Annotated in this window: 57 protein-coding genes (2 of these 57 only partly in view); 32 read left to right on the top strand and 25 right to left on the bottom strand. The window is 58.0% G+C overall.

Features of this window, described 5'->3' with window-relative positions; genetic code table 11:
• The 4 genes in view from CK911_RS13980 to CK911_RS13965 are tightly spaced (at most 52 nt apart) and all read right to left on the bottom strand, a layout consistent with a single transcriptional unit that may run on beyond the window.
• Positions 1-428, bottom strand: the 5' portion of a protein-coding gene (locus CK911_RS13980; protein WP_098970675.1) for a protein disulfide oxidoreductase. The gene continues 88 nt to the left of window position 1, outside the view; only the first 428 of its 516 coding nucleotides appear in the window; it begins with the start codon at positions 426-428; its stop codon lies off the left edge, out of view.
• A gap of 3 nt (positions 429-431) precedes the next feature.
• On the bottom strand, positions 432-1,175 hold the full coding sequence (locus CK911_RS13975; protein WP_098970673.1) for a DsbA family protein: 744 nt from the start codon (positions 1,173-1,175) through the stop codon (positions 432-434).
• 9 nt (positions 1,176-1,184) lie between these two features.
• Positions 1,185-3,227, bottom strand: a complete 2,043-nt coding sequence (locus CK911_RS13970; RefSeq protein WP_098970671.1) for a protein-disulfide reductase DsbD — start codon at positions 3,225-3,227, stop codon at positions 1,185-1,187.
• A 52-nt stretch (positions 3,228-3,279) separates the two neighbouring features.
• Entirely contained in the window at positions 3,280-3,657 is a 378-nt protein-coding gene (locus tag CK911_RS13965; protein WP_042019396.1) for a hypothetical protein, read from the bottom strand.
• A 184-nt stretch (positions 3,658-3,841) separates the two neighbouring features.
• Here CK911_RS13965 and CK911_RS13960 point away from each other — a divergent pair, with 184 nt between their 5' ends.
• The 4 genes from CK911_RS13960 to pspG all read left to right on the top strand — a co-directional run bounded on the left by CK911_RS13960 (position 3,842) and on the right by pspG (position 5,919).
• Positions 3,842-4,570: a 1-acylglycerol-3-phosphate O-acyltransferase gene (locus tag CK911_RS13960; RefSeq protein WP_098970669.1), complete on the top strand. Its 729-nt coding sequence runs from the start codon at positions 3,842-3,844 to the stop codon at positions 4,568-4,570.
• A gap of 210 nt (positions 4,571-4,780) precedes the next feature.
• Entirely contained in the window at positions 4,781-5,443 is a 663-nt protein-coding gene (pspA, locus tag CK911_RS13955; protein ID WP_042019398.1) for a phage shock protein PspA, read from the top strand.
• A gap of 2 nt (positions 5,444-5,445) precedes the next feature.
• On the top strand, positions 5,446-5,652 hold the full coding sequence (locus CK911_RS13950; RefSeq protein WP_068979015.1) for a PspC domain-containing protein: 207 nt from the start codon (positions 5,446-5,448) through the stop codon (positions 5,650-5,652).
• A gap of 48 nt (positions 5,653-5,700) precedes the next feature.
• Positions 5,701-5,919, top strand: coding sequence for an envelope stress response protein PspG (gene pspG / locus CK911_RS13945; RefSeq protein WP_005335871.1), 219 nt, complete (start codon positions 5,701-5,703; stop codon positions 5,917-5,919).
• A 90-nt stretch (positions 5,920-6,009) separates the two neighbouring features.
• Here the strand turns inward: pspG and CK911_RS13940 are convergent, their stop codons facing one another.
• A complete protein-coding gene (locus tag CK911_RS13940) occupies positions 6,010-6,354 on the bottom strand; it encodes a GIY-YIG nuclease family protein (RefSeq protein ID WP_098970667.1) in 345 nt (114 codons plus the stop codon).
• A gap of 44 nt (positions 6,355-6,398) precedes the next feature.
• On the opposite strand from CK911_RS13940, the gene CK911_RS13935 reads away from it, so the two are divergent.
• Positions 6,399-7,133 (top strand): ABC transporter substrate-binding protein, encoded by a 735-nt coding sequence (locus CK911_RS13935; RefSeq protein ID WP_098970665.1) that lies wholly within the window; start codon positions 6,399-6,401, stop codon positions 7,131-7,133.
• On the opposite strand, the gene rarD is transcribed toward CK911_RS13935, so the two are convergent.
• Entirely contained in the window at positions 7,115-8,005 is an 891-nt protein-coding gene (gene rarD, locus CK911_RS13930) for an EamA family transporter RarD (protein ID WP_098970663.1), read from the bottom strand. The two genes, CK911_RS13935 and rarD, sit on opposite strands and share 19 nt — an antisense overlap.
• A 99-nt stretch (positions 8,006-8,104) precedes the next feature.
• Between rarD and CK911_RS13925 the strand changes: the two genes are divergently transcribed.
• Positions 8,105-8,692, top strand: a complete 588-nt coding sequence (locus tag CK911_RS13925) for a uracil-DNA glycosylase family protein (RefSeq protein ID WP_098970661.1) — start codon at positions 8,105-8,107, stop codon at positions 8,690-8,692.
• Positions 8,693-8,696: 4 nt separating this feature from the next.
• On the opposite strand, the gene CK911_RS13920 is transcribed toward CK911_RS13925, so the two are convergent.
• Positions 8,697-9,554 (bottom strand): DMT family transporter, encoded by an 858-nt coding sequence (locus CK911_RS13920; protein ID WP_098970659.1) that lies wholly within the window; start codon positions 9,552-9,554, stop codon positions 8,697-8,699.
• A gap of 92 nt (positions 9,555-9,646) precedes the next feature.
• Between CK911_RS13920 and CK911_RS13915 the strand changes: the two genes are divergently transcribed.
• Positions 9,647-10,537, top strand: a complete 891-nt coding sequence (locus CK911_RS13915; protein WP_068979008.1) for a LysR substrate-binding domain-containing protein — start codon at positions 9,647-9,649, stop codon at positions 10,535-10,537.
• 9 nt (positions 10,538-10,546) lie between these two features.
• Here the strand turns inward: CK911_RS13915 and znuB are convergent, their stop codons facing one another.
• Both znuB and znuC read right to left on the bottom strand, forming a co-directional pair.
• A complete protein-coding gene (gene znuB, locus CK911_RS13910) occupies positions 10,547-11,326 on the bottom strand; it encodes a zinc ABC transporter permease subunit ZnuB (RefSeq protein ID WP_042019412.1) in 780 nt (259 codons plus the stop codon).
• A gap of 21 nt (positions 11,327-11,347) precedes the next feature.
• On the bottom strand, positions 11,348-12,124 hold the full coding sequence (gene znuC, locus CK911_RS13905) for a zinc ABC transporter ATP-binding protein ZnuC (RefSeq protein ID WP_042019414.1): 777 nt from the start codon (positions 12,122-12,124) through the stop codon (positions 11,348-11,350).
• Between the two features lie 93 nt (positions 12,125-12,217).
• On the opposite strand from znuC, the gene znuA reads away from it, so the two are divergent.
• Positions 12,218-13,156 carry a zinc ABC transporter substrate-binding protein ZnuA gene (gene znuA, locus CK911_RS13900; protein WP_098970657.1) on the top strand — a complete coding sequence of 313 codons (939 nt, stop codon included), beginning with the start codon at positions 12,218-12,220 and terminating at the stop codon, positions 13,154-13,156.
• 67 nt (positions 13,157-13,223) lie between these two features.
• A complete protein-coding gene (locus CK911_RS13895) occupies positions 13,224-13,898 on the top strand; it encodes a transglutaminase-like cysteine peptidase (protein WP_098970654.1) in 675 nt (224 codons plus the stop codon).
• Here CK911_RS13895 and CK911_RS13890 read toward each other — a convergent pair.
• Positions 13,893-14,834, bottom strand: coding sequence for a TAXI family TRAP transporter solute-binding subunit (locus CK911_RS13890; protein ID WP_098970652.1), 942 nt, complete (start codon positions 14,832-14,834; stop codon positions 13,893-13,895). The genes CK911_RS13895 and CK911_RS13890 overlap by 6 nt on opposite strands.
• The gene (locus CK911_RS13885) at positions 14,831-16,129 is read right to left on the bottom strand and encodes a LapD/MoxY N-terminal periplasmic domain-containing protein (RefSeq protein WP_098970650.1); all 1,299 of its coding nucleotides are present in this window, start codon (positions 16,127-16,129) and stop codon (positions 14,831-14,833) included. Before CK911_RS13885 ends, CK911_RS13890 begins: the two co-directional genes overlap by 4 nt.
• A gap of 260 nt (positions 16,130-16,389) precedes the next feature.
• Between CK911_RS13885 and mepM the strand changes: the two genes are divergently transcribed.
• Positions 16,390-17,727, top strand: a complete 1,338-nt coding sequence (gene mepM / locus CK911_RS13880; protein WP_098970648.1) for a murein DD-endopeptidase MepM — start codon at positions 16,390-16,392, stop codon at positions 17,725-17,727.
• Between the two features lie 78 nt (positions 17,728-17,805).
• Here mepM and CK911_RS13875 read toward each other — a convergent pair whose 3' ends face one another.
• The gene (locus CK911_RS13875; RefSeq protein WP_042019421.1) at positions 17,806-18,750 is read right to left on the bottom strand and encodes a D-2-hydroxyacid dehydrogenase; all 945 of its coding nucleotides are present in this window, start codon (positions 18,748-18,750) and stop codon (positions 17,806-17,808) included.
• Positions 18,751-18,912: 162 nt separating this feature from the next.
• Here CK911_RS13875 and CK911_RS13870 point away from each other — a divergent pair, with 162 nt between their 5' ends.
• Positions 18,913-19,494 (top strand): YjaG family protein, encoded by a 582-nt coding sequence (locus tag CK911_RS13870; RefSeq protein WP_098970645.1) that lies wholly within the window; start codon positions 18,913-18,915, stop codon positions 19,492-19,494.
• Positions 19,495-19,568: 74 nt separating this feature from the next.
• Here the strand turns inward: CK911_RS13870 and CK911_RS13865 are convergent, their stop codons facing one another.
• Positions 19,569-20,042, bottom strand: coding sequence for a MarR family winged helix-turn-helix transcriptional regulator (locus CK911_RS13865; protein ID WP_042019425.1), 474 nt, complete (start codon positions 20,040-20,042; stop codon positions 19,569-19,571).
• Positions 20,043-20,202: 160 nt separating this feature from the next.
• Here CK911_RS13865 and CK911_RS13860 point away from each other — a divergent pair, with 160 nt between their 5' ends.
• Together CK911_RS13860 and CK911_RS13855 are read left to right on the top strand one after the other, a co-directional pair.
• Positions 20,203-20,730, top strand: a complete 528-nt coding sequence (locus CK911_RS13860) for a hypothetical protein (RefSeq protein WP_042019426.1) — start codon at positions 20,203-20,205, stop codon at positions 20,728-20,730.
• A 9-nt stretch (positions 20,731-20,739) separates the two neighbouring features.
• Positions 20,740-22,338 (top strand): BCCT family transporter, encoded by a 1,599-nt coding sequence (locus tag CK911_RS13855; RefSeq protein ID WP_098970643.1) that lies wholly within the window; start codon positions 20,740-20,742, stop codon positions 22,336-22,338.
• 128 nt (positions 22,339-22,466) lie between these two features.
• On the opposite strand, the gene CK911_RS13850 is transcribed toward CK911_RS13855, so the two are convergent.
• Positions 22,467-23,705, bottom strand: coding sequence for a multifunctional CCA addition/repair protein (locus tag CK911_RS13850; protein ID WP_098970641.1), 1,239 nt, complete (start codon positions 23,703-23,705; stop codon positions 22,467-22,469).
• Between the two features lie 237 nt (positions 23,706-23,942).
• Here CK911_RS13850 and mutY point away from each other — a divergent pair, with 237 nt between their 5' ends.
• From mutY to mltC, 3 genes are all read left to right on the top strand, one after another.
• Positions 23,943-24,995: an A/G-specific adenine glycosylase gene (mutY, locus tag CK911_RS13845; RefSeq protein WP_098970639.1), complete on the top strand. Its 1,053-nt coding sequence runs from the start codon at positions 23,943-23,945 to the stop codon at positions 24,993-24,995.
• A gap of 8 nt (positions 24,996-25,003) precedes the next feature.
• A complete protein-coding gene (locus CK911_RS13840; RefSeq protein ID WP_098970636.1) occupies positions 25,004-25,276 on the top strand; it encodes an oxidative damage protection protein in 273 nt (90 codons plus the stop codon).
• A 125-nt stretch (positions 25,277-25,401) separates the two neighbouring features.
• On the top strand, positions 25,402-26,505 hold the full coding sequence (mltC, locus tag CK911_RS13835) for a membrane-bound lytic murein transglycosylase MltC (RefSeq protein WP_098972679.1): 1,104 nt from the start codon (positions 25,402-25,404) through the stop codon (positions 26,503-26,505).
• Positions 26,506-26,579: 74 nt separating this feature from the next.
• Here the strand turns inward: mltC and CK911_RS13830 are convergent, their stop codons facing one another.
• Positions 26,580-26,966, bottom strand: a complete 387-nt coding sequence (locus tag CK911_RS13830; RefSeq protein WP_068977604.1) for a YgiW/YdeI family stress tolerance OB fold protein — start codon at positions 26,964-26,966, stop codon at positions 26,580-26,582.
• A gap of 254 nt (positions 26,967-27,220) precedes the next feature.
• On the opposite strand from CK911_RS13830, the gene CK911_RS13825 reads away from it, so the two are divergent.
• Positions 27,221-28,258: an SGNH/GDSL hydrolase family protein gene (locus CK911_RS13825; RefSeq protein ID WP_098970634.1), complete on the top strand. Its 1,038-nt coding sequence runs from the start codon at positions 27,221-27,223 to the stop codon at positions 28,256-28,258.
• A gap of 265 nt (positions 28,259-28,523) precedes the next feature.
• Entirely contained in the window at positions 28,524-29,558 is a 1,035-nt protein-coding gene (gene ompA / locus CK911_RS13820; protein ID WP_098970632.1) for a porin OmpA, read from the top strand.
• Between the two features lie 119 nt (positions 29,559-29,677).
• Here the strand turns inward: ompA and CK911_RS13815 are convergent, their stop codons facing one another.
• Positions 29,678-30,700, bottom strand: coding sequence for a GGDEF domain-containing protein (locus CK911_RS13815; protein WP_068977607.1), 1,023 nt, complete (start codon positions 30,698-30,700; stop codon positions 29,678-29,680).
• 133 nt (positions 30,701-30,833) lie between these two features.
• On the opposite strand from CK911_RS13815, the gene rnr reads away from it, so the two are divergent.
• From rnr to CK911_RS13790, 5 genes are all read left to right on the top strand, one after another.
• Positions 30,834-33,200 (top strand): ribonuclease R, encoded by a 2,367-nt coding sequence (gene rnr / locus CK911_RS13810; protein WP_098970630.1) that lies wholly within the window; start codon positions 30,834-30,836, stop codon positions 33,198-33,200.
• Complete coding sequence (gene rlmB / locus CK911_RS13805) at positions 33,197-33,946, top strand: 23S rRNA (guanosine(2251)-2'-O)-methyltransferase RlmB (protein WP_068977609.1); 750 nt, start codon at positions 33,197-33,199, stop codon at positions 33,944-33,946. Before rnr ends, rlmB begins: the two co-directional genes overlap by 4 nt.
• Positions 33,947-33,950: 4 nt before the next feature.
• Complete coding sequence (locus CK911_RS13800) at positions 33,951-34,523, top strand: Crp/Fnr family transcriptional regulator (RefSeq protein ID WP_098970627.1); 573 nt, start codon at positions 33,951-33,953, stop codon at positions 34,521-34,523.
• Positions 34,524-34,713: 190 nt separating this feature from the next.
• The gene (locus tag CK911_RS13795) at positions 34,714-35,178 is read left to right on the top strand and encodes a GNAT family N-acetyltransferase (protein WP_098970625.1); all 465 of its coding nucleotides are present in this window, start codon (positions 34,714-34,716) and stop codon (positions 35,176-35,178) included.
• A gap of 998 nt (positions 35,179-36,176) precedes the next feature.
• Positions 36,177-37,805, top strand: a complete 1,629-nt coding sequence (locus CK911_RS13790) for a methyl-accepting chemotaxis protein (protein ID WP_098970623.1) — start codon at positions 36,177-36,179, stop codon at positions 37,803-37,805.
• A 75-nt stretch (positions 37,806-37,880) separates the two neighbouring features.
• On the opposite strand, the gene srmB is transcribed toward CK911_RS13790, so the two are convergent.
• Positions 37,881-39,104, bottom strand: a complete 1,224-nt coding sequence (srmB, locus tag CK911_RS13785) for an ATP-dependent RNA helicase SrmB (protein WP_042019443.1) — start codon at positions 39,102-39,104, stop codon at positions 37,881-37,883.
• 118 nt (positions 39,105-39,222) lie between these two features.
• Here srmB and CK911_RS13780 point away from each other — a divergent pair, with 118 nt between their 5' ends.
• From CK911_RS13780 to brnQ (CK911_RS13770), 3 genes are all read left to right on the top strand, one after another.
• Positions 39,223-39,933 carry a tRNA1(Val) (adenine(37)-N6)-methyltransferase gene (locus tag CK911_RS13780; protein WP_098970621.1) on the top strand — a complete coding sequence of 237 codons (711 nt, stop codon included), beginning with the start codon at positions 39,223-39,225 and terminating at the stop codon, positions 39,931-39,933.
• Between the two features lie 236 nt (positions 39,934-40,169).
• On the top strand, positions 40,170-41,432 hold the full coding sequence (gene brnQ / locus CK911_RS13775; RefSeq protein ID WP_042019446.1) for a branched-chain amino acid transport system II carrier protein: 1,263 nt from the start codon (positions 40,170-40,172) through the stop codon (positions 41,430-41,432).
• A gap of 467 nt (positions 41,433-41,899) precedes the next feature.
• The gene (gene brnQ / locus CK911_RS13770; RefSeq protein ID WP_253860327.1) at positions 41,900-43,177 is read left to right on the top strand and encodes a branched-chain amino acid transport system II carrier protein; all 1,278 of its coding nucleotides are present in this window, start codon (positions 41,900-41,902) and stop codon (positions 43,175-43,177) included.
• Between the two features lie 85 nt (positions 43,178-43,262).
• Here the strand turns inward: brnQ (CK911_RS13770) and CK911_RS13765 are convergent, their stop codons facing one another.
• From CK911_RS13765 to zur, 3 genes are read right to left on the bottom strand one after another with little or no spacing between them, the layout of a single operon-like run.
• Positions 43,263-43,493, bottom strand: a complete 231-nt coding sequence (locus CK911_RS13765) for a hypothetical protein (RefSeq protein ID WP_098970616.1) — start codon at positions 43,491-43,493, stop codon at positions 43,263-43,265.
• A 4-nt stretch (positions 43,494-43,497) separates the two neighbouring features.
• A complete protein-coding gene (locus CK911_RS13760; RefSeq protein ID WP_016351979.1) occupies positions 43,498-43,959 on the bottom strand; it encodes a chemotaxis protein CheX in 462 nt (153 codons plus the stop codon).
• On the bottom strand, positions 43,949-44,407 hold the full coding sequence (gene zur / locus CK911_RS13755; RefSeq protein ID WP_005335805.1) for a zinc uptake transcriptional repressor Zur: 459 nt from the start codon (positions 44,405-44,407) through the stop codon (positions 43,949-43,951). Before zur ends, CK911_RS13760 begins: the two co-directional genes overlap by 11 nt.
• A gap of 138 nt (positions 44,408-44,545) precedes the next feature.
• On the opposite strand from zur, the gene dusA reads away from it, so the two are divergent.
• Complete coding sequence (gene dusA / locus CK911_RS13750) at positions 44,546-45,547, top strand: tRNA dihydrouridine(20/20a) synthase DusA (RefSeq protein WP_098970614.1); 1,002 nt, start codon at positions 44,546-44,548, stop codon at positions 45,545-45,547.
• Between the two features lie 109 nt (positions 45,548-45,656).
• Here dusA and CK911_RS13745 read toward each other — a convergent pair whose 3' ends face one another.
• On the bottom strand, positions 45,657-45,971 hold the full coding sequence (locus tag CK911_RS13745; RefSeq protein WP_098970611.1) for a hypothetical protein: 315 nt from the start codon (positions 45,969-45,971) through the stop codon (positions 45,657-45,659).
• 130 nt (positions 45,972-46,101) lie between these two features.
• Positions 46,102-47,706, bottom strand: a complete 1,605-nt coding sequence (locus CK911_RS13740; protein ID WP_098970609.1) for an ABC transporter substrate-binding protein — start codon at positions 47,704-47,706, stop codon at positions 46,102-46,104.
• Between the two features lie 183 nt (positions 47,707-47,889).
• Here CK911_RS13740 and CK911_RS13735 point away from each other — a divergent pair, with 183 nt between their 5' ends.
• Positions 47,890-48,591, top strand: coding sequence for a ParB-like protein (locus tag CK911_RS13735; protein WP_042019456.1), 702 nt, complete (start codon positions 47,890-47,892; stop codon positions 48,589-48,591).
• 102 nt (positions 48,592-48,693) lie between these two features.
• Here the strand turns inward: CK911_RS13735 and CK911_RS13730 are convergent, their stop codons facing one another.
• On the bottom strand, positions 48,694-49,353 hold the full coding sequence (locus CK911_RS13730) for a CatB-related O-acetyltransferase (protein ID WP_098970607.1): 660 nt from the start codon (positions 49,351-49,353) through the stop codon (positions 48,694-48,696).
• Between the two features lie 279 nt (positions 49,354-49,632).
• Between CK911_RS13730 and CK911_RS13725 the strand changes: the two genes are divergently transcribed.
• On the top strand, positions 49,633-50,061 hold the full coding sequence (locus tag CK911_RS13725) for a DUF2753 family protein (RefSeq protein ID WP_068977623.1): 429 nt from the start codon (positions 49,633-49,635) through the stop codon (positions 50,059-50,061).
• Between the two features lie 17 nt (positions 50,062-50,078).
• On the opposite strand, the gene CK911_RS13720 is transcribed toward CK911_RS13725, so the two are convergent.
• A complete protein-coding gene (locus CK911_RS13720; RefSeq protein WP_098970605.1) occupies positions 50,079-50,828 on the bottom strand; it encodes an enoyl-CoA hydratase-related protein in 750 nt (249 codons plus the stop codon).
• Between the two features lie 90 nt (positions 50,829-50,918).
• Between CK911_RS13720 and CK911_RS13715 the strand changes: the two genes are divergently transcribed.
• The 3 genes from CK911_RS13715 to CK911_RS13705 all read left to right on the top strand — a co-directional run bounded on the left by CK911_RS13715 (position 50,919) and on the right by CK911_RS13705 (position 52,887).
• Entirely contained in the window at positions 50,919-51,368 is a 450-nt protein-coding gene (locus CK911_RS13715) for a copper chaperone PCu(A)C (RefSeq protein ID WP_098970603.1), read from the top strand.
• A gap of 94 nt (positions 51,369-51,462) precedes the next feature.
• Complete coding sequence (locus CK911_RS13710) at positions 51,463-52,089, top strand: TIGR04219 family outer membrane beta-barrel protein (RefSeq protein WP_098970601.1); 627 nt, start codon at positions 51,463-51,465, stop codon at positions 52,087-52,089.
• Between the two features lie 117 nt (positions 52,090-52,206).
• Positions 52,207-52,887: an SDR family oxidoreductase gene (locus tag CK911_RS13705; protein ID WP_042019464.1), complete on the top strand. Its 681-nt coding sequence runs from the start codon at positions 52,207-52,209 to the stop codon at positions 52,885-52,887.
• A gap of 95 nt (positions 52,888-52,982) precedes the next feature.
• Here CK911_RS13705 and CK911_RS13700 read toward each other — a convergent pair whose 3' ends face one another.
• Positions 52,983-54,690, bottom strand: partial view of a proline--tRNA ligase gene (locus tag CK911_RS13700; RefSeq protein WP_098970599.1) — the 3' portion only. The gene runs 17 nt beyond the window's last position; only the last 1,708 of its 1,725 coding nucleotides appear in the window; the start codon falls outside the window, past its right edge — the gene reads right to left on this strand; the stop codon is at positions 52,983-52,985.

The following is a 54,690-nucleotide window of genomic DNA, read 5'->3' as shown; positions in this document are numbered from 1 at the left end:
ACGAGGAAAGTCGGCGTCACCCCCACCTGCCACTGGGCGGCCAGCGCTCCCGACTCGTCGTTGTGGGTCGGGAAGGTGAGCCCCTTCTTGCTCATCCCCTTGCCTAACTGCTCCGAATTGCCGGAGCGCAGCGCCACCGTCAGCACGTTTTCACCCTCTTGCCAGAGTTGCTGCACGGTCGGGGTGGTGAAACGGCAGACGCCGCACCAGCTGGCCCAGTAGTAGACCAGCAGCGGCTTGCCCTGACTTAAGGTAGCGAGATCCGTGCTGGTGCCATCCTGCAGGGTAACGGGGGCGCTCATCGCCCCCTCTGGCAGGGTCGGGCTGCGCCACAGATCCAGCAGGGTCGAGATGACCAGCGCTATCAGCAGCAGCCAGATCGCCTCCTTGCTCCAGCGTCGCCAGCGGGGTTGAGGATTGGTGGTCATCCCTTACCCCTGCTTGGCCAGTTCGGCCTGCACCAGTTGCTCCAGCTCCTCATAGGGGATGGCGCCCGGCACCAGCTGGTTGCCGATCAGGGTCGCCGGTGTGCCCTGTACCCCCAAGAGTGTGCCGATACGCAGGCTATTGCGCAGCTCTTCGGTCGCCTTGCCTTCCGGTTTGAGGGCCACATTGCCGGTGGCCGCCAGCGCCTTGTTGATATCCGCCTCGGTCAGCATCCCTTGCTTGCTCATCAGCTTGTCATGCAGGGCGAGGAAGCGGGCGGGATCCTGCTGCCACAGGGTCAGGCTGTATTGGGCCGCCTTGGCGGAGGTCTGACCCTTGAACGGCAGCAGCTTGATCACCAGTCCCAGATCGTCCGGATAGGCCTTGAGCAGCTTGGTCAGCTGGGGATCGAACTGCTTGCAGTAGGGGCAGTTGTAGTCGGTGAACAGCACCAGCGTCAGCTTGGGATTTTTGGCGCCGAGGCGCGGGCTGGTGGCGCTGTTGAACAGCACATCCTTGTTGCCCTTGATGAAGTTGCCAAGCTGCGCCTCTTGGGCTGCCGCGTTCTGCTTCTCCCAGGATTCGGCGGCCTCGTCGAGGATCTTGGGGTTGGCGATCAGGGTCTCGCGGATCAGCTCCTTGATGCGCGCCTCCTGCTCCGGGGTGAAGGGGGCGGCGTGCAGGGCCGGAGCCAGCAGGGTTGCGGAAAGGGAGGCCAGCAGGGTCAGGGCGCTAAGAGTCGGTTTCATGGTTGCTCCTTAAAATCGGGTGGTGCCAGCCTGAAGCAGGCCAGCCTTGTGCAATGTGGTCAGCAGATCGTCCTTGTCGAGCAGGGGTGACAGCGTGACCCCCTGCGGCAACACCGGGCCGTAAATCTGGTTGAAGGGAACCGCAGCCGCGCCCCGCTTACGGAGGAAGGCGGCGATGGTGTCGCTTGGTTTGCTCCAGTCGCCGCGCAGGGCCACCACATCGGGGGCCGAGAGGGCCTGTTGCACCTCATCGCGCAGCAACACGTTGTATTTGTTGGCCTTGCAGGTGACGCACCAGTCGGCGGTGACATCGATAAAGACCCGCTTGTTCTGGGCCAGCGCATCTGTGATGGCGCGTTCAGAGAGCGGCTGCCAGACCACCTTGTCAACACTGGCCGAGCCCTGCGCGCTAAAGGCGCCACTCAGCAGCAGGGGGCTGCCAATCAGGGCGGTAAGGGCGATCGCCAGCGTGAAGCCGCGGATGCCGTAACGCCAGATGATGCCAGCCAGCAGCGCCAGCAGCATGGCAACCATCAGCCAGCCGGTGGCATAGCTGCCGAGATGGTTGTCGAGCAGGCTGGTGAGCCAGAGGCTGGAGCCCAGCATCATCAGGCCGAGCAGGATGCGCAGATGGTTCATCCAGCGCCCCGGTTTCGGCAGCCAGAGGGCGAGTCTTGGCAGGGCCGCCACCAGCAGCCAGGGCAGGCTCATGCCAATCCCCAATGCCGTGAAAATCAGCCAGAGCTGGCCGAGCGGCGCCGCCAGCGCAAAGGCCACTGCAGTGCCGAGGAACGGTGCCGAGCAGGGGGTCGCCAGCAGAGTGGCGAAGCTCCCCTGCAGGAAGTGACCGCCGAGGCCGTTGCCGCCGCTGGTGGCGAGGCGGGTGCTGAGGGCGCTGGGCAGGCGGATCTCGAACAGCCCCAACAGGTTGGCGCAAAACAGCAGGGTGACTAGCACCATCAAGCCGATAAAACCGGCGCTCTGGAACTGGATGCCCCAGCCGACGGCCCCTTGCGTGGCGCGCAGCAGGCTGCTCATGGCGGCCAGCACCCAGAAGGAGGCGATGATCCCGGCGCTGGCGGCGAGGAACTGCTTGCGCACCGTTCCCTGTTCACGCTCCTGATGTTGCAACACAGTTCCCAGCTTGAGCGCCAGCACCGGCAGTACGCAGGGCATCAGATTGAGGATGAGGCCGCCGAGCAGCGCCGCTCCCAGCAACCAGAACAGCGAATGGCTCTGGCCGGGCAGTGCGAGCGGCGCGCCGATTGTCTCCTTACCCTGCCATGCCTGTTCGCCACTGGTGAGCAGCAAGCCGAGGGATTGGCCGCGCAGATCCGGCGCATCCCCCTGCCAGCCATCGCTCACCGGCACCCGGGCGATCAGGGTGTTGCCCTCTACCTCAAGCGCCGGTTTGCCAAACTCGGCCCCCTCCAGAGCGTCGATGAAGAGCGCTGGTGATTGCCAGCCCTCTGCCCGCTCGGCGCGCAGTTGCAGCTGGTTGTGCTGATAACCGAGCTCGACCCGGGTTTCGGCAGGCAATTGCTGGGGCAGGGTACTCATCGCCTTCGCCCAGGCAAAATCGAAGTCGGCCGGGGCGGCGCTATCCACCGCCAGGGTGAAGGGGTAGTCGGTCAGGATGCAGACATTGCTGCAGGTGGAGAGGCGTAGAGTCCCCTTGAGCGGTTGCCCAGTTGGGTAGTGGAGGCTGAGGGGGAAGGTCACATCCCCCTGATAACCCTGGGTGCTGAGCCTGGCCACCTCGAAGTGGCGTGGCACCGGCCAGTGCCACTGAAAGGCACCGACCGGCTCATCCCACAGGATCTGGGGGGCAATGCCGCCTTCTCCCGGACTGTGCCAGTAGGTTTTCCAGCCTGACTCCAGCTCGACATCGAGCAGGATGCGGGTCTGATCTGCCGTGCTGCGGTCGGCCTGCAGCCGTACCCGGGCGTGATCATTCTGTGGGCTGGTGAGCCAGCCCGTGTAGCTGGCCAATCCCATGGATTGCCACAGCAGACCGCCCAGTAGCAGGGCCGCCTTGAAGAGATTCGACATCTTTTTGGTCTCGCAAAAATGAGTGACAGCTAACGAAAGAACGCAGCCGAACTCATTCCCGCCAGACGCAGAGGGTGAGGTGCAGACGCCGTTCGGGCGGCGAGATGACTCTGGGTGGGGGCAGTGGCGGTGTGTAGCGCCAAAGGGGGGCCAGCAGGGCGATCAGCACGGCCACAGCAAAGAAGAGTTGTTCGACGCAGAGCAGGGTGGCGGCGCTCAGCCACTTGCCGTTGAGCTGGCAACTGGTGGGCTGCGGGCTGGCCGGTTTGGCATCCTCTTGATCCGTTGCCGAGCTTGGAACGGGCAGTGCCTGACAGTTGAGGGCGTGCTCGAGTAGGGCCAGCCGGGCCAGCGGCTGGGCCGCACAATTGAGCACCAGCAGGCAGACCAGCAGCAGGAGATTTTTTGCCACACGTTGTCGCTGAATCATACTCGCCCCGTCTATCAAGAGGGGCCATCCTAACGACCAATGGCGGATGGGGCAAGTCAGCGGCGTATTTATGAGCAGCGCAGTGGGTGGCGCGACGGGGAGGGTGGTCGGTTCTGTTTGGCGAACGCTTGTTCGCTAAAAGGGGGATCAGTATACTGCGCCGAGTTAAAACTCGAGGTGTTCGATGCTCAAAATTGCCCGTGTGCTGCTGCTTGGTCTGCTGCTCATTTTCTGGTTCCTGTTCGGCCTGCTGCTCTGTCTGGTTCGTCCGCGCCATCCCAACAATGTCTATGTCTTCGCTCGCATGTATCACGCGGTCTGCCCGCTGATCGGGGTGCGGATCAAGGTGACCGTGGCCGAGGAAGCCAAATCGGTGGGGCCATCGGTATACGTGTGCAACCATCAGAGTAATTTCGATATCTTTACTGTGACCGGTGCCGTCATGCCCGGAGTGGTGGCGGTGGGCAAGAAGAGCCTGCTCTGGCTGCCCTTCTTCGGCCTCATCTTCTGGCTCTCCGGCAACGTGCTGATCGACCGCTCCAACCGCTCCCGTGCCATCGGCACCATCGGTCAGGTGGTGAACCGCATCAAGGAGCGTGGCACCTCCATCTGGATGTTCCCTGAGGGCACCCGCTCCCAAGGGCGTGGTCTGTTGCCGTTCAAGGTCGGCGCCTTCCATACCGCGGTGCAGGCTGAAGTGCCGGTGGTGCCCATCGTCTGCTCCAGTTATTTTGGGCAGATCGATCTCAATCGCTGGGACAACGGCGAGGTACTGGTCGAGGTGTTGCCGCCACTGTGCAGCAAGGAGCACGGCGCAGCCGGGATCCGTGAACTCTCTACGATTTGTCGAGACCAGATGGAGGCCAAGCTGGCCGAACTGGACAGCAAGCTGGGCCACAGCCACGCCGTCTGACGGATATTGCAGATGAATCGACAAGGGAGCCTCCGGCTCCCTTTTTTGTTGGTGAAAATCACCACCTGGTTGGCTATTTTCACCAATAAACCATCCTTGAGTTTCCTCATTAAATTCCCATCTATATGTAAAACAACAATAATTTTTCTTGGCACGGCTCTTGTAATGCAATGGGAAGAGATAGCCATCCCATCAACAAGGAGCCAGACCATGAGCGTATTCAGCCGCCTGACCGACGTGATAAATGCCAACCTGCACAGCCTGCTCGACAAGAGTGAAGAGCCGGAGAAGATGCTGCGCCTGATGATCGAAGAGATGGAACAGGTGCAGGTCGAGATGCGTACCCAGGCCGCCCGGGTGATTGCTGAACAGAAACAGCTGGAGCGTCACCAGCAGGCGTTGCAGGCGCAGATCCTGGAGTGGTCGGCCAAGGCCGAGCTCGCCATCCAGAAAGGGCGTGAGGATCTGGCCCGTGCCGCTCTCACCGAGAAGCTGGCGGAAGCCAGGAAATGTGAACAGCTGGAGCAGGACAAGGCCCGGGTGGCCGAGGTGCTGGCCCAGCTCACCGCCGACAGCGAGCGACTGGCGGCCAAGCTGACCGAGGCCCGCGAGAAGCAGAAATTGCTGACCCTGCGCGAGCAGACGGCCCACAGCCGCATTCGTGCCCGTGCTCAGGTAGACAACCAGCGCATGCATGAGCTGATGGCCCGCTTTGACGGTTTTCAGGGCAGGGTCGATCAGCTGGAAGCCCAGCTGGAGGCGGCCACGCTGGGGCAGAACCCTTCGCTTGAGGCCCAGTTCCGCGAGTTGGAGCTCAATGACGAGATCGAGCGCGAGCTGGCTCGCCTCAAAGGCCAGAAGGCGGAGGTGTAACCATGAGCCCCTGGCCCAAGGATCTGGTGCATCGCAAGCTGACCGGGGTCTGTGCCGGTATTGCCAAACGGTTGGGGGTCTCCAGAGTCACGGTGCGGGTAGTGGCACTGCTCGCCCTGATCCTGATGCCGCCGCTGGCACTGGCCGCCTATCTGCTGGCGGTGCTGGTGATGCCGCCCCGTTATGAATTGAAGCGCTGGCTGGATTGACCGAGGGGTTGACCAGTCGGCAGACAAGGTACTGATAAGGAGCAAGTTATGCTGGAATTTTTCATATTGCTGGTGGTGCTGCTGGTCATGGCACTGACCGGTTTTACCCTGGTAGCCATGTTGCTGGTGAGCGGCCTGTTTGTGCTGCTGGGGGCACTGGGCGGCATGCTTGCTCTGATCATCAAGCTAGCCCCCTGGTTGCTGCTGGTGCTGGCGGTCTGCTGGCTTATCAGCAACCGCAGCAAGCGTTCCAATACCTACCTGTAACTGACCTGTAGTTGTGCAATACGTTGTGTGATGCTCCCTGATTTCCCCTTTCCGGCCACTCATTGAGTGGCCTTTTTTTGCCTGTCAGGCTCAGGTTTTGGCGGGGGCAGCTAACCACTGTGGGCTCCAGTTCTGCCAGAGCTCCGGGCTGTGGATCAGCAGCTCCTTGAAGGATTTTGGCTGCTGCTTGAGGCGGTATTCGATGCGCAGGGCCGCCCCTTTCTCGCCGACTTCCTGCTGCCACGCCAGCGTCAGTGGCCCCTTGCCGCGCAGGGCGCGGGAGCCCTTGCCACTCTGATGCTGGCGCAGACGGCGCAGTGGATCCGTGCTGATCCCGGTATAGAGCAGGCCAGTGGCGGTACGCACCATATAGACAGACCAGCGCGAAGGCTCTGATGGTTGTGGCACTGGCGGAGTGGTCACGGGTTTTCTCATTCAAATTCTCTGTGCCAAACTCAGAGGCAGCTCAAGGAGGTGCGATGAGAGTCTGGTTCTGGTTGTGGTTACTGTTGTCGGTCCCGGCTCTGGGGGAGACTATCCGTCTCTACGATTACCATCAGCATCCGCCCTTCAATACCGGTGGGGATGCAGGGCTGAGCCGCGAGCTGGTCAAGTATCTCAATGAAAAGCTGGGGGGTGAACCCAAGATCGAACTCTGGCTGGTCAATCGCGCCCGGCTGGCGCTGGAGATGGCGGATCCCGACTTTGACGGTCTGGTGGTCTGGGTCAATCCCGCCTGGGTAGGGGATCCCCATCGCGAGCGTTATCTCTGGACCTTTCCGGTGATGCGCGACACCAACGAGCTGATCTCGAACATCGATAATCCGGTTACCTATCGCGGGCCCGATTCCCTCAATGGACTGGTGTTTGGCGGGGTGGAGGGCTATCGCTATCAGGGGATCGATGAGGCGGCCGCCGGGGGTGAGCTGGTGCGCCACGATGCCAAGAAGGTGAAGATCAATCTGGATCTGCTGGTGCGCGGGCGCATCGATGTGACTCTGGTGCCCGGATCGGCCCTCGCGTTTGTCACCCATGTCCCGGCCTATGAGGGCAAGCTGTTTGTCTCGCCCTTTCCCCAATCCAGCTATACCCGCCATATTTTGATTCCCCAATCCCGTGCCGATCTCCATGCCCGCCTCAACAACATTGCCGAGCAGATGGACAAGGACCCCCGTTGGCACAAGGTGCTGGAGTCCTATCGTGGCACACCCTGAGGGCGACGCTTGAGCCGGTGCAGTGGCAGCAGGCTCACCAACAGACCCGACCAGACGAAGGCAAAGCCGACCGTCTTGATGGGGTCCGGGGCTTCGCCAAACCAGTAGATGGCGAGCAGGAAGGCGAGGCTGGGCTCGATATATTGCAGCAGCCCCACAGTGCTCATCCGGGTTCTCGCCACTGCATAGCAGAACAGCCCCACCGGCAGCAGGGTGGCGGGCGCACTGCCCATCAGCAGCAGCTTGTCGGCCAAATCCCCGTTCACGAATGCCCCTTCCCCGTGCCACGCCAGGGTGCCGATGATGATCAGCGCGACGGGCTGTTGCACCATGGCTTCCAGATAGAGGCTGGTGCCGGTGTCGTAGTGGATCTTCTTCTTGATAAGGCCGTAGCAGGCGAAGTTGGCCCCCATGATGAGGGAGAACCAGGGGAGCTGGCCGTAGCAGAACAGCATGTAGGCAAGCCCCGCCAGCGCCAGTGCGACCGCCAGATGCTTTTGCGGGGTGAGCCGCTCTTTCAGGAAGATGACGGCGAATACGATATTGAACAGCGGGGTCATAAAGAAGGCGAGGCTGGTGGTCAGCACCTGTCCGGTGGTGAGGCACCAAGTGAACATGCACCAGCTGATGGACATAACGGGGCCCGCCAGCAGAATGAGGCCGAGCTGGCGCGGCTCACTGCGTAACCGTGCCCACGGCACCTGGTGGCCAAGCAGCAGAAACAGGGCACCCAGCAGCACCACAGACCAGAGCACCCGGTGGGAGATCAGCTCCCACATGTTGACCTCGGGCATGAATTGATAATAGAGCGGCAGCATCCCCCACAGGATGAAGGAGAGGGTTGCGGTGCCGGTACCTAGCCAGTTTTTCATTATTGTCCGTTTATTAAATTAAACACCCATGGCGATAGTAGGGGGAGTGCCTTGTTTCCACAAGAGGGGAAATAGGGAAATGCTGGTACTATCAACGTCATGCAGCGAATCGATAAGTTGTTTGAGCAAATCAGGGCCTGCCGTCTGTGCGAGGCGCATCTGCCGCTGGGGCCTCGTCCGGTGATCCGCGGGGCCGAGAGTGCCCGCCTGCTGATCATCGGTCAGGCGCCCGGCACCCGGGTGCATGCCAGCGGTATCCCGTGGGATGACCCCTCCGGTGACAGGCTGCGCCAGTGGCTCGGGGTCGATAAAACCACCTTCTACGACGAATCCCGCATCGCCATCATGCCGATGGGTCTCTGCTATCCCGGCAAGGGCAAGTCGGGCGATCTGCCGCCCAGACCCGAGTGCGCGCCCACCTGGCACGACAAGGTATTGATGCTGTTGCCCAACATCGAACTGACCCTGCTGATCGGCCAATACGCCCAGAACCGCTATCTGGGCAAGGCGGCCAAGGGGTCGCTTACCGAGACGGTGCGTTGCTGGGCTGACTATGGCCCCGGCTGGCTGCCGTTGCCGCATCCTTCACCGCGCAATACTCTGTGGCTGAGGAAGAATCCCTGGTTCGAGCAGGAGATAGTCCCCCATCTGCAGCAAAGGGTCGCCCCTTTGCTGGAACGACCCTGAGCGCTTAAACCGCCGGTTCAGCCAGTGGTTTGGGTTTGCTGCGGGCCATGGCGACCAGCGGCAAGATGATGCAGAGGCACCCCAGCAGCAGCGGCAGGCCCGGCTGCTCGTCAAACAGCCACACCCCGATGGCAACCGCCATCAACAGGCCGGTGTACTCCGCCGAGGCGATTTTGCTCGCCTCTGCCTGGCGATAGGCCACCACGCACAAGCCCGCATAGACCATGATCAGCGCCGACGAGCCGAAGGCGGGCCACCACATCTGCCACTGCCAGTCGCCCCCTTCCCACAGTGCCAGCGCCAGAATGAAGGGCATGCTCAGCACGTTGGTGAAAAACAGGGTCTGGGCGATGGGCTGCTTGAGCGGGATCCGCTTGATCAGCAGATTGTTGAGCGCCATCGACAGCGCCACCCCGAGCGCCGCCAGCGCGGCCCAGTTCACCTCGGTCGGGCGCAGCACGATCAGCACCCCGATAAAGCCGAGCAGTGCCGTCAGTACCTTTTGGCGCGAGATCGCTTCCCCCGACATCCACACCGCCAGCGGCACCATCATCAAAGGCGCGGCATAGAACAAGGCATTGGCGGTGGCAAGCGGCAAGCGGGTGAGGGCGATCACCATCAGGCAGACGCCGACCGCCCAGATATGGGCCCGCAGCAGGTGCCATTTGATGGCTACCGGCGGGTTGCGGCGCCATGACCAGAGCAGCCAGGGCATCAGCAGAATGGCGGCCGAGAGCTGGCGAAAAAAGACAAACTGGAATACGGGCTGATCCGGCTCCAGTACCTTGACCAGTGCATCGGAAAAGACCGCCACCATGTTGCCCAGCACCAGATAAAGGATGCCGATCCCTACTGCATTCATACCACCTCCCACTTCAGATGAGGGGGAGGGTAGCGCGAGGGCCGTTATCCAGTAAAATGATAAAAAATGACCATGCATGAGATTTTTAGATAATGAAGCTGCCACCCCTCCGTGCCGTGCAATATTTCGAGGTGGTCGCTCGCCTGCTCAGCTTCTCCCGCGCAGCCCTTGAACTGAACGTCAGCCAGAGTGCGGTCAGCCATCAGATCCGTCTGTTGGAGGATTTTTTGGGGGAGCGCTTGCTGCTGCGTCAGGGGCGGCTGCTCTCGCTGACGCCGCAGGGGGAGAGTTACTTCGAGGGGATTGCCGCCGGGCTCAGCCAGATTGCCCAGAGCAGCGAGCAACTGCGCGGTGGTGGCGAGATGCGGTTGCGCCTCGCGGTCTACAGCTCGTTTGCGGTGAAGTGGCTGATCCCACGGTTGGCCGGGTTGCGCCAACTCTACCCCGAGCTGGATTTGAGTCTGGAGATGGTGGCGGAAGACCCCGAGCTTTCTGATCGGGTGGCGGACTGTTTTATTACAGTGTCGCCCCACGGGCGTGGCTACTGTCACGATCTTATCTATCAGGAGCGGCTCTTTCCGGTCTGCAGTCGCCGCCTGTTGCAGCAGGTCAGCGGGGAGTGGCCAGAGGCCATCTGGCAGTTGCCGCTGCTGTCGGTGCAGTCCATCTACAAGGCGCGGGGCGAGGATTGGCAGCGCTGGGCCAAGGCGGGCGGGCTGGTGATTCCGGACGAGGCGCGGATGCACCACTTCAGTCATGTGCTGTTGGCAATGGAGGCGGCGGCCTGGGATCAGGGGGTGGCGTTCGTGAATGACTACATGCTGCGCCCCGATGATCCCCAGCTGGTGGCCTTGCCGGTACACCAGCTGGAGACGGGGGATGCCTTCTACTTTACCTGCAAGCGATCCCGGGCCCATGAGCCCGCCATCAGCCGGTTGCGCCAGTGGCTGATGATGGAGACACGCCAGAGCATGCCGCTCTAGCCTGCGCCGTTACGCTCTCTTGAACTGGCTCAGCACAAACAGGCTGGTGGCGCAGACGACGACTGATGGCCCGGCCGGGGTGTCTTGATACCAGGAGAGGGTCAGCCCGCCGAGCACGGCGAGACAGCCGATCAGCGCGGCAAAGCCGGCCATCTGCTCCGGTGTCTGGCTGAAGCGACGGGCGGTGGCGGCGGGGATGATCAGCAGGGAGGTGATAATCAGTGCGCCGACAAACTTCATCGCCACGGCGATCACCAGCCCAATCAGCAGCATCAAGACACAGCGCAGCACATCGACCCGGATCCCCTCGACCCGCGCCAGCTCTTCCGAGATGGTCATGGAGAGCAGGGGGTCCCACAACCGCCACAGGGTGAGCAGCACCAGAGCGCCACCGCCGTAGATCCAGAGTAGATCTATCGGTTGTACCGAGAGCAGGTCGCCGAACAGGTAGGCCATCAGATCCACCCGCACATTATCCATAAAACTCAAGGTGACCAGACCGAGCGACAGGGCGCTGTGGGCCAGAATGCCGAGCAAGGTATCGGTGGCGACCTGCTGGTTGCGGCTCATGATCACCAGCAGCATCGCCATGGCGAGGCAGCAGACCACCACCGCCAGGGTGAGATCGACCTGCAGCAGGATGCCCAGCGCGATGCCGAACAGACAGGCATGGGAGAGGGTGTCGCCAAAATAGGCCATCTTGCGCCATACCACGAAGCTGCCAAGGGGGCCGGCTAGCAGGGCGATGCCGAGGCCGGCCGCGAGGGCGTATAACAGAAAGCTGTCCACTTGAATGTCCTGTTGCTTGCGCTATTTGCTGTGAGCGTTGTTGCGAGAGGGCAGGCGGATGACGGGGGCCTGCGGTTCATGATGATGGTGTTCGCCGTCGCAGTGGTGATGATGGGTATAGACCGCCAGCACCTCCTGTTCCGGGCGCCCGAACAGACGGGCAAATTCGGGATGGCGGGCCACGCTTTCCGGTTCGCCATGACAACAGACGTGGCGATTGAGGCAGATAACCTCGTGGGTGCTGGCCATCACCAGATGCAGGTCGTGGGAGACCATCAGCACGGCGCAATTGAATTCGGCGGCGAGCTGGCCGATCAGGGCGTAGAGCTCGATCTGGCCGTTGATATCCACCCCTTGCACCGGCTCGTCCAGCACCAGCAGCTCGGGTTTCACCAGCAGAGCGCGAGCCAGCAGCACACGCTGCATCTCACCGCCGGAGAGTTTTTGCATCCGGTTCTCCAGCAATCCCTCTGCGCCCACTCGGGCCAGCGCCTCCTCGATGGAGAGGCGGCTGTTTTTGCCCAGTTGCAGGAAGCGGCGTACCGTCAGCGGCAGGGTAGGATCCAGATAGAGGCGCTGGGGCACATAGCCGACTCTCAGATCGCGGCTGCGGGTGATCTTGCCCGAATCCGGCGTAAGCAGGCCCAGCACCAGCTTGCTCAAGGTGCTCTTGCCCGCCCCATTGGGGCCGACCAGGGTGGTGATTTTGCCTTTATTGAGGGTAAAGGAGACCTTGTCGAGCACAGAGCGCCCATCAAACGAGAGAGAGACCTCTTTCAGCTCCACCAATTGGCTCATGACAACTCCGGGGTTTACAGCCAGTGAGAGTTATAATATAACAAAAAGCAGCTGTTATATTATCACATACTCACCCCCTGACGAGATTCATCAATGAGAATTATTGCGCTTTTCACTGCCTTGCTGGCGGTGAGTTTGCCTGTCCGTGCCCTTGAGGTGCTGACCACCATCAAGCCGCTTGGCTTCATCGCAGCGGCGATCACCGACGGGGTGAGCGAGCCCAAGGTATTGCTGCCGACTGGCGCCTCTCCCCACGATTTTTCCCTGCGTCCGTCCGATATTCGCAGCATCAACAGCGCTGGTCTGGTGGTGTGGGTCGGCCCCGAGCTGGAAGGCTTCATGGCCAAGCCGCTGGCCAATCATCCCCATGCACTGACCCTGACTCAGGTTGAGGGGATGCAGCTATTCAACTACGCGACTCAGGATAGTCACGATTCTCATGACCATGATGATCACGATCATGGCGCTCACGAGCACGGTGACCACGATCATGATGAAGGGCATGAGGGACATCATCACGAAGGAGTCGATCCCCACATCTGGCTTGGCCCGACGCAGGCCAAGGTGATTGCCAAGGCGATCGCAAGCGAATTGGGCAAGCTGGACCCGGCCAATCAGGCTCGCTATGACGCCAACCTCGCGGCATTTGATGCCAAGGTGGATGCCAAAGACAAGGTGATTGCTGGCCAGATGAAGGCGGTGAACCAGAAGGGGTACTTTGTATTCCACGAGGCGTATGGCTACTGGGAACGTCACTACGGTATGAGTTCAAAAGGTCACTTCACCGTGAGCCCGGAGCGTCGCCCTGGCGCCAAGACGCTGGTGGATATTCGCAAGGCACTGGAAGAGAAGCAGGCGAGCTGCATCTATGCCGAGCCGCAATTCTCACCGGCAGTCATCGAATCGGTGGCGCGTAATACCGGTGCAAAAGTGTTGCTACTGGATGAAGTAGGTGAACAGGTGCCACTCGGTCCGGATGGTTATCCCCAGTTCATGCAGCAATTGGCTGACGCATTCGCCCAGTGCCGCTGATAACCTGCTGAGCCTCGTACTCGGACGGACTATACTGACCTCCAGCATCTGACATGGAGTGTCTGCTATGAAATGGTTGTTGATCCCGGCCTGCACTTTGGCTCTATGTTGCGCCAACGTGCAGGCATCGCGTCTTTCCGAGTACATTGCCAGTCCGGATCTGCGGGCCAAACTGCAGGAAGTGTATGGTGGCCGCGCCATTCAGCGGGCCGAGGCATTCTCTCGCCTGTTGACCCCCAGAGCGGGCACTACCGACCAGCAGAAGGTCGAGCTGGTGAACAACTACTTCAACAATCTGACCTACAGCGAGGATCCCAAACTGTGGGGGGATGAGGATTACTGGGCCAATCCGCTGGAGTTTATCGGTGCCCGGGGTGGGGATTGTGAGGATTACAGCATCTCCAAGTACTACACCCTGATGGAGCTGGGGGTGGATGAGAAGAAGCTGCGGCTGGCCTACGTCAAGGCGGTGCGTTACAACCAGTTCCACATGGTAACGCTCTACTTCCCGACTCCCAAGGCTGACCCACTGGTGCTCGATAACATCAACAGCCGGATCCTGCCAGGTAGCAAGCGTACCGATCTGATACCCGTCTACAGCTTCGATGCCAAAAGCATCTGGATCATGAAGTCGCGCCGGGAAGGTACGCTGGCAGGGAGTGCCGATAGGCTAGCGCAGTGGACATCGATGAAGACTCGTTTCTCCAGCGAGCAACTGCGCTCTCCCCGTCGTCAGCTATAGCTTGCCTGCTGCTTTCAACTCCTCGAAATATTTCGCCGCGCCCGGATGCTGTTCAATGCTCAGCACCGGGCCGGTTTTATTGCGCGCCCGGTGAAACATATTGGCGTAACCGTACGTCTGCTCATTGAACTTGGTCTGCTGGGTCAGCATGGCTTTAGTCAGCCGATAGACAGATTCTTCCGGCATGGCTGCATTGGTCACCAGGGTAGCGGCGATGGCAAAGGTCGGGGTCGCTTTCAGGTTGCCAGGGTAGATGCGGGCGGGCACTTGGCTGCGCTGATAGTAACTGACGCCCTTGAGTAACTGATCCCGGGTGGCCCCTTCGATGGGTAGGAAGCGGACGGCGCAGCGTTTGGCGGTGTCGAGCACGATCCGGTTCGGGTGCCCCATCACCAGCGCAAACGCGTCAATCTGTTTGCTGCAAAGTGCATCGGACTGATTGGCCATGCTCTTCAAATCAAGATCCTGCTCTTGTGCTCCCAGTTGATTGAACAGGGCCAGTGCGGTCTGGCGTGTGCCAGATCCCTTCAGCCCCATATCGATAGGTACCAGTTTAAGCTGCTCCAGTGATGTGATATCCCCGTCGGCACGGATCACTATGGTGAATGGCTCGGCATGAGTAGCAAATAGGGCGCGCAGCTCGGGTTGTGGCTGTGTGGCAAACAGGCCCAAGCCCTTGCTGGCTTGATACAGCCAATCGGACTGCACCATGGCGTAGGAAGACTCGCCGCTCTTAAGTCGCTGCAGGTTTTCTATTGAACCTGATGTTCCCTGCAGTGCGCATTTTAGTTGCTCATCGGTCTCATGGGCCAGGCGGCAAAACTCTTTGGTTATCTGGTGATAAATACCCTGTTCACCCCCGGTGCCAATCGTAATGGATTCGGCCATCAGGCCGGGTTGCCAAAGCAGAGGCAATAACATGGCGAGCTTTTTCATGCTTGAGCCTCCTTGGCATAACCATCGATACCCCAGTTTCGCAGCTGGTCTCTGTCGTTGCACTCGCCCGCTTCTGCCAGCAGGGTATAACCGGCGGCATGCATGGTCTGGGAGAGCAGGTTCCAATAGAGCGGCGCATCGGTCAGCTGACAGCTGATAAAAATGGGATTGAGCGGGTCGAGCAGATTAAGCGTGTCTGCGTTCAGGGGAATGGCACTGAAGGCGAGTTCACAGCCCTGCTCCTGCAGCGCGGCTAATGCGGGCTGGCCGTGGGAGGGGAAGGAGACCACATCCCAACGCCAATCCAGCGTTTTGCCACGGCCCTGGGTCAGCAAAGGGGCAATCTCGGTCCATTGCGGGTGATTGAGCAACGAGAGTGGCAGGGAGATACCCTCTACGTGCAGTTGTTGCCACTGCTGCAATGCAGCTTGGATGACCGTCAGATCCGTGTTGGCAGAGAGCGTCTGGCTGGGTAAAAAACGCTGATAGAGTGCAATATCCCCCTGGGTAGAAGCAAAAGTTTGTAGTTGCCCGCCTTCTGGCAACGGGTCCAGCCCTTGCAGTGGTTGTGAAGTTGGCGGGGGTAGCTGTTTTCCCAGCTGGGTAATTTTGAGCCGTTGTTGCAACAGATCCCGTTTGCGTTCGGATACCAGTTGATTGATGGAGAGCGACACCTCTTTGAGGTCTTGCAGCCAGGGGGTTGGCAGGGCGCTGTTGAACTGATGTTTGCGGACCCGGATCAACTGCAGGTTGATCTGTTCCAGCGGTTGTAGCAGGCGTTTGCAAACCAGGGAGATGATCAGGGTAAACACGACGAGTCCTGCCAGCAGCGCCAGACCGGTGCGGCTGATGGCATTCCACAAATGCTGATAGGCGTAGCCGCTATGTCCTTCCAGAGTCAGGGTGCCCAGCATGCGCCAACCATCGGTCAACTCTTGCTCAATCTTGACGGGGGGCATGCCGATAACAGAGGGGAGCCAGCTTGGTACATTTTGCTGGGTAGCGTGGAATACTTTCTGAAACAGCAACTGGCCATCGGGATCAATCAGGGTGACCGAGCTGACGAAACCGCCATCAAACATGGCGTTGACGATAGTTTCAGCCAGCACTTTGTCGTCATTGAGCAAGGTGCCCTGCAAGACCAGCCCCAGCGCGGTAATTGCCGTCTCCAGGTTGGCGGACATCTGATCGAGGATCGACTGGCGGATGGTCGTGGCCTCCAGAGCAAACAGCAGCACGGCACCGATCAAGAACAGTACGAGAATTATCCGGCTCAACAGTTTTGATAACGTCATATCCACTCCATGGAAAAGATATCGCAACATTTTGGGTTTCTATTCAGAGTCGAATCCGACCCGGTTCTTAAAAATAGGAAAAAATGGTTAAAAAAGACGATCATTTCTGCCCATCAGGGCAGGTTATGCATAAAATGTGAAGTTCATGCAGATTGTGATGAACTATCTGTGTTTGTTTTTGTCCAAAGAACAGTTTTATGCGGTTTTGTCACAACGGATCGCGCGACTCACACTCTTTAGATCTAAATACAGGATAGCGGATGAAACGTCTCCGTCCCTTGGTAGTGCAGGCTACCAATTGGGAACCCCCGGTTCCCCGCAAACATTTTTATGCGATGCTGATGCTGACGGCCATGACGCTGTCGGCAGTGGCATTATTGCCAGCGCCTGGTGACATCCTGGAGCGGCCGCTGCGTCTTGAGTTGCCCATTGATACCGCCGGTACGGCAACCAATGAAAACAACACCGACTTTAACGAAATCCCTGATCATGAGCTGGTGGATCAGAGTGCGCCGGATGACGATATCCCGGTCGATGCCACTCCCCAGTGGCAGGATTATCGGGTGCGTAATGGCGAAAACCTGACCGCTATCTTCAACAACCTCGGGCTCTCTACCACCACCCTCTACAAGGTGCTGGATGCAGACAACAAGAACCATTTGGCGCGGCTCAAGCCGGGACAGAATATCGAGCTGTTGATTGATCAGGACAATATCCTGCAGCAACTGAAGATCCGCCTGAACATCAAGCAGACCCTGGTGATGGAACGTGGGGGCGAGGCGTATAGCTCCACCATGATCAACGAGAAGGTGGAGTGGCAACCGCAGCGTTACAACGGTGTGATCAACGGTAGCTTCTATGTCAGTGCCCGCAATGCAGGCATCCCTGCCAACCATATCCAGAAGATTGCCAACCTGTTCCAGTGGCGGATGAATTTTGCCAAAGATTTGCAAAAGGGCGACACGTTCAAGGTACTGGTGCGCCAGGAGACGGTAGAAGGAAAGAGCACTGGCAATAGCCAGCTGTTGGGGGTGGAAGTAACCAGCCAGGGCCAGAATACCTCGGCGTGGCTCTCGGAAGACGGTAACTATTACGATGCTCAGGGCAACAGTCTGGAGCGCGGTTTCCGCCGTTATCCGACTCATAGCCGCTACCGGATCAGCTCCAACTTCAACCCGGCGCGTAAACATCCAGTGACCGGCGCTATTCGTCCGCATGAAGGGACTGACTTTGCCTTGCCGGTGGGTACGCCGGTATTGGCTACCGGTGATGGTGTCGTCCAGAAGGCGACCAGACACCCGCTGGCGGGTACCTATGTTGTTATCAAGCATGGCCGCACCTTGGCGACCCGCTATCTGCATCTGAGCAAGCTGCTGGTCAAGCCGGGGCAACGGGTGAAGATGGGCGACAAGATTGGCCTTTCCGGGAACACTGGCCGTTCTACCGGTGCGCACCTGCACTATGAGCTGCGCATCAATAACCGTCCGGTCAATGCCATGACCGCCAAACTGCCGATGGCTGAGCCCTTGAGTGGCAAGGAACGTCGTCAGTTCCTCGCTAAAGTGAAGAGTTATCGCAAGGAGCTGGCAGCTGGCTGATGCTGAGTAAGCCATCCTGATATAGAAAGGCCCCGCCAGACTGGCGGGGCCTTTTTACATGGGTAGCAACCGGCAGGGTCAGTAACCTTTGTCGAAGTCGATTTTGCTATCCAGCGGTTGCCCATCGATAAAGCGGATGTAATTGCGAATAAAAATCTGGGCAACATCCTCTGGAAAACTGTAACCACTGTTGTGGGGGGTGACGATGAGGTTGGGCTGGCCCCACAGCGGGCTGTCGGCAGGTAGGGGCTCTTGCTCAAACACATCCAGCACTGCCATCGCCAGCTTACCGGTACGCAGGGCGGTGAGCAGATCGCCTGAGTGAACTGCGCTGCCACGGCCGACATTGAACAGGATAGCTCCGGGTTTGAAGTGTTCGAAGCGAGCGGCATTGAACAGATGGCGGGTATCACGGGTGGCAGGCAGCACGCTGACGATGACATCGGCTTGGGCCAGCATCTTGTTGAGCGCAGGCAGTTGATAAACCTGATCAAAACCGGCGCGCTCCCGGCCGCTACGGCTGATGCCCAGCACCTTCATACCAAAATGTTTGCCGGTGTGGGCAATATGCTGGCCAATGCTGCCGGTACCCAGGATTAACATCGTGCGGCCTTTGAGTCCCTGATAGGGGTGGCTTTGCCACAGGCGTTGCTTTTGCTGCTCCCGATAAACGGGCATTTGGCGCATCAGGCTGAGCAGATGGCCAAAAACATATTCGCTCATCAACGGGCCGAAGATACCGCGCACATTGGTGAGCTGATAGTCGCGGCGACTGTCGGGATCGAGCAGTACATCGACTCCGGCGTAGGTGGACTGCAACCAGCTCAGCTTGCTGGCCTTGGGCAGCAGCGGTTTGGCGCGGGCTGGCTCTGCCATCAGAATGTGAGCCTCACCAATCAGTTTTTCGGCATCGAGCTGATTGTTGGCCTGCAGAATACGCAGATGGGGCAGATTGGCGGCCTTGAGCAGCCGTTCGTAGTGAGCATTATCCTGGCTGAGCAAAAGAAGGGTACGTTGGCTCATACTCTTGTTCCTTATCAGAATTTGCGGCGCAACAAGATGCCGCTCTCGCCCCATCTTACCTGACTTCATATCGCAACATAGCTGACCAGGGCGCTTTTTCGTTTTCGCCGCGCCCCTCGTGGGCTACAATCTGCCCCACATTTTGCAAAGGATCCGACTCCAGTGTTTGGTGACAAGTTTTATAAGCGACTGGCCGAGCTACAGCCTTGGCAACAGACCGTCTACACCCTGGCGCTGGCAGAGCGCATGTACCCCAACTATGCCCTGTTCTGTCAGGCCTCCGGCTTTGGCAATGCAGGCGCCTTCCGGCACTCGCTGGATCAGCTGTGGGCCTACCTCACCATCAAGGGATCCCGGGTCAATCTGGGGGCCATTCTGGAAGAGTTCGAAACCCATATTCCGGATCCCCGCAAGTTTGAATCCTACGGCGCCTATCCTGCGCTGGATGCTTGTGTCGCACTGGGTTGCGCTTACAGCTCTGTGATCTGCCGGATCGGTGAAGAGGCCTTTGATGCCAGCCACGCTTCGGTCGGCACGGTTGCCGGTTTTATCGAGCTATTGGAAGAGCGAGACCTGACCGAAGAGGAGCTCTACGAACACGAGTACATGGAGGCCGAGCTGGAATTCCAGGTTGAGCTGCTCAAGCGGGTGGCCCACGAACGCGATAGCGATCGTATCCTGGCGATCAAGGTGTTTGCCGCTCAGGATGGCGTCTCCAACATCGGGATCAGTCTGGAAGAGTAATCTCCAGCGCGACCTGATACCAAAAAGCTCCCGAACGGGAGCTTTTTTTGTGCCTGAACAAGGTGCTCTGCTTACTACTCTTCGGTGAGCGATCTGACGCTCAGCACGGGGGCGGCATCGATTTCATCGGCATTCATCATGACGGAGATCCGCTGTAGTGAAGAGAGCAGCAGACTTTGCTCCCAGGCTTCGAGAGCATGAAATCGCTGGACGAAACGCTCCTGCAGTGGTGTCGGTGCCTGGGCCAGTAGCACACGACCGGCATCAGTTAGGGTGGCATGCACTTTGCGTTTGTCGGTCTCGCTGCGAATACGCTGCACCAGCTGACGGTTTTCCAGCCGATCCATGATGGTGGTGGCGGTGGCCTGGCTCATATTGGTGTGATCGGCCAGTTGCCGCATGGAGATCTGCCCCAATTCATTTATTCCTTTGAGCAATAACAGTTGGGGTGAGGTGAGGCCAGCTTCTTTGATCAAGCGCTTGGAGTGCATATCGATAGCTCGAATAATCTGGCGCAGCGCAACCAGCACTTCATCATGTTTTTCCATGGGTTCTGAATCATTGCGGGGATTGAAAGGAGCAAAATTTTGCTCCTGACCGATCAAAAGGTCAATGTCGTTATTACTCTAATGGTTTATGTTCAAAGTAATTTTGTGTTAGGTTAGCCGACTCTTCGCAGTGTTAGACCTGACATTTTAGGAATAGACCATGATGAACGAGCTTGATATGAAGGCCCTGGTTAATGGGTTAAAAATAGTAAGAGTTCGCTATGAACTGCCAGATACCTCGGCTTTTGTACGCTATCAACCCGCTTATGAAGAAGATCCCAACACCCTGAAGGTACACCACTACGATGGTGAACTGCCGCTCTCCTGTAGTGAGACAGGTCATTTCAACCTAAAGGAGTTGGTGAACGAATTGCGCTATGCCTATGTGCTGGTTCACCTCTTTCCTGACGAGAGTGCGATGAACTTCTACCTGACCGGTCTTGATACCGGACTGGCCCAACTGGAGTTTATCGGTGGCTCTTATGACTTCAACCGGCTCTGGATCACCAGTGGCATCTCCAATGTCGGCGTGCCGATGGCCATTTTCCTCGGCAAGCGCCATGCAGTGAATGGCCAGCCTTCGGTCACCCTGGTGGATCATCGTGAGCTGGCCACCGGCAAGCTGGTCTATCGCGCCATTGGTGGTGCCGGTGATCATGTGGGTGAAGAGTTTTTCAACAACGACTAAGGAGGCCTGATGATAGCAACCAAGGGGCTACTAAAAGGCCTCAACCCCACAATGGCCATGACGGCCCTCACCGTGATCACTCTGTTTCTGCTGTTTGGCGTATTTGTCCCCGAGACCGCTGCGGCCTGGTTCACCGGTGCCAAGGATCAGATTATTGCCGGGTTCAAGTGGTACTACATTTTGCTGGTCGCCCTGTTCCTGTTCTTCGCTATCTACCTGATGTTCAGCCGTTTTGGCAGCATCCGGTTGGGTGACGACGACCAGGTACCGGAGTTCGGTTACTTTGCCTGGTTCTCCATGCTCTTTAGTGCCGGTATGGGGATTGGTCTGGTGTTCTGGAGCATTGCCGAGCCAATGAATCACCTGCAGGGCAATCCCTTTATCACCGAAGGAATGACACCCGAGGCGGCCCAGGTCGCCATGCGCCTCACTTTCTTTCATTGGGGGCTGCACCCTTGGGCCATCTATGTGATCGTTGGCCTGTCGCTGGCCTTCTTCAGTTATCGCCGCAAGTTACCACTGGCGATCCGCTCGGTGCTCTACCCAATCCTCGGCGATCGCATTTACGGCTTCTGGGGCCATGCAGCCGACGTACTGGCGGTGTTTGGTACTGTATTCGGGGTGGCTACTTCTCTTGGCCTTGGCGTGGCACAGATGAATACCGGTCTGAATCAGATGTTTGGCATGGCGGTATCGCAGTCGAACCAGCTTTGGTTGATTGGCGGGATCAGTCTTATCGCCACTCTGTCGGCGGTCTCTGGTGTGGGGCGCGGGGTCAAGCTGCTCTCCGAGCTCAACATCTGGCTGAGCGTGTTCGTCCTGGCGCTCTTTCTGGTGCTGGGGCCCACAATTTATATCCTCAACTCCTATGTGCAGAACATCGGTGATTACCTGCAAAACATCGTCAAATTGAGCTTCTGGACCAACTCAGAAGCCAACGGCACCTCGGCCTGGCAGTCGAGCTGGACGGCGTTTTACTGGGGCTGGTGGATCGCCTGGGCACCGTTTGTCGGCATGTTTATTGCCCGCATTTCCAAGGGGCGAACCATTCGTGAGTTCGTGCTCGGCGTGTTGTTGGTGCCTTCATTGCTCGGCATGTTCTGGCTTACCGTATTCGGCGGTACGGCGATGAATCTGGAGCTGTTTGGCGGTGGCGGTGTGGTCGCTGCGGTGAATCAGGATGTCACCCTGGCGCTCTATCAGACGGTGGAGTTGCTGCACTGGGGGACCTTGGGCTGGATTGCCAAAGGGGTGCTGACCTTGCTGATCTGTACCTACTTCATTACCTCCAGTGACTCGGGCACCCTGGTCATCACCACCTTGCTCTCCATTGGCGATCAGGATCCACCTGTGTTGCATCGGGCAATCTGGGGTTTGGGACAGGGGCTGGTCGCGGCCATTTTGCTGCTCTCTGGTGGATTGGCGGCCCTGCAGGCGGCCAGTATTATCGCCGCGTTGCCTTTTTCGGTGATCATGCTGGCGATGTGTTACTCGCTGATGTTGGGGCTCAAGCAGGAGAGCCAGCGCCAGTTTGAGTACCGCCAGAATCTGAAGCGCCACGATGGCTCATCCCATATGAGCCTGCTGGATCGCATTGGTCCGGCATAACGGCAGCACCAAGGGGCGCCTCTTCATATGTAAACGTGAGATGTAAACCTGGATGCAAAACGGCCGCCCTGGCGATGCTCTCCTTGCGGAGCTCATCATCAGGGCGGCCGTCTGTTATGGGGCCGATGTTACTCTTCGATAAAGGTCCACTCATCCTTGACCCGACTGATGGCGTCGGTCCGCTTTTTGGCCAGCTGCTCCTTGATCTCTTCTCCTTTAAAGCCTGCGGCCACTATCTCTTTCACCGGCACCGCTTGAGCGGCGGCCAGCGCCTCGGCCACATAATCGGGTTCGGCGTAGACCCGCTCCTCAAAACCGGTGCGACCATGGAAGTCGGCGCGGCAGGTATCAAGTAACTGCGCAAAACGCTCCGGTCTGCGCCAGGCGTCGGCCTTGTCGAACACCTTGAGCAGGGTGGCTGGCTTGAGTTCGAACGCGATATGGAGCTGGGTGTGCAGATCGCTTACCAGTAACGCCAAATCCCGGCACTCGTTGGGTACCCTGAACCGCTCGCACAGGGCGCGAATAAGCGGCAGCCCCTTCTGGCCGTGACCATGATGGCTTGGCCAGAACTCTTTGGGGGTGATCCCCTTGCCAAGGTCGTGGCAGAGGGCTGCAAAGCGCACCGTCAGCTCGGGGGAGATCCGGCACGCCTGCTCCAGTACCATCAGGGTGTGGATGCCGGTGTCGATCTCCGGGTGCCACTTGGCCGGGGCGGGGACGCCAAACAGGGCATCAATCTCGGGGAACAGCGCCTTGAGGGCGCCGCACTGGCGCAACACCTCGAAGAAGATCTGCGGGGTTGGTCCCAGCAGCACTTTTTCCAGCTCCTTCCAGACCCGCTCCGGCGTGAGGTGGGCCAGCTCGCCAGCGGCCGTCATCTCGCTCATCAGGGCAAGGGTTTGTGGCGCGATGGCAAAGCCCTGAGCGTGGAAGCGGGCGGCGAAGCGCGCTACCCGCAGGATGCGCAACGGGTCTTCGGCAAAGGCGGGGGAGACGTGGCGTAGCAGCCGTTTTTCCAAATCCTCAATACCACCGTAGGGATCATGGAGCTGGCCCTGATCATCCTCGGCGATGGCGTTGATGGTGAGGTCCCGGCGCAGCAGATCTTGCTCCAGGGTCACATCGGGGGCGGCATGGCAGACAAAACCGGTGTAGCCCTGACCCTGTTTGCGTTCGGTGCGGGCGAGGGCATACTCCTGCTGGGTTTTGGGGTGAAGAAACACCGGGAAGTCGCGACCGACCTGGGTAAAACCCAGTGCCAGCATCTGTTCCACGGTGGCGCCGACTACCAGATGATCCCTGTCGCCCTGCGGCAATCCCAGCAGGCGATCCCGCACTGCGCCCCCAACCAGATAAGTCTGCAAACCGTCTCTCCCGTCATCAATCGTGGGGCCGAGTATATCGTCTTTGTTACCGCTTTGCTGCTTGACCACCACCAGCCCGCAGCGCCAGTCAGCGCGGCTTTGACTTGGGCGTGACGAGGCCGTACGCTGCCGCCCCAGACAGCTGGCTCTGTGCTGTGGGATTGCGTTATGCCCGAGCAGGCCAGATGAGCCGAAGGAACCGCAGAGTTCCCCTTATATCAACGACATGAGAACAACGTGAATCAATCAACCTTCGCAAGCCGGGTGCTGGAGTGGTACCAGCTCCATGGCCGCAAGAGTCTGCCCTGGCAGCAGGAGAAGACCCCTTATCGGGTCTGGGTCTCGGAGATCATGCTGCAGCAGACCCAGGTCGCCACCGTGATCCCCTATTACCAGCGTTTTATGGCGCGCTTCCCCGATGTGGTGGCGCTGGCCGATGCCCCCATCGATGAGGTGTTGCACCACTGGACCGGCCTTGGTTACTACGCTCGGGCCCGCAACCTGCACAAGGCGGCCCAGCAGATCCGCGATCACCACCATGGCCTCTTTCCCGAGCAGTTTGACGAGGTGATGGCCTTGCCGGGGATTGGCCGCTCCACCGCCGGTGCCGTGCTGTCGCTCTCCCTCGGTCAGCCCCACGCCATTCTCGATGGTAACGTGAAGCGGGTGCTCACCCGCTGGCTGGCGCTGCCGGGTTGGCCCGGTCAGAAACAGGTAGAAAACGAGCTGTGGGAGATCGCCATCCGGTTAACTCCCAAGCTGGGCGTGGCGCACTACAACCAGGCGATGATGGATATCGGCGCCACCATCTGCACTCGCAGCAAGCCCGCCTGCGATCGCTGTCCGGTGCGGGCCGATTGCCAGGGCTTGTCGCAAGGCAACCCCACCGCCTACCCGAACAGCAAGCCCAAGAAGAGTATTCCGGCCCGCGACGGCATCATGCTGCTGATCCGCCATGGCGATGAGCTGCTGCTGGAGAAGCGGCCGCCGCAGGGGATTTGGGGCGGGCTCTACTGCTTCCCGCAGGTGGCCTCGCTAGCCGAGCTGGATGGTCTGCTGGCAAGTCTGGGGCTGGCGCACCACGGTTATCGGGAATTGGCCGGTTTTCGCCACACTTTCAGCCATTTCCACCTCGATATTCAGCCTTTGCTGATCGAGATAGATAGTGCACCGGCGCTGCGGCTCATGGAAGGCGATCACCGACTCTGGTATAACTTACGCCATCCTGCCGAGGTAGGGTTGGCGGCCGCCACTGCCCGTCTGCTTGCCTATCCAGAGTTACAACAATAGAGGTCAACATGAGCCGTACTGTATTTTGCCAACGCTTGAAAAAAGAGGGCCCGGGCCTGGATTTTCAACTCTATCCCGGTGAGCTCGGCAAGCGTATTTTTGACAACGTCAGCAAGGAAGCCTGGGCCGAATGGCAGAAGAAGCAGGTGATGCTGATCAACGAGAAGAAGCTCAACATGATGAATCTTGATCATCGTCAGTTGCTGGAAAAAGAGATGGTCAGCTACCTGTTTGATGCCGGTGAAGTAGAGATCGACGGTTATACCCCTCCCAGCCAGTAAGCCGTGCAGCTGTGGTACATGTGAACAGGGGCAGGCATTGCCCCATGTGACTGTTGGCGATGATACTTCTTCCAGTTTGCAACAAATGAATGATGGGCGGCGTGTCCGCCCGTTTTGAGGATCTTATGGGCCGAATTTTTTGGCTGCTGTGTACCTTGTTGTTTCTCTCTGCCTGTTCGTCTTCTCCCAAGCCCAACGGGAGCGAGGGTGACGATCTGGTCAACGGCAAGGACATTCGCGGTTTTGAACACATGATTAGTGCACTCTCCCATAACGTGAACGAAATATGGGGGCGGGAGGCGTTGTTTGCCGGCAAGTTTGACTACGTCAAATACACGGATCAGTACAAAAGCCGGGCGCATATCGACTTTTCCAGTGGTCATATCATGGTGGAGACGGTATCCAGCGTGGATCCGCGGGCTCATTTACGCCGCGCCATCATTGAGACCTTGCTGACACCGGATGACCCGGCGGAAGTGGATCTTTACTCTGACCGTGAAATCGTCCCCGGTGGCGAGCCGTTCCTTTATGGTCAGGTGCTGGACAATCTGGGTCAGCCGATCCGTTTTGACTGGCGTGCCGAGCGTTATGCCGACTACCTGCTTAGTACGGCAATGAAAAAGCGTACCTTGGGGATCCGCACCATATTCTTCGTGGATATTCCGATGGTGGCAAACCATGAGGATAAGCGGGGCTACAAGTATGCAAACATCATTCGTGATGCATCCCGTAAATATAAGGTGCCCGAGAGCCTGATCTATGCGGTGATCAAAACAGAGAGCAGCTTCAACCCCTATGCGGTGAGCCACGCTAACGCTTATGGCCTGATGCAGGTCATTCCTGCCACAGCAGGACGAGATGTCTACCAGCGGGTCAAGGGCAAGAGTGGTCAACCAACCCGGGAGAACTTGTTTAATCCGGCCTACAACATTGATGTCGGCACCGCTTATCTGCATTTGCTGCAGACGGTCTATCTGGTGGATATCGAGGATCCCCGTTCCCGTCGCTATGCGGTGATTTCAGCCTACAACGGTGGTGCGGGTGGGGTGCTCAACACCTTCTCGCGGGATCGCAAGGCTGCGCCTGGCAAGATAAACCGGCTCTCGCCAGAAGCTGTCTACCAGGTGCTGACCGAGCAGCACCCGAAAGCAGAAGCACGGCGTTATCTTTACAAGGTTGATCAGGCCGAGAAAGGCTTCAAACGCTCCTATGTTGGACGTGCCGGTTAACCAGAGCCAACGCAAAAGGGCGCTTGATATCAAGCGCCCTTTTTACGTCTGGCCTAATTGCAGGTTGTTGCGCCTTATTTGGCGATAAAGCCGCCCTTGGTCTGCGGGGCCGCGCCCACTTTATCCAGGGTTTTAACTTCCACTTCGGTCTTGTTCCAGCTGTGGTCCACTTCACCACGGATGCGGATCAGATCATCCGGGCCTACTTCGGTACCGCGCCACACATCCTGATCCACTTCGACCTCCACTTCACCACTGGCATCGCGGAACAGATAGTTCTCGCCGCCAAGATGCTTGACCAGTTTTCCTTCCAGCGTGGCCCAGCTGTCATCGGCCAGATCTTTCAGTTGAGCGACGGAGACCTTGTTCTGCTCTTGCGGGCCGGTATAGGCCGCCATGGCAAAAGAGGAGACAGACATCAGGGTCAACAGTCCGATTACGCTTGCGCTTGCCTTGTTCATTTCATACTCCTGTCGTTGGTATGAGGGCATTGTGCCGCGCGGGACGTGAAACAAGCGTGAAAGCGAGCAGGGGATGTGATTGTCTGTTTTGTGAGCGCAAGCGATTTCATCGGTGATGGAACATGTGTGATTTCATCTGGAACTGTAATCTGTCGCCTTCACCAGAAGTCAGTGGCGGCAGACTCTTCCCATGCTTGTCGCCATTCGAGGGGAAGTCCGCAGGTCTCACCTGCTTAATCGAAGAGCATAACAATATGAAAAAATGGCTTGTTTGTTTATTGGGGTTAATGGCATTGACCGCGCAAGCGGCGGAGGGACGCCAGCCTTTTTCCCGGGTTGTGATGTTTGGTGACAGCCTCTCCGACACCGGCAAGATGTACAAGAAGATGCGGGGGTATCTCCCCTCCAGCCCACCCTACTTCAACGGGCGCTTCAGCAATGGCCCGGTGTGGCTGGAGCAGCTGGGTGACCAGCGTTTTCCCGGTCTGGTCGTGGCCAACGAGGCGGAAGGCGGTGCAACCGCGGTGGCCTATAACCATCTGGGCGCCCTGAACGGCTGGCTTGGTTTCTGGTCCTGGGATCCCAAATATCAGGTGATCAACAATCTAGATTACGAGATCGATCAGTTCCTGAAAAAGGACAAGTTCCGCCCCGATGATCTGGTGGTGATCTGGGTCGGTGCCAACGACTATCTGGCCTATGGCTGGAACACCGAGCGGGATGCTGATCGGGTGATCGATACCATCCGGCTGGCATCCAACCGGTTGGTGCTCAACGGCGCCCGGCAGATCCTGCTGTTTAACATCCCGGATCTGGGGCAGACACCGTCAGCCCGCAGCATGAAGGTGGTGGAGAAGGTGCGCCATGTGGCCAGTTACCACAACCAGCGGTTGCAAAATCTCACTCGCGAGCTGGCTCCCCTCGGCATCGTGAAGCTGTTCGAAGTGGACAAGCAGTTTGACGAGATGATGCGCGATCCCCAGCTGTTCGGGCTGAGTGACACAGAACACGCCTGCTACGGTGGTGGCTATACGTGGAAGCCGTTCACCGGCAGCGCCGCCGAGGTGGCTGCGACCCCAGCTTTAAGTGTCTCCGAAAGAGTGGCTATTGCCGGTAACCCGATCCTGGCGCAGACGGTGGTGAGTGGGCAGGCAAAAGGGCGAGCTGCGACCCTCAACTGCGATGAGCATATGTTCTGGGACCAGGTGCATCCGACCAAGACGGTGCACAAGGTACTGAGCCAGCGTGTTGCAGACTTTATCGATCAGCACTACGAGTTTGTTCGTCACTGATATCGCTTCGGGCCAGCATGTTGCTGGCCTTTTTCTCCTATTCGTCCTCATCTGTGCGTCTTTTTTCGTCACATTCAGTTCGAATAACAAACGTCTGTTGCTGTTTTTGTAACGTGGTTGCGTTAGAGTGTTGTTTGTTAATTGATATCAGTGACTTGAAAATAGGCTAACGTTGATATGCTGCGATCGCTTTTGGGTGGTTGCACCTATAAGACGAGGTGATATCAATCAACCTCCTCCTACATAAAGTTGCAGAGGCTCAAACATGAAAAAATCATTGATTACCTTGCTAGTTACCGGCTTGCTGGCGGCCAATGCCCAGGCTGCCGGTCAAGACAACACCTGGTATGGCGGTGCCAAACTGGGTTGGTCCAATTTTTATGGCATTGATGAAAGCAACAGTTTTACCCTCGGTAATGAGACCAATGATGCCCTGGGGGCTGGTGTATTTGCCGGCTATCAGGTTAACAAGAACCTGGGTATCGAGTATGGCTTCGATTATCTGGGTAAATACAAATATGATGCCCGCTCTGCCACGGGGGCTGTATTTCAAGATGAAGTTCAGGCTCAGCTAATCCATTTGTCCTTGAAGCTGGGCTTCCCTGTAACTGATAGCCTTGACCTGTACGGACGTATCGGCGGCGGTTATGCTGCTGCTAACAGTGACCTGAAAGGGGGGGATGGCCGGTTCAACTTTGTCAGCGCTCTGGGTGCTGAATATGCCTTCAATCGTGATTGGGCCGCCCGTCTTGAATATCAATACACCACTCCGTACGGCAGCCGAGACAATACCGGGTTGCGTATGGACAATGGCCTGCTCTCTGTGGGCGCCGTCTATCGCTTTGGCCAGGTCGCGCCGGTTGCTGCTGTGCCTGCTCCTGTACCGGCACCCGAGCCGGTGATGGTTGAGAAGCAGTTCACCCTGAGTTCGGATGTGCTGTTTGACTTCAATAAGGCAACCCTCAAGCCGCAGGCCAGTCAGGCGCTGGATACCCTTTACGGCCAGATTGAAGAAGCGCGACCCAAGGATGGTGTGGCAACCGTGATCGGGCATACCGACCGTATCGGCTCTGATGCCTACAACCAGAAACTCTCCGAGCAGCGTGCCCAGACCGTTGCCAACTATCTGGTTGGTAAAGGGATCCCGGCCGCCAAGATCAATGTGGAAGGGCGTGGTAAATCCTCACCGGTTACCGGCGACAGCTGTGTCAGCAATTCCAAGCGTGAGCTGATTGTCTGCCTGGCACCGGATCGTCGCGTTGAAGTGAAGGTGGAAGGGGTTGCCGAGGCTCAGCAATAATCTGCTGATCCAGCTCCTTACGGGGCGGTGACAAGGCCGCCTCGTTGGTCGTGAAATGCAAAAAGGCCAGTCAGATTATCTGACTGGCCTTTTCATTGCGCTGGGCTAGGTATGCTGGGTCAGGACGGCAGCGGCATTACCCGATTACGACCGAGCTCCTTGGCCTTGTAGAGCAATTTATCGGTGCGCTCAACCAGGCAGTCTGCGTTCTCTTGGCGATTAAACTCACCTACCCCGAATGACGCTGTGATGTGATCGATGCGGCGGCCCGATTTACGATCGAGGATCGACATCCGCTCGACGGCGCGGCGCATGCTCTCAGCCATCTGTCTGGCCAGGGCAAGAGTGCGATGGGGGACCAGCATGGCAAACTCCTCCCCGCCGATCCGATAAGCGCTAACCCCCTCCTGACAGGCATCTCGCAGTCGCTTGCTAAACGCACGCAGTACCTGATCACCCAGCAGGTGGCCATATTCGTCATTGAAATTTTTGAAGCGGTCGATATCGGCGAGGATCAGCGAGAAAGGCTGCTGGCTGCGGATCAGTCCTTCAATCTCGAGATCGAAAGCACGCCGATTAAGCAGGGAGGTCAGAGCATCCTCATTGGCCAGCTTGCGGGTTTCGTTGAGTGCCTCGCGCAGCTCTTTGATCTCTTTTTCAGCATTACTGATCTGGTTGCGAAAGTGCATGGTCGACATCCGCACATCCCGTGATTCGCGCACCAGATCCCGCAGGATAGCCATGGTGTCTTCCAGGCTCAACCCTTGCTCATCGATCTGGCTGAGTCGGCCAAAACTCTTGTCGAGCATCTCCTGAAACATCCCGGTATCTGAGATGGCATCTTGCATGGAGTGACCGATTTCATTGGCCATGGCAGCCAGATTGAGCTTTATCGCCTCGATTTGTTTCTCATCCTGGTCGGCGAGATGCTGATGATAGAGCCGCTCACAGGTGACCAGAGAGCAGGTACCCTGCTGTTTGACGGCGAGATCAATGGCTTTATTTAGCTCGGGCATGCTGGCCGAGACATAGCTGTACCACAGGTGGTAATTGTCCGGCGTCGTGGGTATCTGGTACTTGATCATCAAGGGAACCGCCTGTTTGAGATAGGCGGCGGATTGGGCAAAAGTATCCTTACTCATGAGTTATTGGTCTCATCATGCCAGCAAACTTGATTCAGTATGACAGAGAGATTGGCCAAAAGGCAGTCGATGGATGCCATTCGCCCCCCCTTCGATATAATGTCTGGGTTACTACCTACCCTAAGGCCTGCTTATGTCTCAAAAAGATCCTTTCCTCCAACGCGAGGCCGAAAAATACGAAAATCCCATCGCCAGTCGCGAGATGCTGCTGGAACTCATCAAGGGCCACGAAAAGCCCATGTCTCGGGAAGAGTTGGCCAAGGCCCTCAAACTGACCGATGAAGAGCCGCTGGAAGCGTTGCGCCGTCGTCTGCGTGCCATGGAGCGTGATGGACAACTGGTATTCACTCGTAACCAATGCTACGCCTTGCCGGATCGTCTGAATCTGGTCAAAGGCACTGTACTTGGCCACAAAGATGGTTTCGGTTTTCTGCGCCCGGAAGGTGGTGGACCTGATCTCTTTTTGAACAACCGCGAGATGCAGCGCCTGATGCATGGCGACTATGTGCTGGTGCAACCGACCGAGATTGACCGCAAGGGTCGTCAGGAAGCGCGTCTGGTGCGCCTGCTCAAGTCCCGTGAGGCAGACATTGTCGGCCGTTACTTCGTCGAAAATGGCGTTGGTTTCGTGGTGCCGGATGACAGCCGTATCGGTCAGGACATCATCATCCCGGAAGGTGAGAATAAAGGTGCTCGCCAGAGCCAGGTGGTGGTGGTGCGCATCAACCAGCGCGCCACCTCCCGCAGCAATGCAGTCGGTTCTGTATTGGATGTGCTGGGCGAAAATATGGCACCGGGGATGGAGATTGAGATCGCCTTGCGCACTCACAGCATCCCGCATACCTGGCCTGAAGAGGTGACCAAAGAGGTTGCTGGCTTGGGCGAGCAGGTGCCAGAGAAAGCCAAAGAGGGTCGTATCGATCTGCGTGCATTGCCGCTGGTGACCATAGATGGTGAAGATGCCCGCGACTTCGATGATGCGGTCTTCTGTAAAGCCAAACGCAGTGGCGGCTGGCGCCTGTGGGTTGCCATTGCCGATGTCTCTGCGTATGTGAAGCCTGGCACAGCGCTGGATGCCGAAGCCTATCAGCGCGGCAACTCCGTCTATTTCCCCGAGTTCGTGGTGCCCATGTTGCCGGAGGTGCTCTCCAACGGTCTGTGCTCCCTGAACCCGCAAGTTGACCGTCTGTGCATGGTGTGCGAGATGACTATCTCCGCATCTGGCCGCATGTCCGGTTACAAGTTCTATGAAGCGGTGATGAATTCCCACGCGCGGTTGACTTACAGCAAGGTCGCCGCGATTTTGGATGGCGATGCGAAACTGCGTCAGCAATATGATCCGCTAGTGGGCCATATCGAAGAGCTCAACACGCTCTACAAGGCGCTCAAGCATGCCCGTCATCAGCGCGGAGCGGTGGAGTTCGAGAGCGAAGAGACTCGCTTTATCTTCAATGCCCAGCGCAAGATCGACCAGATAGTGCCACTGGTGCGTAACGATGCTCACAAGATCATCGAAGAGTGCATGATCCAGGCGAACGTGGCAGCTGCCCGTTACATCGAAAAGAACGAAGCATCAGCCCTGTTCCGGGTGCACGATCGTCCGGGCGAAGAGCGTCTGACCGGTTTCCGTGACTTCCTGGCCGAGTTGGGTCTGGAGCTTAAGGGTGGCCTGGAGCCCGAGCCGAAGGACTTTGCCGAGCTGGCTGCCAAGTTTGAAGGGCGCCCGGATGCGGAGCTGCTATCTACCATGCTGCTGCGCTCCATGCGTCAGGCCATCTATCAGGCTGACAACATCGGCCACTTCGGGCTGGCATTGAAGTCCTACGCGCACTTTACCTCGCCGATCCGTCGCTACCCCGACCTGATCCTGCACCGCGCCATCAAGTATCAGACGGCCAAGGAGCAACAGGGCAACCTGCGCAACAAGTGGACCCCGAGCGGTGGTTATCACTACCAGCTGGAAGAAGTGGACCCGATGGGCGAGCACTGCTCCATGACCGAGCGGCGTGCCGACGATGCAACTCGCGATGTTGCTGACTGGCTCAAGTGCGAGTACATGCTGGATCATGTGGGTGACGAGTTCGATGGCGTGATTGCCAGCGTCACCGGTTTTGGCTTCTTTGTTCGCCTGGCCGACATCCACATCGATGGTCTGGTCCATGTCAGCACCCTCACCAACGACTACTACCAGTTTGATCCCCTGCACATGCAGCTGATCGGCGAGAATTTCCGCCGTCGCTATCGTCTGGGTGACAAGGTGCGCGTCAAGGTGATGGGCGTCAACCTGGACGATCGCAAGATTGACTTCGTGATGGTGGAAGCTCCACTCACCGGCAAGGATGGCAAAGAGGTGGTGCGCAAGCCTGCCAAGGCTGGCCAGCGTCACGATAAACGCAAAGAGGGCAAGGATAGCGGCAAATCCGACAAGGGTAGCCGCGCCAAACCGAGCAACAGACGACCGAGCAAAAATGCTCGCGATAAGGCCAAGAGCACGAAATGAGTACTGAACTGATCTACGGCATTCACGCTGTATCTGCGCTGCTTGAGCGCACCCCGGAGCGTTTCATCGAGGTGTGGGCCCTCAAGGGACGCGATGATGACCGGCTGCAACCGCTGTTGACCGAGCTGGAATCCCTCGGTCTCAAGGTGCAGGGCGTGAACCGCAAGACCCTTGATGACAAAGCGGAAGGTAACAATCACCAGGGCATTATGGCCAAGGTGATTGAGGCCCCCAAGCTGGCCGAGCACGATCTGGCCAGCTTGCTGGACAGCCTGGTAGAACAAAAAGCCCAGCCTTTCCTGCTGGTGCTGGATGGGGTGACCGACCCGCATAACCTCGGTGCCTGCCTGCGTAGTGCCGATGCGGCCGGAGTCCATGCGGTGATCGTGCCGCGTGACAAGGCCAGCGGCCTGACGTCGGTGGTGCGCAAAGTCGCTTGCGGCGCCGCCGAAGTGGTGCCGCTTATCCAGGTGACCAACCTGGCCCGCAGCCTGCGTGAGTTGCAGGATCGCGGTGTCTGGCTGGTTGGTACTGCGGGTGAGGCCGATCACGACCTCTATCAGGCCAAGTTGACTGGCCCGATGGCATTGGTGATGGGTGCTGAAGGCAAAGGGATGCGCCGCCTGACTCGCGAACATTGCGATGAACTGGTTAGCATTCCGATGGCGGGGGCGGTATCCAGCCTCAACGTATCGGTGGCCACTGGCGTTTGCCTGTTCGAAGCCGTTCGTCAGCGTCGCAGCTAGTGTCATGATGACCGACAGACCCCCCTTTAGTTGGGCGCAGGTCACTGAAGAGCAGGAGGCCACGCGCCTCCTCTCTTTTGCCCGCTCGCTGACCCTTGCCCCCAGATCCTGCCTCTGGCACGCCGGTGACAGCCCAGATCTGCTGGTCAGGGTGGAGCAGGGGCTGCTGCGGGCCAAGGTGGTGCTGGCGGATGGGCGCGAGTACATCAAGGAGTTTTACTGGGAGGGGGACGAGTTTCTCGACTTCCATCACCTGCTCAGTGGTGAGCCCGCGCGCTATAGCGTGGAGGCGCTGGAGCCCTGCCGCCTGCAGATCTTCCTGCTGACGGATCTGCGCCAGCTTCCCTGTTGGTCAGGCTGGTATCAGCACTTGCTTGCCGTGCAACTGCGTATCAAAGAGGAGAAAGAGCTGCTGCTGTTGACCGGGAGTCCGCAGGCTCGCTACCAACACTTCTTGCAATGTTTCCCCGGGCTGGCCGCCAGAGTGCCGGATCACCAGATTGCCGCTTATCTTGGCATCACCCCCATCAGTCTTAGTCGCATTCGCAAGCGGCTGAAAGCGCTTAACAAGGATTAATGTCGCCTATTCGCCATTAGGGGGCAGTGTCGCCACCCGATTTCAAACCTCTCACTCTGTTGGTCTTGGCATCACGCCTGCCGGTCAGCCTGAGCCGCATTCGCCAACGGCGGAAAGAACTTAACCAAGGTTAATGCCAGCGCGGATACGCCCGATTATGCTGGCAGGCCGAATTGATAAGGAGTTGCCAATGAACTGGATCCTGAAACCCTGGTCCGAGCTGACCACTGATGAGTTGTACGAGTTGCTGGCACTGCGGGCCGAGGTGTTCGTGGTGGAGCAGACCTGCCCCTTCCAGGACCTGGATGGGTTGGATCGCCGCGAGGGGGTCTGGCACCTGCTTGGTTATCAGGGTGAGCAGCTGGCCGCTTACGCCCGGATCATGGCGCCGGGCATCGGTGACGAGACCGGCACTGCGATTGGTCGGGTCGTGACCTCACCCCAAGCGCGAGGCGGCGGTCTCGGCCATCAGTTAATTGGTGAAGCGGTGAACGCGAGCGAGGCGCGCTGGCCGGCCCACAGTATCTGGCTCGGCGCCCAAGCCCATCTGCAGGGCTTCTACGGTCAGCACGGCTTTGTGGCTGAAGGGGAAGGTTATATCGAAGACGATATTCCCCATATCGGGATGCGCAAGCTGTTGAAAGCCCGTTGCTGAGCTGGAGTTTCCACCACACAAAAGCTACAACGTATTTGTGAATAATATGTAGTCGGCCTAATAATAATTCCCTGCTGCCTATGATCAGGGAGTTTTTTTATCTCATATTTTTATAAAGTAAAAAGTCCATCGAGCATGACACAGATTTATTGTGGTGTTTGTCATTACTGGGGTGTTGTTGTTCTTGTCGTGTTAATATCTCTTTTTCACTCATTTAATTTGCTCTCTACAGAACCCCTGTTTTTGGTTAAATAAAATAGTTACACACAAAACCAGGAGTGTTACCACTGCTATTCCTTCCATGGTTCTCATTCAGCGCCACGCGATGCTCATGATAATTAATTCATAAAAAATGACAATCTACTCGATGATATCAATGGGTAGTCATCATATGGCATGCCATTTTCAATAGTATAGCTGTACTTGACCCCTTTCCTTTATTCTATCCATCAAGGCATTTGATACATGAAAGCTAGTCAGGTTGTTTGCTTTTTGACCTATCGTTGATGCACCACCACCTCCCGCCCCCGATGGGTCGCTTCATCAGCACTACCTGAATATTGCTAAACATGACAAAATGTAACTAGTCCGCTCGCATAAATATGTGAATTTATTTTTGTCTTTTTTCTCAAGTTACCTGATTGGGTGGTCGATATGTTTAATTGTCGATTATTTAAGTGCACTGGTAAAAGGGTGTATCCAGGAGGGTGGTTTTTGTTAATGAGAATTATGTATATCTCTTTATTTACATATTAATTTTTCAGTCGCAAATTAATGTTGCTGATACTTGTCAGACCACAATATTTAGGTTGGCAACACACCAATTCTCTCACCATATTTCAGCCTGTGACCCGATGCTATAGCCGGAAATCGGTTAGGCCAAAGTACAAGATCTTGTCTTGTGCAAATAGGGACGCTATGAAGCTAGCGTGATGATACGTAGGATGTATGTAAAAGAGTACTGAGCACTCAGATGTATCAGTATAAGGATGTGAACAATGTTAAAAAATATGTCAATAGCTCAAAAGTTAAGTGCAGGTTTTGCGATCATCGTTCTCGCTATGGTGGGAGTTATATGGATGTTGCTTTCCCAACTTTCCCAGCTCAATAGCACGACCGATGAAATTAACGATAATCTGGTTATGTCTATTCGTCATCTTTCACGAATGAGGTTGGAGTTAGGTGAGGCAAGAAGATATGACCTGTCTCATGCCTTGATGGGAAGGGACGGTTACGAGGATAACGAACGGTTATTTAAAAAGGCTCAAGAGACCTTCCTGGATCGCGCCAAACAGTATGGTGCTCTCGCTTTTTCTACTCAGGAAGAGGAGGCTGTGTACCGGGCCGTCATGCAATCTGCCGAACGCTATTTTACTCTGCATGACAATTTTGCTGCTGCGATTCGGCGTGGTGAGATTGAATTAGCGTTACGCCTGAATTTGGGAGAGACGCTCGACACTTACAACTCACTTATGGTCAGTCTTCAGCGCTTGAGCGATATCAATGCTGAGGTCGCACAAGCATACAACGATGAAACAACAAAGGTGTTCAAGGAGGGGCGCCAGTTAGGCGTCGTGATTGGTGTGCTGGTGGTGCTGTTTGTAATCATGTTGGCCAACTTCCTAATCCGCCAGATCCGCAATCCGGTCATGTCCCTGCTGGATCAAACCCGCAAGGTTGCTGCGGGAGATTTGACTGCTCGTCTTGATATGACCCACTTCTCCAACGATGAGCTGGGTACACTGGCAAAAGGATTTGGTGATATGCAGGGTAACCTGCGCACCCTGGTCAGTGAAGTCTCCGGTTCGGTCGTCCAGTTGAGTTCCGCAGCTGAAGAGATCAGTGCGGTTGCCAGTCAATCCGCCAGCAATATGAATGCCCAGCAACATGAGCTGAATCAGTTGGCGACGGCGATGAACCAGATGCAGGCTACCGTGCAGGAGGTCTCGCGTAACACTAGCGATGCAGCATCATCAGCGGGAACAGCAAGTCAGCGGGCCGAACACGGTTCCAGTACCGTACAAGAGTCTATTCTGCAGATTGAGCAGGTCGCTTCTGCAATAGAGAGCACAGCTTCCGTCATCAATCAGCTGGGAGATGACAGCCGTAATATCGGTGTTGTTCTGGATGTCATTCGCGGTATTGCCGAACAGACTAACTTGCTGGCACTCAACGCAGCGATTGAGGCGGCGCGAGCTGGAGAACAGGGCCGTGGTTTTGCCGTGGTGGCTGATGAGGTCAGAACGCTGGCGAAACGAACTCAGGATTCCACAACCCAGATCAACAGCATTATTGCAGAGCTGCAACAACGGGCCGAGCAGGCAGGTGTCACTATGCAACAAAGCCAGAGCATGATGAGCTCCACCGTTGAAACTGCTCGCGATGCCGGTAGTGCGATTGCCGAGATCAGCGGTGCTGTTGGCAGTATTTCCCACATGAATATCCAGATTGCTACCGCAACGGAAGAGCAAGGGGCGGTAAGTGAAGAGTTGAACCGCAACGTGGTCAACATCAGCAACGCCTCGGAAGAGGTGGCAACCGGCGCAACCCAGATGGCTCAGGCTTGTAATGACCTGAATCACTTGGCCACCCAACTGCACGAAATGGTCGGTCGCTTCAAAGTGTAAGCTGTTGGTATTAACAAAAACGGCCATCCCGAGGGATGGCCGTTTTGCTATGGCAGGGAAGGCACGCAGTGATAATTACTTCTTTTTCTTCTTTGCGGTCTTCTTCTTGCCATCTTTTGGCTTTTTCTTCTTCACCGGCACCCGCGCTTCTTTGTGCTTGGGACGCAGGGAGTCGATCACCCGGCGCTTGAGGCGCTCTTCGGTGTAGCGTTCGATCTTGGCGACGATGGCCATATCGTGGGCTTCGACCAGACTGATGGCGCAGCCACGGTTGCCAGCGCGGCCGGTGCGGCCGATCCGGTGCACGTAAACATCGGTGCCATAGGGCATGTCATAGTTGATGACATGACTGACGTTGGGCAGATCGATGCCGCGGGCGGCGACATCGGTGGCGACCAGGAAGGGGACTTCACCGGCGTGGAACTTGCGGATCGACTCGACGCGCTTGCTTTGCTCCATCTCGCCACGGATCCAGGCGCAGGAGATGCCTGCAGCCTGCAATTGACCAGAGAGCTCAGCCAGACGCTCACGGGTTCTGACGAAGACAATCGCCTTCTGGGTTTCCGGATCTTTGAGGATATGGATCAGCAGGGCCAGCTTGTGGGCGGCGTCATCGGCCAGATGCACCCACTGGGTGATCGGGCGGCGTTCGCTGCGCGGCGGCTCGGCGTGCAGCTCGACCGGGTTGTTGAGGATCTCGTTGGCGAATCGCTCCAGACCCGCCCCTTCCAGGGTGGCGGAGAACAGCATGGTGTGCTTGCGGTAGCGCGCCTCGGCAACGATGCGGTTTACATCCTTGATAAAGCCCATGTCCAGCATACGGTCCGCTTCATCCAGCACCAGCACCTCAATGTCGTGGCTCTCGAACTCCTCTTTCTCGATGTACTCGAGCAGACGACCCGGGGTGGCCACTACGATATCCGTGGTCTTGGTCAGGGCAGGCAGTTGCTCATCATGGCTGACGCCGCCGATGATGGTCTCGATGCTGAGGTTGGTGTGGGCCGCCAGCGCCTTGGCGTGGGCGGTCACCTGCAGTGCCAGCTCGCGGGTCGGGGTCAGGATCAGCATACGGCATGGGCCCGGCTTGCGGCGCGGGAAGTCCAGCAGATGCTGGAGCGCCGGCAGCAGGAAGGAGGCTGTCTTGCCGGTACCGGTTGGAGCGGATGCCAGAATATCGCGGCCGTCCAGGGCTGGCTCCAGCACCATCTGCTGGATGGTGGTGGGGCGGGTGAATCCCATCTCGGCCAAGGCCCGGTTGAGGGCGGGATTCAGGTCGAAATCATCAAAGGACTGGCTCATGGCAATACTCGGTCATTAAGGAAACGGCAGATTATAGGCGATTATCTCGTCGGCTCCTATGGCGAGTGTGGCTTAGCCGCTATAATCGCCCACCATTTTCACTGATGACGGGGGCCAGATGGGGCGTAGCCGCGGATTTACCTTCAAACAGTTCCATATCAACCACGATCGCTGCGCCATGAAGGTGGGCACCGATGGCATTTTGCTCGGTGCCTGGGCGCCGGTCGAACAGGCGCGCCGGGTGCTCGATATTGGCACTGGCAGTGGTCTGATCGCTCTGATGCTGGCTCAGCGCAGCATATCTGACTGCTTCATCGATGCAGTGGAGCTGGATAAGGATGCAGCGGCCCAGGCAAGAGAGAACGTGGCGGCATCACCCTGGGCCGAGCGAGTCGCGATTATCGAGCGCGCTATTCAGGATTATCAGGGTGAACCCTACGATCTCATCGTCTCCAACCCCCCCTATTTTGTGGCAGGCCAGTCATTTAGCGATCCGGCGCGGGCGCTGGCCCGCCATACCGGCGCCCTCGACAGCCACGGATTACTGGCGGCCTGCAATCGTTTGCTTACTCCGGTCGGGCGAGTTGCATTGGTGATCCCCACGGCCATGGCCGATGAAATTTTATGCATCTCGGCGAATTATGATCTGTATGGGATTTGTTATACAGCTGTTATCACCAGAGAGGGTAAAGAGGCAAATCGCGTTTTATTGCTACTTGGCAGAGGATTAAACAGGTGTGAGAGGGGGGAGATTGTGATCCATTCTGCTGATGGATGCTATTCCGACAGATATATCCATCTGACCAGCCCCTACTATTTGAAGATGTAAATTTCGTCTTGAACTATTTTTTCACGCCATTATGCTGGTTCCAGATCGAGCGCCCGCTCCAGACCAGCTAAAACCACTGGTTGTGATGAAAAAACACGCGGGGCTCTTTTTTTATCCCCCCTGAACACACCCGGTCAGTGACCGATAAAAACTATAACAAGCAATAATTTACAAGACAGACGAGGTTCAACTTGACGAAATCACTCACATTGTCCGATGTACTCGGATTGGGGTTTATGACCTTCGCCTTCTACTTGGGCGCTGGCAATATCATTTTCCCGCCGTTGGCCGGTTACATGGCCGGTGAGCACCTCTCTCTGGCGATGTTTGGCTTCCTGGTCACCGCCGTGGGCCTGCCCCTGGTGACCATTCTGGCCGTGGCCAAAGCGGGCAATGGCTGGGCTGGCATGACCAAACTGCTGCCTACCGGTATCGCCACCGCGCTGGCCGTTGCCATCTATATCATCATTGGCCCGGCCTTTGCTGCGCCCCGTACCGGTCTGGTTGCCTACGAGATGGGCCTCAAGCCTTTTATCGGTGACATGGGCCAGGCGGGTCTGGCTGCCTACACTGTGGTCTTCTTCGGTATCGCCATGCTGGTCTCCATGAACCAGGGCAAGCTGATGGACGCCATCGGCAAATACCTGACGCCGGTTCTGATGCTGCTGCTGCTGACCCTGGCGGTCGGGGTATTCGTGGCGCCGCAGGGCACTATGCCTGATGCGTCCGGTGACTATCAGAACAGCCCGTTCGTGAAGGGGATCCTGGAAGGCTACAACACCATGGACACACTGGCGTCCCTGATGTTCGGCGCCCTGATTGTCGACTTGCTGCGCAAGAAAGGGATCAACGACTACAAGAGCCAGTTCAAGTATCTGGCGATTGCTGGCCTCATCTCTGCCATTGGTCTGTGCGTGGTGTACGTTTCCCTGTTCCGTCTGGGTAATACCGCTGCTGGCGTGGCAACCGATGTCAGCAACGGTGGCGCTATCGTCAACGCCTACGTGCTGAGCCTGTTTGGTCAGCCCGGCCAACTGATCCTGGCCGCCATCATCACCCTGGCGTGCTTCACTACCGCAGTGGGTCTGATCTCCGCCTGTTCCGACTTCTTCCATAATCTCACTGGCATGAGTTACAAGAAGCTGGTGGTGGTGCTGGGGGTGATCTGCGCCGTGGTTGCCAACGTCGGTCTGAGCCAGTTGATCAGCCTCTCCATCCCGGTGCTGGTTGCTATCTATCCGGTTGCAGTGGCATTGGTGCTGGTCACTTTCCTGAAAGGCTACTTCGGGCGTCCCCGTCTGGTGTTCCGTGCGGTGCTGGTGGTTGCCTTCCTGTTTGGTTGCCTGGATGGTCTGGGTGCTGCCGGCATGAAGATGGATGCGTTTGCCTTCCTGCCGCTGTTCGACAAGGGCCTCGCCTGGCTGATGCCAACCCTGCTGGCCTGCGTGGTAGGCATGGTGGTTCGCCCGAGCGAGAAATTGGCCGCCGAAGCTGCCTGATCACCTGATGTGATGTTGCCAAGAGCCTGCCCCGTGCAGGCTCTTTTGTTTTCTGCCAGTCTCGCTGCTGCACTGCGGTTGGCACCGCCGTGACGGTCACTGTGTGCAGATCGCACCTGACCAGCCGCTGCTACCCGCTTGCGTCCTTTCCGCTCCTCTGCTGCCTGTTCTCACCTCTCATCCTGCACGTTCGGGGCGCTATCCGTTGCGGGATAGCCGAGCCGTTCGGTGATTAATTCTGCTTGGGTAAATTGTTTCAAGATATTACTTGGTGATTGAGATCGAACTCCTCTTCTTTATGCTAAAGGTGGCACGCCTCATCCGGTCTGCGGGCCGAATGGGCGCCAGAGGTATTGTTACCGGTTATCTGCCAGGCAGTGGGTGCAATCAATAACAAGCTGATAAGGCAGATGAGGTTGGGTTTGACGAAATCATTGAAGTTGTCCGATGTATTCGGATTGGGGTTTATGACGTTTGCTTTCTATCTGGGGGCAGGCAATATCATTTTTCCGCCGCTGGCCGGTTTCATGGCCGGTGAGCATCTGCTGGCCGCCATGTGCGGCTTTTTGCTGACGGCGGTGGGCTTGCCGCTGATCACCCTGATTGCGGTGGCCAAGGGGAGCTCGGGGGGCGGCGCGGGCGGCTGGACCGGGATGACCCGCTATCTGCCCGCCGGAGCGGCGACGGCGCTGGCCATCACCATCTACATCATCATGGGGCCCGCCTTCGCCATTCCCCGCACCGGTCTGGTCGCCTACGAGATGGGGCTCAAGCCCTGGCTCGGGGATGCCGGTCATGAGGGGCTGTTGATCTATACCCTGAGTTTCTTTGCGCTGGTGATCCTGGTGTCACTCGATCGCGGCAAGCTGCTCGATGCTATCGGTAAGTACCTGACTCCGGCCCTGATGGCGATGCTGCTCATTCTGGCAGTCGGGGTCTTTATGGCGCCGCAGGGCACCATGCCCGATGCCAGCGGTGAGTACATCAGTGCGCCGCTCACCAAGGGGATGCTGGAGGGGTACAACACCATGGATACCCTTGCCTCCCTGATGTTTGGCGCCCTGATCATCGGTTTGCTACGCCAGAAGGGGATAGAGGATTATCGCAGTCAGTTCAAATACCTCACCATTGCGGGTTTGATCTCGGCGGTCGGGTTGTCGGCGGTGTACGTCTCGCTCTTTCAGCTGGGCAACAGCGCCGGTGGGGTGGCGAGCGATATCAGTAATGGCGGCGCCATCGTCAATGCCTATGTGCTGAGCCTGTTTGGTCAACCGGGTCAGTTCATTCTGGCTGCCATCATCACCCTGGCCTGTTTTACCAGCGCGGTGGGCTTGCTCTGTGCTGGCGCAGACTACTTCCACGGCCTGACTGGCTGGGCCTATCGCAACTGGGTCATGTTGCTGGGGGCACTCTGTGCGCTGGTCGCCAATGTGGGGCTGAGTCAGCTGATCAGCCTCTCCATTCCGGTGCTGGTAGCCATCTATCCGGTTGCCGTGGCATTGGTGCTGGTCACTTTCCTGAAAGGCTACTTTGGTCGTCCTCGTCTGGTGTTCCGTGCGGTGCTGGTGGTTGCCTTCCTGTTTGGTTGCCTGGATGGTCTGGGTGCTGCCGGCATGAAGATGGATGCGTTTTCCTTCCTGCCGCTGTTTGACCAGGGCCTAGCCTGGCTGATGCCGACCCTGCTGGCTTGCGTGGTAGGCATTGTGGTCCGCCCGAGCGAGAAATTGGCCGCCGAAGTTGCCTGATCCCGAGTCCATTGAATAGCAAAGAGGCCCGCATATGCTGGCCTCTTCTGTTGTTGCGTTGGTGATTTTCTAACGATTTGACGGTTCAGATTTGTGGGGCTACCGGTTTTGGTTTTCCCTCCAGCCCATACCAGTGGCTGCTGATGCGTCCCTCATGCCACTCGAGAGTACCCCAAGGATCCTTGGCCTCCCAGCGCGGGAAGTTGATGAGCACCCGGTTATCCTCGTACTTGTAGAGGGAGGTGCTGATCTGAATGTCCGACAGGATCAGCAGCAGGGCCCAGCAGATGAAAATCCATTTCAATGCTTTCCACATAGGGTTACTCGAAGCAGATTTCGATGGTGGCACGGCCGTAATCTGATTCGAACGGCATCATGATCTTGGTGCCATCGGCCCGGTGGGTGATGGTGTGATTGGGGCCGGAAACGATGATAGGGGTTGCCATGTCAAACTCGTAACCCTTCTCACCCAGCATCCGTTTGGCGCCACCGGTTACCATGTTGGTGATCTCGCCCACCATGTCGGTCACTTCTTCGTTGATGGTGGCGGGGGCTTCACCCAGCATGCGGCGCATGATCTCCAGCGCCAGACCCTTCTCGAAGCTGATAGAGAGGGAGCCACGGGTTTGCGGGCCGACCATGCCGATCAGGCCGGAGACGTCGCCGCGTGCCAGCTCATCCATCTTGCGTTTCGGTTTGCCCGGTTTGAGTTCCAGTTGTGCCATGGTCGAGAGCACATTGAGCAGGGATAGCAGGAACGGATTTACAAAATCAGCCTTCATGATGACTTCCTACAGTGGGCGTACAGCGAGCACATTGGCCATGTGCCTCTATTGTCTTATTGGTAATAGTAAAACCATGCAAGTGGGCCTGCTCGGAAAACGCGCTATCGATCGCCGTATCGTGAAGCTCGACCACATCCCCGCACTCATCGCAGATCAACAACTGCATCGGGTGAGCGTGATCGAAGTGGCAGCAGAAGATAAATGCGTTGAGAGATTCCACCTTGTGAGCAAAGCCCTGTTCGAGCAAAAAATCGAGCGCCCGATAGACGGTTGGCGGCTTGGCATTGGCTTCGGTTTGTTGCAGCTGGGCTAACAAATCATAGGCGCTGATGGCGTTGCCGTGTGCCGCCAGCAAGCGAAATACCTGACGTCGGGTCGGGGTGAAGCGGATCCCTCGCTGTATACAGAGTCGCTCGGCTCGTTGTAAAAGTTGGTCTTGATTCATGATCGCGCAGATACCCTTTCTATTAGCCGGATACTATCACAGGGCTTCGCATGGCGCGGTGGCAAAATTCATTTTCTGGGGCTGCTTCACGTTGTGATAAAATCCGCCCCCTTTATTTAGCCAACCCGGATGATTTTTATGCAGGCGCAGCGTTTTTCCATCGCCCCCATGCTGGACTGGACTGATCGGCATTGCCGTTACTTTCATCGACTGATGAGTCGCCAGACCTTGCTCTATACCGAAATGGTGACCACCGGCGCCATCATCCACGGCAAGGGGGATTATCTGGGTTACAGCGAGCAGGAGCACCCTATCTCCCTGCAACTGGGTGGCAGTAATCCGGCCGATCTGGCGCGCTGTGCCAAGCTGGCCGAGGAGCGCGGCTATGACGAGGTGAACATCAACGTCGGTTGCCCCTCAGATCGGGTGCAAAATGGCCGCTTTGGCGCCTGCCTGATGGGTGAACCAGCGCTGGTGGCTGACTGCGTCAAGGCGATGCGCGATGTGGTCGATATTCCGGTGACGGTGAAGACCCGTATTGGTATCGACGATCAGGACTCCTACGAATTTTTGCAGGCCTTTATCGAACAGGTGCGCGATGCTGGTTGCGATACCTTTATTGTGCACGCGCGCAAGGCTTGGCTAAGCGGCCTGAGCCCGCGGGAGAACCGCGAGATCCCGCCCCTTGATTACCCCCGCGTCTATCGGGTCAAGCAGGATTACCCCGAGCTGACCATCGCCCTCAACGGCGGCGTCACCTCCATGGAGCAGACCCTCGAGCATCTGCAGCATGTGGATGGCGTCATGATGGGGCGCGAAGCCTATCAGAACCCCTACATTCTGGCGCAGGTAGATAACCTGGTGTTCGGCCAGAATAACGCGGTGCCGAGTCGCCACGAGGTGGTGCGGATGATGCTGCCTTATATCGAACAGGAGCTGGCCAAGGGCAACTACCTCTCCCACATGACCCGCCACATTCTGGGGCTGTTCCAGAACATGCAGGGGGCCCGCGCCTGGCGCCGTCACCTGAGTGAAAACGCCTGCAAACCGGGCGCTGGTATTCAGGTGGTGCTGGATGCCATGGCCAAGGTGCCGGAGTTTAGCTGTGCTGAATCCCAGGTGATCATGACTGGTCAGTAACCAGCCAGGAGAGCGCCGGTCAACATGACCAAATGAACAGTGCCAGTCCGCAATGACTGGCATTTTTATTGGCGACGATAGCCGGTGATGATGTCATTTTGGGCTGGGGTTAGCTGCGTTCATCTTTCTCAGTCACAGCGAAATCGTGAATTTCACCGGTTCTCGGTTTAAAGCGCGGATCGCCATCTTTGTAGTTGCGCACCAGCTGCATGGTCTGGCAGAAGCTGGCCTGCTTGTCGTACTCCTGACGGGCTAACTCGATGGCGCGCTCGGCACGGCGCCGCTCCATCTTGTCAGACTTGCGATCGCTGAACTGTTGCTGCTGGTGCAGCATCCAGTCGACAAACTCTTGCTGGCATTGGGATTCGCTATTGGCCTGCACAGGCAGGGTCCACAACAGGGGGAGCAGTAACAGATAACGCATGTTCAACCGATGATCAGAGGGGGATTCACTAGAAGGGCGGCATTTTATGCCTAAAACTTGAGCATGAACAGTATCCAATAAAAGGGCCGCCCGCAGGCGGCCCTCTTTGGTTTCAGCTTTGGTTACCAGCTCAGTGTTTGATGAGATAGAGCTGGCGGCTGTAGGCCACATCTTCCGGGTTGTTGATGGGGTAGCCCTTGAGCCATGGCTTGATGAGGCGGGCATTGGTGTACTGGTAGATGGGGGCGATGGGGGCCTGATCCAGCAGGATCGCCTCCGCCTCGCCAAACAGCTTGCTGCGGCTGGCGGCATCCTGAGTGCTGGCCGCCTCTGCCAGCAGCTGGTCATAACGGGCATTGGCAAAGCCTGCCATGTTGCCGCTGTGACGGGAGCCCCACAGGCCGAGGAAGGCGGAGGGGTCGTTGTAGTCGGCCACCCAGGAGGAGCGGATCACCTCGAACTGTCCGCTTTGGCGGCTGTCGAGATAGGTTTTCCACTCCTGATTGGTCAGCTCGACCTCGGCGCCCAGCTTCTGTTTCCACATGCTGGCGATGGCCAGCGCCATCTTCTTGTGAATTTCTGCAGTGTTGTAGAGCAGAGTCAGCTTGAGCGGCTTGTCCGGGCCGTAACCGGCCTCCTTGAGCAGGGCCTTGGCCTTGCTGTCCAGCTCCGGCTGCTGGGTGGTGGAGAGCAGGTTGGCGGCAGGAGTGAAGCTGGCGGTCACATCCGGGGTGAAGTTATAAGCCGGTTTCTCGCCGGTGCCGAGCACCTTGTCGGCGATCAGGGCGCGGTCGATGGTGTAGGAAAGCGCCTTGCGCACCCGCACATCGTTCAGTGGCGCCTGACGGGTATTGAAAGCGTAGTAGTAGGTGCCGAGCTGATCCGGGGTATAGACCTCATTCGGGATCTGCTGCTTCAGCTTGTCGTACTGCTCTTTGGGGAAGGATTCGGTGATATGCAGATCGCCAGCCAGGTAGCGGTTGGTCGCCGCGCTCTCCTGATTGATCGGCATGAAGATCACCTTGGTCAGCGCGGTATGGGCCCGATCCCAATAGTAGGAGTTGGGGGTCAGCTCCAGCTTCTCGTTGACCACCCGGTTGTTCAGCACAAAGGCGCCGTTACCCACCAGTTTGCCGGGTTGGGTCCACTGGTTGCCGTACTGCTCTATGCTGGCCTGATGGAGCGGCGACAGGCTGGGGTGGCTAAGCAGGCTCAGGAAGTAGGGCACCGGCTGGGAGAGGGTCACCTGCAGAGTGTGGTCATCAAGGGCCTTGACCCCCAGCTCGCTGGCAGGCAATTTGCCAGCGACTATCTCGTCCACCTTGTCGAAACGGGCCAGCTGGGCAAACCAGGCGAAGGTCGCTGCCTCTTTTGGGTCGACCAGCTTGCGCCAGCCGTAGACGAAGTCGCCGGCCTTGACCGGATCGCCGTTGGACCAGCGCGCATCCGGGCGCAGATGGAAGGTAAAGAACTGGTTGCCCTTGTTCTCCCAGCTTGCCGCCACCCCGGCAACCGGTTTGCCATCCGGCCCCTGGGTCAGTAGCCCCTCGAACAGATCCCGCAGTACCTGCAACTCCGGCAAGCCGACCAGCTTGAGCGGGCTCAGGCTTGCAGGTTCATCCTTGAGGTGGCGAACGACAATTTGTTCGGCGGCGAGTTGTGTTCCGGCGGGAATATCGGCAGCCTGAACAGCGGCGCAGCCCAACAGGGCCAGCAAGGGGCTCCATCCTTTCATGGGTCGGATCCTTCAAATAGTGTGAAGCGGGGAGAAAACTCGGCGATAAAATGTCGCCGACAGATGGGGAATCATGATATCCCGTTTACTGGTCTGGCCGCCAGCATTTGGCTCTCAACCCCAATCGGGGATGCGGGGCATGCGGGTGTCTCTGCAGTTCAATGTGGCAAGGAGTATCAAACGATGAAAGCATGGTTATTGCTGGCCTGTGTGTTGAGCCAGGGTGCCTGGGCGTTGGCCCCGTGCCAGCGCGAGACGGCGGTGGGCAACTGGTGCGAGATCGGCATCGATGCCTTGCACCCGACTCAGGGGGGCGTCGGCCAGATCCAGGTCGATGAGACCCAGGCTACATTGGCGGGCATGAGCGCAAAGCAGCTCGACAAGTTGATGAAAAAGAAAGAGATCCCCGTGGTGATTGCGCCGGATGGCGGCTACTGGCTAGTGGATCGGCATCATCTGACCAAGGCGCTGTGGCAACAAGGTGTCACAGAGGCCCGGGTCAAGGTGATAGGTCGCCTGCAGGATAAAGACAATTTCTGGAGCCAGATGCAGAACAACCACTGGGCCTGGCTCAAGGATGAAAAGGGGCAGCCGCTGACCCCGGAGCAGTTGCCGACCAGCATCGACAAGCTGTCTGATTATCCCTATCGCACCCTCGCCGGACTGCTGCAGGATGCGGGCTACTTCAGCAAGGACAAGCAGGTATATTTCGTCGAGTTTGCCTGGGCCAGCTGGCTCGGCAAGCAGATGCAGTGGATGCCGGTGGACAGCGCCAATCTGGCGGCCCGGCTGCAACAGGCCAAACGGCTTGCCTGTGGCAGCGATGCCAAGGATCTGCCCGGCTATCCCGGCAAGCAGTGTAGTCAATCCAAAACGGTGCAGTGACTGGATGAGCGATGACGGCATCTCATGCATGTCAAAGATGAAAGAGGGCGACCCTGGGGTCGCCCTTCTGCTGTCAGCTTGTTAGCTACTGGTTAGCGGTGGTCACTCATGGCGCTGATGCCAGCGGGCGGCCGCCTGCTCAAGCAGGGCGACTTCACCTTGCTGGATCAGCGGCAACAGGGCGTTGACCTGCTCGTTTGGCCAATCCCACCAGGCGAGGGCCTGTAACCGGGCAATCTCCTCCTCGTCAAAGCGCATCCGCACCACCCTGGCCGGGGTACCCGCCACCATGGCATAGGGCGGTACATCCTGATTGACCAGCGAGCGGGCGGCGATGATGGCACCATCGCCGATGGTGACACCGGGCATGATCATCGCCTCCATGCCGATCCAGACATCGTTGCCGATGCGGGTATCACCGGCGGGGCGGTAGCTGCGCTTGAGCGCTGCCAGATCGGCGAACGGATAGGTGCTGATGAAGGCGGTGTTGTGGGTGTGGTTGCCCCCCATGATGATCTTCACCCCGGCGGCAATCTGCACATAGTCGCCGATATGGAGCCGGTCGATATGCCAGAGCGGCTCCCAGCCGGTATCGGGATGGAGGCTGAAGCGGTCGCCATGGAGGTAGCGCACCGCCACCTCTTCGAAGGGGCCATCCCAGGCACCCGAGTAGTAGCTGTGCTGCCCCTTGAGGCAGATATTGGGGTTGGTCACCGTCAGGTGCAAGTATTCGACCTGCGACCAGTGTTGGCAGGTGTTCATGTTGGTACTCCTTTGCTGAATGGATTGGTTGCGTGCGGGTGAGCGCAGCTAATAGATCCAGACCAGCATGCGGGGCACGCAGAGCAGGGAGCAGCCCAGCATCTGCGGGAGGCGAGGTCGCATTGTGGTGTGCTCCAAAGAAGGGGAAAGGGCATGATCATAAGGTCGGGCGTCCGGTTTGCCAAGGCTGCGGAGAGATCCTGCACTAACCCTCTGGTTGATATTTATTCTCAATTAGCCATGATAACACTCCCACAATGACGGACCCGGGAGCGCGAGATGACACCGCAAAGTTGGCAACGATACATGCTGGAGGCTGATCGAGCCTGGCAGGCCGGTTCGCTGGGGGCGGCGATCTGCTTTTATCAGCAGGCGCTGGGGGATGTTTACGAGATGACCCAGGTCGAGTTGACCGAGCTGGCCACCATGCGGGTCGCCACCTGTCACCGGCTGGCCGATTTCTGGCGGGCGATGGATGAGCCGACTTACGAGTTGCGCTACCTGAAGCTCGCCGCCGAGCTGGTCACGGCGCTGGTGCCACAATGCCCGAACCGGGAGTGCGAGGCACTGATCAGCGAGCTGGGTTGCTGTCGTGGTGCCTTGCTCGCCTTCCTCAAGCGCCACCCCAATCCGGAAATTGCCCGGCTGATCCAGTTGCAGGACAAGGTGCAGGGTTGCGAGCTGATCGGCCGTTTTCGTCTCAACTGAGCGGATGTGGGCGCGGCTCAGCCTCGCCGTTTGAGTTTCTGGGCGATGCGCTGCTGCGCCTCTTCCCCTTGCAGTGCCTGTGCGAAGGCGCGCGCCTCCAGATCGATTACAAAGTGCACCGCCTGTTTGAGCTCCTGTTTCAGCAGCGCCTTGCTCTTTTGTAGCGCTCTGGGCGGTTTGGCCGCCAGCTTCAGCCCCTGCTCGCGGGCAAAGGAGAGCACTCCATCAGCCGCCACCACCTTGTTGGCGAGCCCGAGTCGCAGCGCTTCTTCGGCATCAATCGCCTCGGCCAGCAGCAACAGCTCCGCCGCCTTGAGGTGACCCACCAGACGCGGCAGCAGCAGGCTGGAGGCAAACTCTGGCACCAGTCCCAGCTCGACAAAGGGAAGCTGCAAGCGGGCGTTATCCCCCAGATAGACCAGATCGCAGTGCAGCAGGATGGTGGTGCCGATCCCCACCGCCGGACCCGCAACGGCGGCGACCACAGGTTTGGGGAAATCGGCAAGGGTGTGGAGAAACTGCAGGATAGGGTCGTCGGGCTCCAGTGAGCTCTTGCCCATAAAGTCGGCCAGATCATTGCCCGCGGTAAAGCAGTCGTGCTGCCCCTGCAATAACAGGACATGCACCTCGTCATCGGCCGCCGCCTCTCGCAGCGCCGCCACCAGTTGCTCATACAGCTCGGTATTGAGGGCGTTGCGCTTGTCGGGGCGGTTGAGGGTCAGGGTGAGCAAGCCATCCTGCTGCTCGGCAATGAGAATGGGGGCCATGTCTAAATCCTTGTTATTGAAAGGTGCAAAAAAGGTTGCCGCTGGGGTAACCTTGCTGCCGTTTAACAACATCATAAAAGGATTTCAACCATGTTTAAACGTGCGTTTTATTCTCTGCTGGTACTGGGTATGACGGCGCCGGCACTGGCCAAGGTCGAGGCGGTCGACGGCTATGTGCGGCTGTTGCCGCCGGGCTCCCCCAACACCGCCGCCTTTATGGTGCTCAAGAATGACGCCGACCAGCCGGTCAAGCTGGTGGCGGCGGCTTCTGCTGCGGCCGGGCGTGCCGAGCTGCACACTCACCTGCACGAAAATGGCGTGATGAAGATGCGTCAGGTCGAGAACATCGAGATCCCGGCCAAGGGCGAAGCGGTGCTGAAACCGGGCAGCCTGCACATCATGCTGTTCGAGGTGGGTGCTCTCTCCGAGCAGACTCCCATGCCGCTGACCCTCACCATGGACGATGGTCAGAAGCTGGATCTGTCACTGCCGGTGAAGCCGATTGAGCCGATGGCAGGCATGAAGCATATGAAGCACTGACATTTGTCGTCGTTTGTTCAGGATTCCCGCTGGGTATTTTGGCTGCACCGAGTAAAATAGTGCCCTTTCCATGTATGCAAGAGGAAGTGACGTAATGAAAAAGACGCTGATTGCCGGTGTTGTATTGGCTCTGTGCAGCCAGGGTGCCATGGCCGCTAACGACTGGCGTTTTGTTGCCGGTGCGGATGTATGGGCTTCTCAGGGTAGTGGTCAGGCCTATAACCGCAGCACCAACTACGATGACAACTACAACTGGAACGGCTATCTGCAGCTGGAACACGGCATCATCTTCCTGCCGAACGCCAAGTTTGAAATCTCCGATTTCAGCACCTCCGGTGGCGTCTTCAAAAACGACCTGACCGCCTACGATCTGAGCCTCTACTACCGTCTGTTCAACAACGATCTGTTCAAGATCGATCTGGGCATGACCGGCCGTCACTACGATGGTGAGCAGGTAACCTGGGGTCGCCAGGGTTATAAAGAAGATACCCTGATGGCCTATGCTGGCGGCGAAGTAAACATTCCTCGCACCGGTTTCGCCTTCTTCGGCGACCTGCGTACCCACGATGCGGACAACTATGACTACCGTCTGGGTGGTTCTTACAAGTTCTCCTCCATGCCGATCAAGCTGCGCGCTGGCTGGCGTGAAGCCAAGGTCGACTTCGACAACATCGATCAGTCTATCGACGGCTGGTTCATGGGCGGCGAATTCACCTTCTAATCTGACTGTGGTCTGACGACGCGTTGCCAACATCGAGCAGCGCATTGACGGTCAGCTGGTGTATGGATGGTGAGTTTACTGTCCAATCAGGCCGTCAGCTGGCAACGAGGAGGGATAATGGGGCACATCATAGTGACTGGCGCCGGTTCCGGTCTGGGCCGGGCCCTGACCATAGGTCTGGTTGAGCGGGGCCATCAGGTTTCCATGATGGGGCGCCGTTATCAGCGACTGCAGGAACAGGAACAACTGCTCGGCAGCGCGGTGATCGGCATCGCTGCCGATCTGGCGCACCATGAAGAGGTCGATGTCGCCTTCGCCGCTGCGGTGGAGTGGGGCGGCTTGCCCGAGCTGGTGCTGCACTGCGCCGGGGTGGGCGAATTCGGCCCGGTCGGTGTCTACACCGCCGAGCAGATCCGCCGGGTGGTGGAGAGCAATCTCATCTCCACCATTCTGGTGGCCCAGCAGACGGTGCGGCTCATCGGCGAGAAAGGCGGAGTGCTGGCTAATGTGCTCTCCTCCGCCGCGCAGGTGGGCAAGGCCAACGAGAGCCTCTACTGCGCCTCCAAATGGGGGATGCGCGGCTTTCTGGAGTCGTTGCGCGCCGAGCTGAAAGGCTCGCCGCTGCGGCTGGTCAACCTCTACCCGAGCGGGATCCGCAGCGAATTCTGGGATAACTCGGATCACGTGGACCCGAGCGGTTTCATGACCCCGGAAGATGCGGCGGCCTATATGCTCGACGCGCTGGAAGCCAGAAGCAGTTGCCACGTGACCGACCTCTTTATCGGTCGCAATCCCTGAGGCGAAGCCCGCCATCTGGTTGCGGTTGTCAGAGAAAGCAGAAACAAAAAGCGCGCCAAATGGCGCGCTTTTTTTATCTTGGCAAGGGGGCGAAATTAACGGCCCAGCTTGGCCTTGAGCATGGCGATGATGTCGCCAATGGCCACTTCCTGCTTCTCGCCGGAGCGGCGGCACTTGTACTCCACCACACCGTTGTCGAGGCTGCGATCGCCGATGACGATGGCGTGCGGCACACCCAGCAGCTCCATGTCGGCGAACATCACGCCCGGGCGTTCTTTACGGTCGTCGAACAGTACATCCACACCAGCCGCTTTCAGCTCGGCGTAGAACTGCTGAGCCTGCTCGGCCACGCGCTCGGATTTGTGCATGTTCATCGGCACGATAGCTACTTCGAACGGGGCGATAGCTTCCGGCCAGATGATGCCGTACTGGTCGTTGTTCTGCTCGATGGCGGCAGCCACCAGACGGGAAACCCCGATACCGTAGCAACCCATCTCCATGGTGACGGACTTGCCACCCTCGTTCAGTACGCTCGCCTTCATCGCTTCGGAGTACTTGGTACCCAGCTGGAAGATGTGGCCCACTTCGATACCGCGCTTGAGCAGCAGCTTGCCCTGGCCGCACGGGCTCGGGTCGCCTTCTACTACGTTGCGCAGGTCGGCAACTTCGTAAGCGGTGATGTCGCGATCCCAGTTGGCACCGGTCAGGTGGAAACCGGTCTCGTTGGCGCCGCAGACGAAGTCCGCCAGATGGGCGGCGCTGCGATCGACGATGATGCGACCGGCAAAGCCGACCGGGCCGATGGAGCCTGCATCGCAACCGGCGGCAGCTTTAATCTGCTCGTCGTTGGCGAAGGTGAGCGGGTTGGCGACGCCAGCCAGCTTCTCGGCCTTGATTTCGTTCAGCTCGTGGTCGCCACGTAGTACCAGCGCGATGACGGCCTGCTTGCCGTGCTCATCTTCCTCTGCCAGTACCAGCAGGGTCTTGGCGATGGCGGTCGGTGCCACGCTCAGGAAGGCGGCCACTTCGTCGATGGTGTGAACAGCCGGGGTGGCGACCTTGGTCAGGGCTGCGGTAGCGGCAGCGCGCTCACCAGCCGGTGCCAGCGCTTCGGCCATCTCGATGTTGGCGGCGTACTCGGAGCTGTCGGAGAAGGCGATCAGGTCTTCACCGCTCTCGGCCAGCACCTGGAATTCGTGGGAACCGGTACCGCCGATGGAGCCGGTATCGGCCTGCACCGGACGGAAGTTCAGACCCATGCGGGTGAAGGCGGTGCAGTAGGCGGCGTGCATCCGCTCATAGGTATCGATCAGCGAGGCTTTGTCGATGTGGAAGGAGTAGGCATCCTTCATCAGGAACTCGCGGCCACGCATTACGCCGAAACGGGGGCGCACTTCGTCGCGGAACTTGGTCTGGATCTGGTAGAGGTTGAGCGGCAGCTGCTTGTAGCTGTTCACTTCGTAACGGACCAGCGAGGTGATCACCTCTTCGTGGGTCGGGCCCAGTACGAAGGGGCGATTATGACGATCGGTCAGACGGCACAGCTCGGGACCGTAGTCATCCCAGCGGCCTGACTCTTGCCACAGCTCGGCGGGTTGTACCACCGGCATGGAGACTTCGATGGCACCAGCATTGTTCATCTCTTCGCGAACAATGTTCTCGATTTTTTTCAGTACCCGCAGACCGGTTGGCAACCAGGCATACATGCCGGAGGCCAGTTTACGGATCATCCCGGCGCGCAGCATCAGCTGGTGGCTGACAACTTCAGCGTCGGAGGGGGTTTCCTTGAGAGTGGAAAGCAGA

The organism is Aeromonas sp. CU5, from assembly GCF_002586745.1.
Lineage (GTDB): Bacteria > Pseudomonadota > Gammaproteobacteria > Enterobacterales > Aeromonadaceae > Aeromonas > Aeromonas sobria.
Note: the sequence above shows the minus strand (reverse complement) of the source record. Positions and strands in the feature narration are given on the sequence as shown.

Bases quoted from the DNA above. Each gene is read 5' to 3' on its own strand.
- CK911_RS13825 (WP_098970634.1), top strand. From the start codon at position 27,221: ATGAAAAAATGGCTTGTTTGTTTATTGGGGTTAATGGCATTGACCGCG.
- CK911_RS13940 (WP_098970667.1), bottom strand. From the start codon at position 6,354: ATGAGAAAACCCGTGACCACTCCGCCAGTGCCACAACCATCAGAGCCT.
- CK911_RS13725 (WP_068977623.1), top strand. From the start codon at position 49,633: ATGACACCGCAAAGTTGGCAACGATACATGCTGGAGGCTGATCGAGCC.
- CK911_RS13795 (WP_098970625.1), top strand. From the start codon at position 34,714: ATGAACTGGATCCTGAAACCCTGGTCCGAGCTGACCACTGATGAGTTG.
- CK911_RS13760 (WP_016351979.1), bottom strand. From the start codon at position 43,959: ATGAAGGCTGATTTTGTAAATCCGTTCCTGCTATCCCTGCTCAATGTG.
- dusA (WP_098970614.1), top strand. From the start codon at position 44,546: ATGCAGGCGCAGCGTTTTTCCATCGCCCCCATGCTGGACTGGACTGAT.
- CK911_RS13970 (WP_098970671.1), bottom strand. From the start codon at position 3,227: ATGTCGAATCTCTTCAAGGCGGCCCTGCTACTGGGCGGTCTGCTGTGG.
- ompA (WP_098970632.1), top strand. From the start codon at position 28,524: ATGAAAAAATCATTGATTACCTTGCTAGTTACCGGCTTGCTGGCGGCC.
- CK911_RS13790 (WP_098970623.1), top strand. From the start codon at position 36,177: ATGTTAAAAAATATGTCAATAGCTCAAAAGTTAAGTGCAGGTTTTGCG.
- CK911_RS13780 (WP_098970621.1), top strand. From the start codon at position 39,223: ATGGGGCGTAGCCGCGGATTTACCTTCAAACAGTTCCATATCAACCAC.
- CK911_RS13865 (WP_042019425.1), bottom strand. From the start codon at position 20,042: ATGGAAAAACATGATGAAGTGCTGGTTGCGCTGCGCCAGATTATTCGA.
- CK911_RS13745 (WP_098970611.1), bottom strand. From the start codon at position 45,971: ATGCGTTATCTGTTACTGCTCCCCCTGTTGTGGACCCTGCCTGTGCAG.
- CK911_RS13815 (WP_068977607.1), bottom strand. From the start codon at position 30,700: ATGAGTAAGGATACTTTTGCCCAATCCGCCGCCTATCTCAAACAGGCG.
- zur (WP_005335805.1), bottom strand. From the start codon at position 44,407: ATGAATCAAGACCAACTTTTACAACGAGCCGAGCGACTCTGTATACAG.
- CK911_RS13915 (WP_068979008.1), top strand. From the start codon at position 9,647: ATGAAGCTGCCACCCCTCCGTGCCGTGCAATATTTCGAGGTGGTCGCT.
- mltC (WP_098972679.1), top strand. From the start codon at position 25,402: ATGGGCCGAATTTTTTGGCTGCTGTGTACCTTGTTGTTTCTCTCTGCC.
- CK911_RS13950 (WP_068979015.1), top strand. From the start codon at position 5,446: ATGAGCCCCTGGCCCAAGGATCTGGTGCATCGCAAGCTGACCGGGGTC.
- pspA (WP_042019398.1), top strand. From the start codon at position 4,781: ATGAGCGTATTCAGCCGCCTGACCGACGTGATAAATGCCAACCTGCAC.
- pspG (WP_005335871.1), top strand. From the start codon at position 5,701: ATGCTGGAATTTTTCATATTGCTGGTGGTGCTGCTGGTCATGGCACTG.
- srmB (WP_042019443.1), bottom strand. From the start codon at position 39,104: ATGAGCCAGTCCTTTGATGATTTCGACCTGAATCCCGCCCTCAACCGG.
- rnr (WP_098970630.1), top strand. From the start codon at position 30,834: ATGTCTCAAAAAGATCCTTTCCTCCAACGCGAGGCCGAAAAATACGAA.
- CK911_RS13860 (WP_042019426.1), top strand. From the start codon at position 20,203: ATGATGAACGAGCTTGATATGAAGGCCCTGGTTAATGGGTTAAAAATA.
- CK911_RS13875 (WP_042019421.1), bottom strand. From the start codon at position 18,750: ATGAGCCAACGTACCCTTCTTTTGCTCAGCCAGGATAATGCTCACTAC.
- CK911_RS13730 (WP_098970607.1), bottom strand. From the start codon at position 49,353: ATGAACACCTGCCAACACTGGTCGCAGGTCGAATACTTGCACCTGACG.
- znuC (WP_042019414.1), bottom strand. From the start codon at position 12,124: ATGAGCCAATTGGTGGAGCTGAAAGAGGTCTCTCTCTCGTTTGATGGG.
- CK911_RS13855 (WP_098970643.1), top strand. From the start codon at position 20,740: ATGATAGCAACCAAGGGGCTACTAAAAGGCCTCAACCCCACAATGGCC.
- brnQ (WP_042019446.1), top strand. From the start codon at position 40,170: ATGACCTTCGCCTTCTACTTGGGCGCTGGCAATATCATTTTCCCGCCG.
- znuA (WP_098970657.1), top strand. From the start codon at position 12,218: ATGAGAATTATTGCGCTTTTCACTGCCTTGCTGGCGGTGAGTTTGCCT.
- CK911_RS13925 (WP_098970661.1), top strand. From the start codon at position 8,105: ATGCAGCGAATCGATAAGTTGTTTGAGCAAATCAGGGCCTGCCGTCTG.
- CK911_RS13710 (WP_098970601.1), top strand. From the start codon at position 51,463: ATGAAAAAGACGCTGATTGCCGGTGTTGTATTGGCTCTGTGCAGCCAG.
- CK911_RS13935 (WP_098970665.1), top strand. From the start codon at position 6,399: ATGAGAGTCTGGTTCTGGTTGTGGTTACTGTTGTCGGTCCCGGCTCTG.
- CK911_RS13800 (WP_098970627.1), top strand. From the start codon at position 33,951: ATGATGACCGACAGACCCCCCTTTAGTTGGGCGCAGGTCACTGAAGAG.
- CK911_RS13740 (WP_098970609.1), bottom strand. From the start codon at position 47,706: ATGAAAGGATGGAGCCCCTTGCTGGCCCTGTTGGGCTGCGCCGCTGTT.
- rlmB (WP_068977609.1), top strand. From the start codon at position 33,197: ATGAGTACTGAACTGATCTACGGCATTCACGCTGTATCTGCGCTGCTT.
- CK911_RS13830 (WP_068977604.1), bottom strand. From the start codon at position 26,966: ATGAACAAGGCAAGCGCAAGCGTAATCGGACTGTTGACCCTGATGTCT.
- CK911_RS13705 (WP_042019464.1), top strand. From the start codon at position 52,207: ATGGGGCACATCATAGTGACTGGCGCCGGTTCCGGTCTGGGCCGGGCC.
- CK911_RS13765 (WP_098970616.1), bottom strand. From the start codon at position 43,493: ATGTGGAAAGCATTGAAATGGATTTTCATCTGCTGGGCCCTGCTGCTG.
- CK911_RS13960 (WP_098970669.1), top strand. From the start codon at position 3,842: ATGCTCAAAATTGCCCGTGTGCTGCTGCTTGGTCTGCTGCTCATTTTC.
- CK911_RS13965 (WP_042019396.1), bottom strand. From the start codon at position 3,657: ATGATTCAGCGACAACGTGTGGCAAAAAATCTCCTGCTGCTGGTCTGC.
- mepM (WP_098970648.1), top strand. From the start codon at position 16,390: ATGAAACGTCTCCGTCCCTTGGTAGTGCAGGCTACCAATTGGGAACCC.
- CK911_RS13720 (WP_098970605.1), bottom strand. From the start codon at position 50,828: ATGGCCCCCATTCTCATTGCCGAGCAGCAGGATGGCTTGCTCACCCTG.
- rarD (WP_098970663.1), bottom strand. From the start codon at position 8,005: ATGAAAAACTGGCTAGGTACCGGCACCGCAACCCTCTCCTTCATCCTG.
- CK911_RS13920 (WP_098970659.1), bottom strand. From the start codon at position 9,554: ATGAATGCAGTAGGGATCGGCATCCTTTATCTGGTGCTGGGCAACATG.
- CK911_RS13715 (WP_098970603.1), top strand. From the start codon at position 50,919: ATGTTTAAACGTGCGTTTTATTCTCTGCTGGTACTGGGTATGACGGCG.
- CK911_RS13890 (WP_098970652.1), bottom strand. From the start codon at position 14,834: ATGAAAAAGCTCGCCATGTTATTGCCTCTGCTTTGGCAACCCGGCCTG.
- CK911_RS13895 (WP_098970654.1), top strand. From the start codon at position 13,224: ATGAAATGGTTGTTGATCCCGGCCTGCACTTTGGCTCTATGTTGCGCC.
- CK911_RS13975 (WP_098970673.1), bottom strand. From the start codon at position 1,175: ATGAAACCGACTCTTAGCGCCCTGACCCTGCTGGCCTCCCTTTCCGCA.
- brnQ (WP_253860327.1), top strand. From the start codon at position 41,900: ATGACGTTTGCTTTCTATCTGGGGGCAGGCAATATCATTTTTCCGCCG.
- CK911_RS13885 (WP_098970650.1), bottom strand. From the start codon at position 16,129: ATGACGTTATCAAAACTGTTGAGCCGGATAATTCTCGTACTGTTCTTG.
- CK911_RS13735 (WP_042019456.1), top strand. From the start codon at position 47,890: ATGAAAGCATGGTTATTGCTGGCCTGTGTGTTGAGCCAGGGTGCCTGG.
- CK911_RS13840 (WP_098970636.1), top strand. From the start codon at position 25,004: ATGAGCCGTACTGTATTTTGCCAACGCTTGAAAAAAGAGGGCCCGGGC.